Below are 55015 nucleotides of genomic sequence, written 5' to 3' on the forward strand. Positions count from 1 at the left end.
GCCAGCGCTTCGTCCTTGTAGGCCTGGGAATGGCGGGTTCGGGGTTGTTTCATCGGGCTTGGAGTTCTTGCCATGGTTCACCTCGTTGCAGTTTATCGCTTAACGGGGTGTCCACTGAAACTGGGTAAGATCAAACCGCTAGTCTGAATTCCATTGAGCTCAGTGTCATGGCGGGCGCTATGACGTCAATCACTTCGACTTACTCATCCACCGCAGTGCCGTTTTCGGCCCGTTCCTGGATCGCGGCCAGCGCGCTGTCTCCTGCCCAACGCACCTGGTAGTTGGAATGCTCGCTGCATTGGCGGGCCAGCGCCGTGAGGGCAGGGTCGGGACGATCCCTGATCGCGCTCGCGACCGACTCGGCAAAAAAATAGTAGGGATGATTGACCAGGCGCGCCAGCAAGTCCAAATCGGTCAGCGCCAGTGCCGGGATCAGCGTGTCGGCGATCTTAAAGTGCTCTTCGGTGTCCTCGTCGAGCATGGCGTGAATAAACTGGCGCAGCCCGGCCTGATCTTCCAGTACGGGGTAGGGATGCACATGCAGATCGGTCAGCCAGCACTCCTCCTTTTTAGCCTGCTCGACGGCTTCCAGAAACGCTGGCAGGTCGGCAAAGGCGATATAGGCACTGTCGTCGTGCTGCCAGTACAGGATGCTGCCGCTCAGCGGTGCCTGTGTCAGATAGACGTGGTGATTGCTGGTATTACCGTCGTCGAGCACGATGCCGCCGAGCATGGCGATAATCGGCTCATCGAGTATCGCCAGGGTCAGTTCGGCCGACTGCTCGCGGGTCAGCAGATTGAGCTCAAGGTCATGCCGGTCGACGTTGGCCGGATCGACCGGCTGGCGGAAATAGGCCTCGAGCTCCGCGCTGGGCGTCGCCACGGCGGTGGGTGCCGAGCCAGGTTTCAAGGTCGATCCAAAGGGGTAGGTCATTTCAGCTCCTTCGCGTGGTGCGCGTTGCTAGGTTCAGGCGGTTCAGACCGCACCGCAAACCTCTGCATCCGGTACGGCGCGCATCTTTTCTTCTGTTCTGCCGCAACCCAGCCGGCCATGATCAATCCGTGAGCGCGTCACCTTGAACCGGATCCCGGGTTCCAGACACTGTTGGCCATCGAGGCCCTGGCATCACGAGGCGCCGGTATTCAACATTGCGCAAAAGGGCGGCAACAGGTCCCTGGGTGACGATGGAATTCAAAAGCAAGTCTCGGGGTGTCCAGGGCCCTGGCACTGCTTAGAATCGGCTTATCGACTCTCTGGAGAAGCGCCATGTCCAGCCATACCCCGATCTCGTCCCGTCCCGCCCGCGACGACCCGCGCTGGGCGGCCGTGGTCGCGCGCGATGCCCAGGCGGATGGGCAGTTCTATTACGCGGTCAAAACCACCGGTGTCTACTGTAGGCCCTCCTGCGGGTCGCGCACGCCCAGACCGGAGAATGTCAGCTTCCATCCCAGCACCGACGCCGCCGAACAGGCGGGCTTTCGCGCCTGCCAGCGATGCAAGCCGGAGCAACCACCCTTGGCCGAACGCCATGTCGCGTTAATCGCCCAGCTGTGCCGGCAGATCGAAGCGGCCGACGTACCGCCCTCACTGGAGACCCTGGCCCACAGCGCGTCCATGAGTCCCTCGCACCTGCACCGCTTGTTCAAGACGGTGACCGGGGTGACCCCCAAGGCCTACGCCACGGCCCATCGCGCCAGCAAGGTGCGCCAGGAACTGGCACGCAGCGGCAGTGTAACGGAGGCGATCTACCAGGCCGGTTACAACGCCAATAGCCGTTTCTACGAAGAGGCTACGAGCCTGTTGGGCATGACGCCCAAGCGTTACCGGGAGGGTGGGGTCGATACGCTGATTCGCTTCGCGGTCGGTGAATGTTCCCTTGGGGCCATCCTGGTTGCGGCCAGCGCGCGCGGCGTGTGCGCCATCCTGATGGGCGACGAGGCCGACAGCCTGGTGCGCGACCTTGAACGGCGTTTTCCCAAGGCGGAGCTGATGGGCGGCGACTCGTCGTTCGAGCATTGGGTGGCCATGGTGGTCGGCTTGGTGGAGGCGCCGCAACTGGGCCTCGCCCTGCCGCTGGATATCCGTGGGACGGCTTTTCAACAACGGGTCTGGCAGGCCCTGCGGGAGATTCCGGCGGGCACCACGGTGAGTTATTCGGAGCTGGCGCAACGTATCGGCTTGCCAAGGGCCGTGCGGGCCGTGGCCCAGGCCTGCGGCGCCAACGCCCTGGCAATCGCCATTCCCTGCCATCGGGTGGTGCGACACGATGGGGCTTTGTCCGGTTATCGGTGGGGCATCGAGCGCAAGCGTGTCTTGCTCGAGCGGGAGGCCCAGGGATGAAAGGCGGCAGCGAGCAGGGCAGTGTTGGGGCAGAGGACAGGGTGGGCTGGACCCGCCGGATTGATCAGCTCGACTGGCCGGGTATCGGCAGGGCGCTGGATGCCGGCGGTTACGCGGTGGTGCCGGCGTTAATCTCGGCCCAGGCGTGCGCCAGCATCGCCGCCTGGTACCCGGATGACAGCCGGTTCCGCAGTCGTATCGTTATGCAGCGCCACGGATTCGGGCAGGGGGAATACAAGTATTTCGACTATCCGTTGCCCGACCTGGTCGACTGTCTGCGTACCCGGCTGTACCCGCATCTGGTACCGATCGCCCAGCGCTGGTGTACCTCGATGGCCATGCCGGTGCGGTTTCCCGTCGAGCACCCAGCGTTCCTGGCCCGCTGTCACGAGGCTGGGCAGCTGCGGCAGACCTCGCTGTTGGTGCGTTATGGGCCGGGCGACTACAACTGCCTGCACCAGGACCTGTACGGCGACCAGGTCTTTCCGTTGCAGGCGGTGCTGTTGCTGGCCGAGCCCGGCCGCGACTTCAGTGGCGGTGAGTTGGTACTGACGGAACAGCGACCGCGCATGCAGTCGCGGGTGGAAGTGGTGCCACTCAACCAGGGCGACCTGGTGATCTTCGCCAGCCAGTACCGTCCGGTGGCGGGTGTCCGCGGCACCTACCGGGTCAATCTGCGCCACGGGGTATCCCGGGTTCGCTCGGGCCAGCGGCATAGCCTGGGCATCATTTTTCATGACGCCAGCTGATGGCTACTTCCATGACCGGTCTGCTGTCCTGCAGCATCGCGCTGCCCGGCGGCTTTCGCGCCGAGGATATGCTGGCGTTCCACCGGCGCGACCCACAGCAGGTGGCGGAACGGGTCACCGCGGCTTCGTTGTGCAAGGGGCTGCTTTGGCAGGGCATGCCGGCCTGCCTGACGCTGGCTTTCCAGGCGGGGCAGGCGCAGGCGCAACTGCGGATCGACGGCTTGGCCTCCAGCGCTTGCCCGGCCCGCTTCGAAGCGATGGTGCGCCATATGCTCGGCGTGACCCAGGCGGTGGAGGCCTTTGAGCAGCGCCACCGCGACCATCCGCTGCTGGGTCCGCTTATCGCCCGCCAACCAGGCCTGCGGGTGCCGGTGGCGGCCACGGTGTTCGAGGCCCTGACCTGGGCCGTGACCGGGCAGCAGATCAGCGTCGCCGTGGCGCTTTCCTTGCGGCGCAAATTGATCATCGCCGCGGACGTGCGTCACTCCGATGGGCTGCTGTGTTATCCGGATCCAGGCCGGCTCGCCGGGTTGAGCGTCGAGGTCCTGCGTCAGGCGGGTTTTTCCGCCAGCAAAGCCTCGACCTTGCTGACCCTCGCCGGGTTGGTGGCCGAAGAGCGTCTGCCGCTCGAGGCCTGGCGCCAGACGTTACCGGTCGAGCTGATTCGCGAAGAGTTGCTGCGCGTACGCGGCATTGGCCCCTGGACGGTCGACTACAGCCTGTTGCGCGGTTTCGGCTGGCTGGATGGCTCGCTGCATGGCGATGCGGCGGTCCGGCGGGCGCTGCAGCGGCTCTTGGGTACGCCGGACGCCATCAGCGAACAGCAGGCGAAAACCTGGCTGGCGGAATTTTCGCCCTGGCGAGCGCTGGTCGCCGCGCATTTGTGGGCCGACGCGTCGAGTACGGCTTACTGAGCGATATGGTCTTGGCCACGCTCTAGCGCCGCCCGCTCACGCGCTCGAGCGTGCGGGTGGCGTTACAGGCGCAGGGCCGGGCCAGCACCCGCCCGGCGTCCCTTGCGTTCTGCGCAGGGTAAGCCTGCTGGCCGCGTGGCAAGGGCTGGGCGCCACGCGACGGTGGGGTACTGCTGGCGGCGGCCGAGAACAGCCGTGCGAACTCCGCCCGCGCCTGATCCGTGCGGGCCATGGCTTCCGCCAGTTGATGGATCGACTGCCGCGCCTTCTGTAATGCGTTCATTGGGGGTGACCTCGACGTGAGCGGATACAGGCCGGCCTGGGGCCGTCCTCACTCGGAAGAGCGTCGCTGACACGTCCGGCCATCCGGCCAGGTCATTGAGCGTGCTCAGGCGGTGCGCCGCGTTATTTTGCGGCGGTGCGCCAAATTAACCATCGATAGGGTTTGTAGGTCAATACCGATGGTTTATTTAATTTTCACGACGTGCAGTTCGTAATCACTGGGGTGTCAGGGTGATTGGTCCGTGCCGCTCTGACTGGAAGGCCCTAGAGGCTTTGCGCGTTCCACGCCAGCAGCACCTTGGCGTGAATGACAATCTCCGCCAGCGGAACCCGCCGGTCCTTGTGCTTGGGGTTATCGGAGATCAGCTCGTAGTGATCGGCGTCGTGGCGCTGCAGACGTTTGATATAGAGCAGGTCGTGCCACGTCAGCAGGTACACCCCGTCGCCGACAAACTCGGTGATGCCACGGTCAAGGATCAGTGGGTCCTTGTCATTGATCGTGCCCTGCATGCCCTGGCCCCAGGCAGTGAGCAGCGCCAGATTGGCCGCGGCGGAGTACTGCACGCCCTTGTCGCGCAGCAGGGCCTTGTGGATGACCAGGCTGCTGATCGCCTGGCTCTCGCCGGGCGGCAGCTGGCCATGGCCCTTGGCATCGCGCAGCTCGTAGTGCGCAATCAGCAGCTCGCCTTCCGTTACCGGCGGCCCCGCGGCCTCGGCGCGGACCACGTAGCGGTAGGGAGCAAGGCCCTCGGCGACCGCCACCGCGATTTCGTTCTGCGCGCTCTCGTTCAGCAGCTTGCCGGCATGCTTGCGCAACAAGGCCAGTATGTCCTGCACGGTATTGGCGTCGCCGGCAGACAGATGCGGGCTGTCGGCTGTTACCTGCGGCGCCTCGCCGCCAAACGCGGTACGGGCCAGGCCCTCGATCTCGTCGGCCAGGCGCGGGCTGAAGCGCCTGACCGGCTCCTGCAGCATGCGCGACAGCACCGCCGCGAACTGCGCATTCAAGGGGTTTATCCCTTTAAAATAAAGGTTGACCGCCGCCGGGCTTATATTGGCTGCATCGGCGATTTTCTTCTGGCTGAGCTTCAGCCCGTGCTTTTTCGCCAGGAACAATCCATGGGCGGCTTGGCATTCGGCCAGGCGATCGGGGGGCAGGATTCGTTTCTTTGTCATCGAGCAAATCTATAACCATCGGTTAAAAGATAGAAGAAACCGTTGGTATTGATATGCCATTAACTGATGGTTTAGATCTGGATGTTCAGGGGCATTGCTGGCTTTCCGGGCAGTGGGCGAAACCGCAGGCGGCGCTGGTTTCGCCCCTAACCGCTGCCCAGGTCAGTCTGCACGGTCGGTCAGGCAGGCGACCAGGTCGGCGGCGAACCGGGACAGGGCTGCCCGGTTTCGAATGCAGACCTTCAGGTCGCGCTGTGCCCAAGGCTCGTCGAGTTCGACGATGGCCAGGGGTGCCCGTAAGCTCCCGCCGGCGACCGCGCTGCGGGGCACCAAGCCCAAGCCGACGCCCGCGCTGACCATGCGGCAGACCGCCTCGAAGCTGCGAACCTGGATCCGTACCTCCAGATGCCGGCCCAGGGCCGCCGCCGCGTTCATCGTAAAGGTATGGATGGCCGAGCCGGAATGCAGCATCACAAAGGGGTAATCCAGCACCTCGCTGAACAGCGCGCTGGGGTGGCGGGTAATCGGGTGATCGGTTGGCGCAATCAGCACCAGCCGGTCGGCGCGGTAGGGGATCAATTCCACTTCGGCGCCCTCGATCGATTCGGCCACCACCCCTACGTCCACTTCGCCGCGGGCCACGGCCATGACCACTTCAGGGCTGGTGTGCTCTTCCAGGGAGATGCTGACCTGCGGAAAGCGTTTCAGAAACGCCGAGAGATGGTCCGGCAAAAAGGTATGGGTGGCGTGGGTGTTGGCCCACAGGCTGACATGACCGCGCACGCCCTGGGCGTAGGGCGTCAGGTCGGCGTGCATCTGCTCGAGCTGGGCGAACACTTGGCGGGCGTGGCGCAACAGGGCATCGCCGGCACGGGTCAACTGGACCCCGCGAGCTTCGCGGACCAGCAGCGCCGTGCCAATCGACGCCTCCAGCCCGCGCATGCGATGGCTGGCCGAGGAGGGCGCCAGGTGTACGCGCTCGGCGCCACGGGTGAGGTTTCGTGCTTCGGCGATGGCGACAAAGAGTCTTAAGTCGATCAGGTCGTAATGCATAGACTTGGTTGAATCCGAACGTATATATGGGTAAAGGCCACTGTTAATCGGATCTTACACCGCTGATCATTCGCCTCACGACAACTCTGCGAGATCACGCCTGCCATGCCCTGGAACACCTGGTCGACCGAACGTATGGGCATCGCGCTGGCGGTGCTGGCCGCCTTCGGTTTTTCCTTCAAGGCGATTTTCGTCAAGCTGGCCTATGCCGCTGCGCCAGTGGATGCGGTCACGCTGCTGACTCTGCGCATGGGTTTTGCCTTGCCGTTGGTGCTGGGGGTGGCCCTGTGGCTGGGGCGCACCGCACCGCCCTTGGGGCGCAAGGACTGGGGCCTGCTGATCGTGCTGGGCCTGCTCGGCTATTACGGCGCGAGCATCCTCGACTTCGTCGGGTTGCAGTACATCTCCGCGGGCCTGGAGCGCTTGATCCTGTTCACTTATCCGACCCTGACCGTGCTGATCGGCGTGCTGTTTATGGGCAAGCACCTGGACCGACGGCAAGTCGGCGCCTTGTTGCTGTCCTATGCCGGCATCGGCCTGGCATTCGCCCATGACCTGCAGGTGGCGGGCGATGTGCAGGCTGTGTGGATCGGTGCGGCCTTTGTGTTGGGTTCAGCCCTGGCCTATGCGCTGTACAGCGCCGGTGCCGAGATCGCCATTCACCGTCTAGGCACACTGCGTTTTGCCGCCTTGGCGATCCTGGTGTCCACTGCCGCCACGCTGTTGCATTTCGTTATCGCCCAGCCGATCGCCGCGTTGGTCCAGCCGATACCGGTGTACGTCCATGCGGCCGCGATGGCGCTGTTCTCCACGGTATTGCCGGTGTTCTGGCAATCCGCCGCCGTTCGCCAGATCGGTGCCGCCCGTACGGTGTTGATCGGCACCCTGGGCCCGATACTGACAATCTTCTTTGGCTGGCTGCTGCTCTCGGAGCCGCTGTCGTTGGCCCAGTTGAGTGGGGCCGGTTTGGTGCTGGCGGGAGTCCTGCTCGTCTCGCGGCGAACGCGGATGCCCATTGGCCAGGCGCCTGCCAGCAGGGTCGATCAGGGCGTCCCGCTGGCAGCCCCCGTTCGGCCCCACGGAGCGGGAGGGGAGGATAAGGACCTTGCGTAACGGTCGGCTGCCCAGCAAGGTAGCGCCCCTCCAGATTGTGACGGCGGCGCGGCGCTGGGCGTTCCAGTTCAGCGTGCCGGTTGGGCGGCGGCCGTAATGGCAGCCACCTGGGGCGCTACTGCGCGCTGTTGCCCAGCCTCAAACCTGGGGGCCTGCTTGGTCGCCATACGGCGTTACGCGTCGCTGATCTTATTGAGTGACCGCGACGCGCGGCCCCTGCCCCAACAGGCGCCGGCGCGTCCATGCGCATCCTGGCAACAGGCCCTGCAGCGATCCGCCGATTTCCAAGCCTGAACCTGAATTTCTCCTGGATTTGAACGCGTGAATAAACTTTCCGAAATGCATACGTTTGTCATGGTGGCCGACACCGGCAGTATTTCCGAAGCCGCTCGCCGCTTGGGTACAGCCAAGTCAATGGTTAGCCAGCGGCTCCAGCAGTTGGAAAAGCGCCTGGGCACTGTCTTGCTGGAGCGGGGCCGGCAAGCTCGCCTGACCGAGTCGGGTGAGGTGTTTTACCGCTGGTGCGTGCGCATCCTGGGGGACGTCGACGATGCTGAGAACGCCGTGTTGTCGGCGCAATCGAGCTTGCGTGGCAGCCTTCGACTGGCGGCACCGATGGCATTTGGTATTCGGTACCTGAACCCCATCCTGTCGTCCTTTGCCATGCGCTACCCTGACCTGCTGCTGGATCTCGAATTCGATGACCGTCGCGTCAACTTGCAGGAAGAGGGGTTTGACGCGGCGATCCGCATTGGTGAACTGCCGGACTCGTCGCTAGTCGCCAAAACCATTACCCCCAACCGCCATATCATCTGTGCCAGCCCCGGCTACCTGGCGGCCCACGGAGTACCGCACGTGCCGGAGGACCTGGCCCAGCATTTCGCCATGCTCTACGTGCACCGCGAGCCCCATGGTATGTGGACGTTGCCGATGAACGACGCACTGGAGTCGTTTCGGGTCCGATGCCGCATGCGAACCAACTGTGCCTATCAACTTATGGAGGCGGCCAAGGCCGGCATGGGGCTGGCGATTTTGCCCACCTTCCTGGCCGCGCCGGCCATTGTGGCCGGTGAGCTGCAAGAGGTACTGGCCCCCTATGCCCCTCGTGGCGGCACTATCTCCGCCGTCTATCGGCAGTCCCAAAGAGCCTCGCCCAAACTCTGCGCACTGATCGACTTCCTCAGCGAACAGATCGGCAACCCGCCGGTCTGGGAACAACGCCTGGCGGCTCATTCGCAATCGCCAGGTTGAGTCGTTCGAAAAAAACGAAACACCGATTCGTTTTTCGTCGGCTTATGCCGTTTCCAGCCCTGAATTAACCTTTTTCCCAACAGGCGCATTACCCAGCGCCTGACAGGAAGAAACGGATGAAGAACACCCTCGATAACCCTCCCCGGCGTGCGGTGCTGGCTGGCGGCGTCATGGCCGCGGCCACGCTCGCCGTGGGCGCTGGCCTGGCAAGCGCCCTGGAAGCTGCCGAAAAACCCGCCAAGGGTGCGGGTCACACCAGTCTCATCGACGTCATCATCGTCGGTGGCGGCTCCGCCGGCGCGGTACTGGCCCGGCGTTTGAGCGAGAACAACCAGCGTCAGGTCGTGCTACTTGAGGCGGGTCATAGTTATGGCCCGTCCAGTTACCCCATGCTGGTCGCCAGCAGCGACATCGTCGGGGCCAATGGCAATCCCGCGTTTGACTGGGGTTACAAGACCCTGCCGGGTTACATCGACCATCCCATCGGGGCGTTGCGCGGTAAGGTGCTGGGAGGCAGCTCGGCGATCAATGGCGCCGTGGCCATTCGCGCCCGGGCTACCGACTTCCAGCGTTGGGATCTGCCGGGCTGGAGTTATAACGAGCTGCTGCCGTCCTTCATAAAACTGGAAACCCACAGCGCCGGTCCCGGCCCGCTGCATGGCCATGCGGGGCCGCTGCCTGTGCAGCAGCTCAGCAGGACCGATGTCACCCCCATGCAGCGCGCCTTTATCGACGCGACCGTGGCCAATGGCTACAAGGTGGTCGCGGACTTTGACGGGGCTGACGTCAACGGTGTAGGGCCTTATCCGATGAATATCGTTGACGGTGTGCGGGTCAACACCGGCATGGCTTACTTGAGCGACGACGTGCGAGCCCGCAGCAACCTGCAGATCCGCGCCGACAGCCTGGTGGATAAAGTGCTGTTCGAGGGTAAGCGCGCGATTGGGGTGCAATTGGCCAACGGTGACCAGCTGTTCTGCGCTGAAGTCATCCTGTCGGCTGGTAGCTACGGCAGCGCCGCGATCCTGTTGCGTTCAGGCATTGGCCCTAAGGCGGATCTGGCTGATCTGCAGGTTCCACTGATTGCAGACCTGCCGGTGGGGCAGCACCTGATGGACCACCCGTTCTACTACAACGCCTATGCCGCCCACCCTGAGTTGATCGGCCGCCAGTCGCCGGCCATCGGGGCCAAGCTCTGGACCCACAGCAGCACGGCTGAGCAGGGGGATCTGGACCTGCATATCACGGCCACCCACCTGTTTCCCCATGAGCAGAGCCCGACCCAGGTGGGTTTCGTGCTCGCGGTCGCACTGACCCGCCCGCTGTCGCGCGGCAAGGTGACGTTGGCCAGCCGCGATCCGTTCGTCGCGCCGCTCATCGACCTGAATTTTCTGGCGGAGCAGCAGGATCGCCAGCGTTTGCTGGAGGGCATCCGCCTGTCTCGCAAAATCGGCGCAACGGCGCCGCTCGCCGGGCTGATCCATTCCGAGCTCAATCCGGGCCAGGTCGAGGCTACCGACGAGGCCTTGTTGGCCAGCGTCAAAGCCAGCCTCGATACCTATCACCACCCGACGTCGACCGCACCCATGGGCCGTCCGGGCGATGCGCGGGCGGTGCTCGACCTGCAGGCCCGGGTTCTCGGCGTGCAGGGCTTGCGCGTGGTGGACGCGTCGATCTTCCCCGACGTGCCGTCGGTAGCCACCAATATCACCGTGATCGCCGCGGCCGAGCATATCGCCCGTCATTACGCTTAATCCTCAGGACCCCGTTTTATATGAACAGCACTCTAGCGATGAACTGGATCGACGGCCGCTGGCTGGACTCCGGTGTTTACCACGATTCCATCGACCCCGCGACCTACAGGGTAATTGGTCGTTATGCCGAAGGGGGCTTAAACGAAGCGCAGCAAGGCATAGAAGCGGCACAACGGGCGTTTGCTGAAACCCCCTGGAAAGACGATCGCCCCTTGCGCGCCACCGTGCTGTTGGAGTTGGCGGACGCATTCGAGCACAACGCCGCCGAGTTGATCGACACCCTGGCACTGGAAAACGGCAAGATCAGACCCGAAGCCGAGTTCGAGGTCACCATGGTGCCCTCCAAACTGCGTTACTACGCGGCGCTGGCCCGTACCGAATACGGTCGTGCGGCCGAGCCCAAGCCGGGCAAGATTTCCCTGGTGATCCGTCAGGCCGTGGGCGTGGCGGGCATCATAGTGCCGTGGAATTCTCCGGTGGTTCTGATGATCCGTTCTCTGGCGCCGGCCCTGGCAGCCGGTTGCACCACCGTGATCAAGATGCCAGGGCAGACCGCCCAGACCAACTGCCTGGTCGCACGGATCCTCAGCGAGGCGCGGTCGTTACCCCAGGGCGTTATCAATCTGTTCAGTGAGCTGGGCGCCGCAGGTTCCAAGCATCTGGTGGAGTCCGCCCAGGTTCCGGTGATCAGTTTTACCGGCAGCACCGGCACCGGTCGGGCGATCTCCGCGGCGGGGGCGCAACACCTCAAGCGCTTTGGTCTGGAGCTGGGTGGGAAAACCCCCATGCTGGTGTTCAACGATGCCGACCTCGATGTGGTCGTACCGAAGTTGGAAAAAGCCCTGACGGTGTTCGCCGGTCAATTCTGCATGACGGGATCGCGGCTGCTGGTGCAACGCGACATTGCTACGGCGCTGACGCAGCGCTTGGCTGCACGCCTGGAGGCCGTGCGTGTGGGGCCGGCGGCGGATCCCGCCAGCGAGATGGGGCCGTTGATCGACAAACCCAACGTACAGCGGGTCAACCAGGTGGTGGAGGACGCCATCGCCGACGGCGCTCAGGTCATCGTGCGTGGCGGGCCGGTCACCGAAGGGCCCTTGGCCCAGGGTGCGTTCTATCGCCCGACCTTGCTGCGGGTCACCGACGCCAACCTGCCGATCGTCCAGCGCGAGACGTTCGGCCCGGTACTGACCCTGCAGGTATTCGACAGCGAAGCCGAGGCGATCGAGCTGGCCAACAACAGCGAGTTCGGCCTGGCGGCCGGCGTCTGGACGCGCGATGTCGACCGTGCGCTGCGCGTTGCCCGTGAACTGGCGGTTGGCACTGTGTGGGTCAACGACTGGGCGGTGGTCTACGACGAGTTTGAAGAGGGGGGGTGCAAACAGTCGGGCCAGGGTCGCCTCAACGGCGTAGCGGCCATGGATGACTTTGTCGAGTACAAGCATATCGCCCTCAATCCCGGCCTGCGCCACGCCTAAGTCCAGTCTGTTCGCCTGCGCGCCTTGGTGCGTGGGCGACCGTGTCGAGAAATATCGTGATGAAACCTACAACACACTTGCTGGATCCTCTGGACGTTGGTCCTTTCACCCTGGCCAACCGGGTGTTGATGGCGCCGATGACGCGTTCGCGCTCTGCCCAGCCCGGCGATATCCCCACCGCGCTCAACGCCCACTACTATGGGCAGCGGGGCGGGGCGGGGCTGCTGATCAGCGAAGGCATCCCTATTTCGGCCGGCGCCAAGGGTTATGCCTTTACCCCCGGCATCCATACTGCGGCCCAGCAAGCGGGCTGGAAGCAGGTGACCGATGAGGTGCATGCCAAGGGCGGGCTGATCGCCGCCCAGCTCTGGCATGTCGGGCGCATTTCCCATCGTTCGGTCCTGCCCCAGGGGCAGGCGCCGCTGGCGCCCTCCGCCATTCGTGCACGCGCCCAGATTTTCGCCTTCGATGATCAGGGCGCGCCGGGCATGGTCGATTGCGACATGCCCGAGGCCTTAAGCGAAGCGGGTATCGCCGCGGTTGTGCAGGAGTTCGTCCAGGCCGCGCGCTGGGCCCTCGCCGCGGGCTTTGACCTGGTCGAACTGCAAGGGGCGAACGGCTTTTTGCTGGAGCAATTTCTCTCGGTCAGCACCAACCTGCGCACCGACCGCTACGGTGGCTCGCTGGAGAACCGCGCACGTTTTGTCCTGCAAGTGATCGACGCGGTTTCGGCGGCAATTGGTGCGGATCGAGTCGGTATCCGCCTGTCGCCCTGGTGCCCGCCCAGTGTCAACGACATGGACTACAGCGTCGATGCCGAAGCCATGACCTTGTACCTCGCCGAGTCGCTCAGTCAGCGGCGCATTGCGTACCTGCATCTGTCCGAGTGGCCAGGTGTGGCGTATCCCCCTGGCTTTCGCACGCAGCTGCGTTCGGCGTTCAGCGGCGCAATCGTGGTCTGCGGTGGCTATCAGCAGGCCAATGCGCAACAGATAGTGGCGCAAGGCCTTGCCGATGCCGTGGCGTTTGGCAAAGCCTTTATCGCCAATCCGGACCTGCCGCAGCGCTTTGCCCTCGGCGCCGAATTGGCCGAAGCGGATGGCGGTACCTTTTACGGTGGCGATGCCCGCGGCTATACCGATTATCCGTTCTGGGAGGCTGCGCGTTGAACCGCCTGTGGCTGCACCGATCGATGGCAGGCGTGCTGCTGGCCGGGACGCTGAGTGCGCCCGCGGCCTTCGCCGCCACCGAAAACCCTTCAACTGCCGCGAGCAAGCACGCCATGTCCCAGGACCCACTCCATGACGCCTTGCTTGACGCGCTTTATGCGACCTTTGGGCATCATCCTGGATTCCGCGTGACGCATGCCAAGGGCGTGTTGGTACGCGGCACCTTTACCGCCTCGCACGCGGCGGCGGCGCTGACGCGTGCGGCCCATTTGCAGGGTTCGGTCGTACCCGTACTGCTGAGGTTTTCCAACTTCAGTGGCGTGCCGGCCACCGCGGACGGTGATCCGATGGCCAGTCCCCATGGGCTGGCGCTTCGTTTTACCCTGCCAGACGGGGCGTCCACGGATATCGTGGCCCACTCGTTCAATGGCTTTCCAGTGGCGACCCCGGAAGATTTCCTGCGTTTTCTGCAAGGCATAGCCGCCAACGTCGCCGTACCGTCCGACCCTCTGCCGCTGCAAGCCTTTCTGGCCGATCATCCCCGGGCGCAGCAGTTTCTGGAGACCCCCAAGCCGGCACCACGCAGTTATGCCAGTGCTGAGTACTTTGGCGTTAATGCCCTGGTGTTCAGCGACCGTCAGGGCACGGACCGCGTCGGGCGCTACCGCATTGAGCCCTTGCTGGCGGAACCGGCCTTGAGCGACGAGCAAGCCGCCTCGATGCCCGCCGATTACTTGCAGGACGACATCGGCGCACGTCTGACCCAGGGAGCGGTGAAGTTGCGCCTGCTGGTGCAACTGGCCGCCCCCGGGGATGCCATCGAGGACGGTTCGATTCCCTGGTCGCGCAGCCATCAGGAGATTGAACTGGGCATATTGACCCTCGACGCCCGGATGCCGGCCGAAGAACAGGCACTCGCCCAGAAGCGGCTGGCCTTCAGCCCCGGGCGCTTGCTCGATGGCATCAAGCCCAGTCGGGATCCGATGATCCAGGCACGCGATGCTATCTACCAGCGGGCGGTACTCAGAAGGCAGCAACCATGAGCACTGACGCCGAGGTGGGCGTCAGTGTGATCGTGCATGAGCTCGATCCGCAGCATCAGGCCGGGTATGAGCGCTGGATGGAAAAGGCCATCCACGCCCACCGGCAGTTCCCGGGTTACTTGGCGACCGATGTGGTCAAGCCCCTGGGCTCGCAGCTGCGCTACGTAATCATTCTGCGCTTTACCAGCAAGGCGCACGTGGTGGCGTGGCTGGAATCCGCGGTGCGTCGGGAATTGCTGCGTGAAACCTTGCCCTGGCTGCGGCGGGATTACCATCGCGCCGACGAGGATTCGAAATTCTGGTTTGAGCCGCTGCAAGGACGGGCCGCGGTGGCCCGTTGGAAACAATGGCTACTGGCATGGCTGGTGGTCTTGCCCTTGTCGGTATCCATGCCGGGGCTGGTGACGACGGTGCTCGAGTTTTCCGATCTGCAGCTACCGCTGTGGTTGTTCAATGTGGTGGTGGCGGGGCTGGTGTCCTTCAATATGGCCTATTGGTTGATGCCTATCACAACACGGCTGATGTCACGCTGGTTGGTTGGCTGAGAGCAGCAGTCGCCCGGCGATGCCTTGGCGGGTGGGCAGTCTTGAGTTTCTTACCGCCCTGGACGTTTTATGGGGATGTCAGCATAACCCTCAAGCTGACCTGGTGTGGTCAGCTCCGCGCGGCCGGACCAAGCGAAATCCGCAAAGCCAGGCTGGACTTGGCGCCGTTGGGGATGCTGTTTGGGGGCGAAACTGTCGGTGTGAAAACCGGACCCTGGGCCCGGCTAACGGCGGCTTTTGCCGCCTTGCTTATTAACGCCGTGGCTGTCCAGGCCCTCGCGTCGCCTTAACTGATCCGCCATCGCGATGGCAGCGGGGTTTTGCTGAGCGAGGTTACCCTCACGGAGCACAACCTATGGGCGTTTCTGGCAGCACGCTTTATCGAGGTGCACGCGGACGCAGCGTACGTTATCGGCGGTGACGAACCCGGCAGGGTGGGTATTTCCATCGGTATGACCTGCCCTGGGACAGGTCTTGCCTGCTGAGTCTGGGGACGGTCGATGGGGTCTTTTGCAACTCTACTCGGAGTGAAGTGCGGCGAGTGAGGAAGAGCCGGCCCGCACTGAGTTGCCCGGTCTGGTGCCCCGTTCTCTTCTCAAGTGCCTTATTGAAAAACATTACTGTGCCAGTGCGGCTATGGGAACATTGCTTTTTTTGTCGCCCGAGTGCGGCGTTAAGGACTCTGCAGCGATGATCCAGGAACGTTTTGAGGGTTGCCTGTTGGGATTGGCGTTGGGCGATGCCATGGGGGCGCCTTACGAGGGCGGATATCTGGAACGTGGGTTGTGGGGCCTGATCGGGCGAACCGCCAGCGGCGCCAGGCGCTGGACCGACGATACCCAGATGTCGCTTGATATCGCTGAGTCCCTGATTGCCCTTGGCGTGTTGGACCTGGACGACCTGGCCCATCGATTCGCGGCAAGCTACCGCTGGAGTCGTGGCTACGGCCCTGGTGCCGCGCGTTTGCTCAAGCGCATTGCCAAAGGGGCTGACTGGCGCGAAGTGAACCGTTCCATCTATCCGGGTGGTTCCTTTGGCAACGGCGGCGCCATGCGCGCGCCCATGATCGGCCTGTGCTACGCGCAGTGTCCTGAGCAGCTGGTTGAGGCCGCTCGTCTCTCGGCGAGTATTACCCATGCCCACCCCCTTGGCATTGAAGGGGCGGTGCTGCTCGCGTCGGCTACCAGACTGGCGCTGGGCGGCGCGACAGCGCTGGAGATTTTCCAGGGCGCCGCGGCACACTGTAATCAAGAGCCCTTCGTTCAGCGGCTGGCGCTTGCCGCGGGCTGGTTGCAGTCCGGGCAGGAACCGAGCGCCAAGGAGGTTGCACGCAGCCTCGGCAACGGTATCGAGGCGAGCCAGTCGTGCGTGACGGCCTTGTATATTGCCCTGCGGTTCCTGCCGCGACCCTTTGCCGAGATGCTCGCTTTTATCGCCCATTGCCGCGGTGACGTCGATACCATAGGCGCCATGGCCGGTGCCATTTGGGGCGCGGCGCGCGGTGCTTCGCACTTGCCGGCAGCCGAGTTGGATCAACTGGAAGCCTGCAGTCGCTTGCGAGCGGTCGCCGCGGCGCTTTATCAAACCACGACCGTCGAGAATACCTGAGTACTCAGGTAGCTGACCTTCCGGCCTGCTCTTTAGTGTAGCTACCAGTCAACTGCTTTTATACACACACCTATATGTCGAGGCACGGCTTAGAATGAAAGAGCCTTCAGATTCAGCCCAGTCCTCGGTCGACGGCGAAGTCATGCAGCAGGTGCAACCCTGGACGCGATCTTCCTATCTCTTTGTGATGTGGTTATTTATTGCGTTGAATTATAATAATTGGGTGTTGGTGCTGGTTGCTTTGTTTTTTGTGCTTCGCAACCTCAAGTATGATAGTTGGTATAGGTATCTTTGGCCTTGGATATTTGTGTCTATGTTTTTGATTTCCACTATTTTTAATTTTTCCTTTCGAGTAATAGCTATGCGCTTTGTTGTCCCTTGACGTCCTCAGAATTCTACTGTGACGTCATGTGTCGTTTTTGAATCTGCCCCTGCTCTTGCGGAACATCCGGAGTTGGTTCCGTCGTCAATCCCTAACCGGTGCAGTGATCATGGAGTTGTCTGCTCGCCGGTTGTAGGCTCCGAGCCTGAAGTCGATGCCAGTCCAGCCAACCAGAGGAGTGTTTTTGTGAGTTATACGCTGTTCTACGCGCCAGGCGCCGCCAGCATGGCCGTGCACTGGATGCTGATCGAAATGGACCTGGTGTTTAACGCGCGGCTGATCGATATCGACCGCGGAGCGCAAAAAGCCGAGGAGTACCTGCGCCTGAACCCGGCGGGCAGGGTGCCGACGCTGCTGGTCGATGGCGTGCCCCATGGCGAGTCCGCCGCCCTGCTGATGCTCTTGGCCGAACGTCACCCCCAGGCGGCGCTGGCGCCCGCCGTCGGTGCCCGTGAGCGCGCGCCCTGGTTGGAGATGATGGTCTACCTGGCCAACACCTTGCTGCCGGCCATGCGCGACTGGTTCTACGCCGGTGTGGACGGCGATCCACAAGGCGCCGACGCGGTGCAAGCACTGGCCCGACGGCGTATCGAAAAGGCCTGGGATCGGCTGAATACCCTGCTCGCCGATGATCGGCCGTACCTGCTCGGCGGCGCACTGAGCACCGCCGACCTGCTGGCCGTGATGCTGATGCGTTGGTCGCGCAATATGCCGCGCCCGGCCACCACCTGGCCTCACCTCGCCAGTTATATCCAACGCATGCGCGCCCGGCCGGCCTTTGTCGAAGTCAATGCGCGCGAGGGCCTGACGGATTGGTCGAATCCTTGAGCGGGGCGACCGGGGCCCTTGAGCCTGGTGCTGGTCTTCCCGCCGAAGCTGGCACCTGGTCGACCGACAGCGGTCCCGGTTTTCATTTATGTTTTTCTTTTGTCCTGTTGTCCAAGACGGAGTCTAGGGATGTCTGAAGTCGATAAACGCAAGGTGTCGTGCGGGACGCATGGCGAGGTGCTGCCGGCCATTGTCTGTTGTCATCTGGTCGCGGCCTCCGAGCAGGTCCTGGGCTTTAACGAACCCGAAGCCGATCCGGAGGATCCCGACGACCTCCAGGGGTGGTGCGATGCCTGCAATGCCTTTCTGGAGGCACAAGACGGCTGGAACGACAAATCGGAAGCTTTCGCCGATCTGAAAATCGTCTGCGAGTTCTGTTTTGCCGCGTTGCGCCAACGGCACGGGCGCTCTGCGACTGGCCTCTAAATGCCCCTGCGCAGCAAGGCGTGTTCCCTGCGGCCCGCCAGGCGGGGCCTGAACCGCACAGCGTGGGATGCCGTTAGTTCGCCTTGAGTGAATTCACAAAAGGCGAAACGGCGCCGTTCCACAGGCATAGCGTGCAACGGCCCGCCATAAACACGTGGGAGCAGTTCGGGTAACCATAGAGGTGGTGGGCGCATTCGGGGCAGAGGCCGCTCATGGCAGAGCGCTGGGGCAGGAAAGGGCTGTCGCACTCATCGCATATCGCGGTCTGGCTGTGGGTCTCGGCGTTCAAACCTGTGCACCTGTAAAAGCCAAGGGGGTTGTCGTTGGAGCTGGCGTCAGCGCCACAGCGCCTGGGTGATCCTGTAGCATCCGGCCACAGGGGAGCCCTGGGTGGGTCGCGGCGCCACGGTCGCGCTATTGTACCTGGCCGCGTGGGCTCGAACCCCTTACCGTCGTTGCAGACAGAGACCATGGGTAGAAAAATCCTTCATATCGATTGCGACTGTTTTTACGCCGCCATTGAAATGCGTGACGACCCCAGTCTGGCCAACAAGCCCCTGGCGGTGGGCGGCTCGGCGGACCGTCGCGGCGTGATCGCCACCTGCAACTACGAGGCCCGTGCGTACGGCGTGCGTTCGGCCATGGCCTCGGGGCATGCGCTGAAACTCTGCCCGGAGCTGGTGATCGTCAAGCCGCGCATGGAGGCCTATAAAAACGTGTCCCGGGAGATCCATGGGATCTTTCGCGATTACACCGACCTGATCGAGCCGCTGTCCCTGGACGAGGCCTACCTGGACGTTTCGGACAGCCCGCATTGCGGCGGCAGCGCCACCCGTATCGCCCAGGAGATCCGCCAACGGGTCTCGCGGCAATTGCATATCACGGTGTCGGCCGGGGTCGCGCCGAACAAGTTCCTGGCCAAGATCGCCAGCGATTGGCGCAAACCCAATGGCCTGTTCGTGATCACCCCCGATGCGGTGGATGACTTTGTTTGTGCGTTGCCGGTGAACAAGTTGCACGGTGTCGGCAAGGTCACCGCCGATCGCTTGGGACGCCTGGGTATCCGCACCTGCCTGGAACTGCGCGACTGGAGCAAGCTGGCCCTGGTGCGCGAATTCGGCAGTTTTGGCGAGCGGCTGTGGAACCTGGCCCGCGGCATTGACGAGCGGGCGGTGCAGGTCGACAGCCGCCGCCAGAGCGTCAGCGTGGAAAACACTTATGACCAGGACCTGCCCGACCTGGAGAGCTGCCTGGCGAAGCTGCCGGAACTGCTGGAGACCCTGGCGGGGCGCATGGCCCGGCTGGACAGCAGTTATCGCCCGGACAAACCCTTCGTCAAGGTCAAGTTCCACGACTTCACCCAGACCACCCTGGAACAGGCGGGTGCCGCGCGGGACCTGGCCAGTTACCGGACACTGTTGAGCCAGGCCCACGCCCGCGGTGGCAAGCCGGTGCGGTTGTTGGGTATCGGCGTGCGCTTGCTGGACAGCCGCGGCCGTCATCAGCAACTGGAGCTGTTCGGTTCTTAGCGTATTCCAGGGCTGTTATGACCCCTTGCAGTCGCCTTGCCGAGCGCCGCAGTTCGGGCACAAAAGCCCCGCAAGCCGCTGTTAGACCCGCGCAGGGGTATCCGCAGGCTTCGGCGGGCCTGGATTCCCGCCTTCGCGGGAATGACGGTTTAAGTGATCCGACCTCCAGCCCCTGTTATGGCCGCGCAGGGGGTTATCCACAGCGCTCGGTGCAGCTGGGTTGTAGGCTTTGCGGGAACGGCGGTGAATTATCAGTCCCCGTCATACCCGCACAGGCAGGTATCAGGGGCCTGATCAGTCGTTTTCGGGCCAGAGGCGGATCGGTTTGCCTTCGGCGGGCCAGAGGCGCAACTGGTCGAGCGGCGAAACGTCCCAGCGCTGCACCTGGCGCAGGGCCTCGAGAAAGCGCCGTTCTTGTTCCATCAGCGCCGGGGCGCAGCCTTTGCGGGTGCTGCCCAGTTGGCCGAAGCTCAGCTGCTGGTCCTGCAGTTGGTAGGGCCCGTACCAGTGGTTGCAGCCCGCGCTGCCATAGGCGCGGCCGTCGGCATCCAGGGTCAGGGTCAGGTGGCTGTTGTCGAGCAAGGGGCGCTCGCCGATCCACTCCACCTGGTAGGTTCGTTCGCGCTCCAACTGGGGTGGCTGCGCGGCGCAACCCAGCAGGACCAGGGGCAGCAGGCCGAGGCACAGCGGGTTGGATGTCATGCGACCGCCTGTTGGCAGCGCGGGCACAGGTGCCGAGCGCCTTCGTTGGACCAGCCCAGCTCGAGGATCCGCGCTGCAGCGGCGGCAGGTTGGGCCTTTTTGCCCAGGCTGCTGTCCACCGCAAATTCGAAGTCCAGCTGCGCCTCGCAGCCGTCGCACTTGACCTGCCAATTGAGAATCGACAGTTCGGTGAAGGCCGGGCCCTTGGCCACGGCGACCCACTGCCCCGGGGGATTGATCAGGTGACGCACCTTGTCCACCGCCAGGCGCATGGACAGGTCGCGGCTGCCCTTGAGGGTGACCAGCAAGTGATCACCACCCTGGACCGAGCCGCCGTTGCCGGTGACCTGGTAGCGGCCCGGGGCCAGGGCGCGGCATTCGATCAGGGTGTGGGCGGGGTTGAGCAGGGTGTAGCGAAAATCGTGTTCAGCCATGGATCCTCCAAATCAGCGCAAATCCTAGCACGGCCCGGCCGAGAGCTCATTGATCGGCGCACCGGCCGCCCAGGCGGCGATATTGTCCAGAGTGGTGCAGGCGATGGCGCGCAGCGCCTCGTGGGTCAGAAAAGCTTGATGGGCGGTGATCAGCACGTTGGGGAAACCCAGCAGGCGCGCCAGCACATCGTCCTGCAGCGGCTTGTCGGAACAGTCCTCGAAGAACAGCTCGGCCTCTTCTTCGTAGACATCCAGGCCCAGGTAGCCGAGTTGCCCGCTTTTCAGGGCATCGATTAATGCCGGAGTATCGATCAGCGCACCACGCCCGGTGTTGATCAACATGACACCGGGCTTCATCTGGGCCAAGCGTCGGGCATCGATCAGGTGGCGGCTGCTCTCGGTCAGCGGACAATGCAGGCTGATGATATCGCTGTCGGCGATCAGCCGGTCGAGCTCCACCTGCTGCGCGCCCAGCTCGGCCAGGCCGGCGACGGGTCGCGGGTCATAAAGGATCACCCGGCAACCAAAGCCACCCATGATGCGCGCGAAAATAAGGCCGATCTTGCCGGCGCCCAGGACGCCCACGGTCTTGCCTTGCAGGTCGAACCCGATCAGCCCGTGCAGGGAGAAATCCCCCTCATGAGTGCGATTGAAGGCCCGGTGGATATGCCGGTTGAGTGCCAGCACCAGGGCCACCGCGTGTTCGGCCACCGCGTGGGGTGAATAGGCGGGGACGCGTACCACGGTCAGGCCCAGGCGCTGGGCGGCGGCCAGGTCGACGTGGTTGTAGCCGGCCGAGCGCAGCGCGATCAGCCGCGTGCCGCCCGCCGCCAACTGTTGCAGCACCGCTGCCGACAGGTCGTCGTTGATAAAGGCGCAAACCACCGCGCAGCCCTGGGCCAGCACCGCGCTGTCCAGGCGCAGGTGGGCTTCCTGGAACTGCAGCTGCCAGGCGGCGGGGGCACCGGCAGCCAGGAAACTGTCGCGGTCGTAGACTTTGCTGCTGAACACCATTACCCGCATAAGCGTCTCCGGGAGATCCTCGACTCAGGCACCGACCGCGGCTTCCTGCGCCAGGGTGACGATGGCCGCGTCCAATTGATCAAGGGCCTGGCGCGCTGCCGGGTCGTCTTGCTTGAGCAGTGTCTCGCTGAGCTGGCAAGCGGCACGCAGTTGCGGTACGCCGCAGTAGCGGGTCGCGCCATGCAGGCGATGGACCCGTTCGATCAGCGCCACCCGTTCGCCACTCTCCCGCGCCAGGCGAATGGCTTGGCGGTCGGCGTCCAGCGAGGCGATCAGCATGGCGAGCATATCGGCTGCCAGGTCGGCTTTGCCCGCGGCCAGGCGCAGCCCTTCCTCGGCATCCAGCACCGGCAAGCGGCTCTCGGCCGGGCTCGGCGCCTCGCTCGCCTGTTCGGGGCCCTGCTTACGCAAGGCCAGGCCGGTCCATTTGAGGACTACCTGGGCCAGCTGACGTTCGCTGATCGGCTTGCTCAGGTAGTCGTCCATGCCGGCCTGGAGCAGGGCGCGTTTTTCATTGGCCAAGGCGTGGGCGGTCAGGGCAATGATCGGTAGAGCGCTGCCATCGCGACCCAGTTCCCATTGGCGAATCGCTTCGGTGGCTTGCCGGCCGTCCATGCCGGGCATCTGCACGTCCATAAACACCAGATCGAAGGTCTTCTGCTGAACCTGCTGCAGGGCGGCATAGCCGCTTTCGACCGCAGTGACGTCGGCGCCCATGTCTTCGAGCAGGGTCTGTACCAGCATCAGGTTGGCCGGGTTGTCATCGACGCAGAGCAGGCGGGGTGCGCGGCTGGCCACACTGGCGGTTTCGCTGCGTTGATGGCGCGGGCTCGCCAGCTCGGCCAGGGCCCGCTGCAGCTTGCGGGTGCAAGCGGGCTTAGCCTGCAGCTGGCTGTGGGCGTCGGGCAGCGACTCGTGGTACAGCGCCTGTTCGGTGGTGGGGCAGAGCACCAGGCTTTTGCAGTTGAGGCTGTCCAGGTCCCAGACCCGCTGGCTCAGGCGTTCCGGTGGCAGGTCCTGGGCGGTCACGCCGAGCACGGCCAGACCGATCGGCGCCGAGGTATGGGCCTGGGCGGCAACCATTTCCAGCAACTGATCCAGGCTGGTGAACTGCACCACCTGCAGGCCGCAATCCTCGAGCTGGTGCTGCAGGGCCTGACGCGCCAGTTCGTGGTTCTCCAGAACGGCCACCCGGCGCCCCATCAGGGGTGGGCGTGGCAGGTCCTCGGCATCGTCGCGCGCCTTGGGCAGGTTCAGGCTGATCCAGAACTCCGACCCCTCGCCGGGGGTGCTGGCCACGCCGATCTCGCCGCCCATCTGTTCGATCAGCCGTTTCGAGATCACCAACCCCAGGCCAGTGCCGCCGGCCTGGCGCGACAGCGAGTTGTCGGCCTGGCTGAAGGCCTGGAACAGTGCCTGCAGGTCTTCGTCGGAGAGGCCGATGCCGGTGTCCTGCACGCTGATGCGCAGCTGGACACGCTCGTCTCGCTCTTCCTCGAGCATGGCGCGCATGACGATGGTGCCTTCGCGGGTGAACTTGATGGCATTGCTCAGCAGGTTGGTCAGCACCTGCTTCAAGCGCAGCGGGTCGCCCACCAGCGATAGCGGGGTATCGCGGTAGACCAGACTGAGCAGTTCCAACTGCTTGGCATGGGCGGCGGGCGCGAGGATGGTCAAGGCCTCCTGCAACAGGTCGCGTAGATTGAACGGAATGCTTTCCAGGACCAGCTTGCCGGCCTCGATCTTGGAGAAGTCGAGAATCTCGTTGATGATGCTCAGCAGGCTGTCGGCGGAGTTCTCGATGGTGTTCAGGTAGTCCTGCTGGCGGGGCGAGAGTTCGCTTTTCTGCAGCAGGTTGGTGAAGCCGAGGATGCCGTTGAGCGGTGTGCGGATCTCGTGGCTCATATTGGCCAGGAATTCGGACTTGATCCGGCTAGCCTCCAAAGCTTCCTTGCGGGCGAAGTCCAGCTCGATGTTCTGGATTTCGATGGTTTCCAGGTTCTGTCGCACGTCCTCGGTGGCTTGGTCGATGCTGTGTTGCAGTTCTTCCTGGGCGTTCTGCAGCGATTCGGCCATGCGGTTGATGCCAGCGGCGAGTTCGTCCAGTTCATGGCTGCCCAGTGGCGATAGCCGGGTTTCCAGGCGACCGTCCTTGAGTTGGGCGACGCCGTACTGGATGCGCCGCAGCGGCTCGTTGATCGCGCGCCCCATGCGCAGGGCCAGCAGGGCCGTGACGATCAGGCCGGCGATGATCAGGCCCAGGCTGGCGGCCAGGCTGCGGTAGCCACGCAGCAGGGTGCCGTGGTGCGAGATTTCCAGTTCGACCCAGCCCAGCAGCTGTTCACCGTCGGCGCCCACCTGGTCGCTGGTCAGGCTGCGGTGCCGTTCGAACACCGGCAGCAGGAAACGCGTGGCGTCCTTGTCGCTGCGCATCGCGAGGTTATTGCCGTTACCCCCGGGCACCGGGTTAAGCATGCTGGGGCCGGCGTGGGCCATGCGCTGGCGATCGGCGGCGAGGAAACTGATGGCGCGCACGTCGGGCTGCTCCAGCGACAGGCTGGCGATGCGCGCAAGCAAACCCTTGTCCGAACGGGCCAGGGCCGGCGCCGCCAGGGGCGCCAATTGCTCGGCGATCATCTGCCCGCGTTGACGCAACTGCGCCTGCAGGTCGGACAATTGCATCGCGGTGAAATAGCCCCCGAGGACCAGCGCCAATAGGCTGGTGGGGAGCAGGGTCAGCAGTAACACACGGCCTTTGATGCCAAGGTCCTTGAACACAATCCTGCTCCCCGTGGTAAGTGCGACAACTTCCAGCAGTGTAACGGCTTGTGGCAGGGGATTCCTCCCTCTTGGCCGGCCAACGGCCCATGATCTGCCCCGCGCTTGGCCGAGGCAGCCCTGCTCGGGGCATGGTCGCACCGAGTGACGGTGACGCAGGGGCGGCAAATCATTGCCCTCTCCACCGGGCCCGGGACGCTGGATACCCATGACGTCATGCCCCTCATACCGCATGTCCAGTGGCTGGTTTGAATCCGCCCTGGACCGGGTGTTGCGTGCGGTGCGACTATCCCGAATACTTGGTTACTTATAATCACTTGCTATTAAAAATGAACCTTACCAGTGCAGCAGCGCCGCGCGTCCTGATCATCGAAGATGACCCCGCGCTAGGCGCCCATATGCAGCAGCAGCTCGAGGGCTGGGGGTTCACCACGACCTGGCGGCAAACAGGCCCGGAGGGACTGCAGGAGGCCCAGGGGCAGGCTTACGCGCTGGTCCTGTTGGATGTGTTGCTGCCCGGCCTGCAAGGCCTGGAGCTGCTGGGCCGGCTGCGCCTCGAGCACGGCACCCCGGTGATCCTGCTGTCCGCCCTGGGCAGCGAAGCCGATCGCATCGATGGTTTCGCCCGCGGCGCCGATGACTACCTGCCCAAGCCGTTCAGCATGGCCGAGTTGCGTGTGCGCATCGACGCCATCCTGCGCCGGGTTGCCCTGGAGCGTCAGCGCCTGGCGCCGCTGTGCACGGCCCCGAGCGAATTGCGCTTTGACGACCTGCGCAGCGATGTCTGCTGCAGCGGTCAGTGGGTCGGCTTGACCGCCAGCGAATACCGTGTGCTGGAGACGCTCTGGCGTCACGCGGAGGAAGTGCTGAGCAAGGCTTTCCTCTATCAGCAGGGCCTGCACCGGGCTTACACCGCCCACGACCGCAGCCTGGACATGCATGTCAGCCAGATCCGCCGCAAACTGATCCGCTGTGGTTACGCCAGCCGGCAAATCCACACGGTCTGGGGCAAGGGCTACGTCCTGACGGGGCAGGGCAGCGCCCATGCCGAGTAGGCATTCGCTGTTCTGGCGCCTGGCCGGTCTGCTGATCGCCTTTGTGGTGCTGCTGGTCTGGCTCACGACCGCCTGGGGCACCCGTGTGGAAATCCAGGGGTATAGCCTGTCGGAGGCCGCCAAGGTTCAGTTGCGTGCCTACGCCGCCGACGCCGAGCGGGCCTGGTTGCGCGACGGCGCAGCGGGGCTGGACGCCTGGCAAGCCGAGTTGGCCCGGCGCGAAAGCGGCTGGTCCGCGGTGCTCGGTCCCGACCTGCAGCCCCTGGGCCACCAGCGTCTGGAGACCGAGCAACTGGCGCGGCTGACGTCGTTGCGCGCGCCGGACTGGCCCATGACCCGTCGGGCAAACGGCCTGCCCTATGTGAATGTGCCCTTCGCCCAGCACCCCGAGGTCGGCCAATTGGTCATGCGCCTGCCCGAGCGCTTTCTGCCGGGCGGATACAGCCTGCCGGCGCGCCTGCTGATCACCGGCCTGGTGCCGGCGTTGCTCGCGCTGTTGCTGGGCGCGGGGCTCTACCGGCTGCTGTTGGCGCCGCTGACCCTGCTGCGCGAGCAGGCCAACGCCTTGCGCGGCGATCGCCTGACCACCCGCATGGCCGCCGGTATCAGTGGCCGCAGCGACGAGTTGGGCGATCTGGGGCGGGCCCTCGATCATATGGCCGAGCGCCTGCAGCACAGCGTGCTGACCCAGCAGCAGCTGCTGCGTGCCCTGACCCATGAACTGCGTACGCCCCTTAGCCGGCTGCGCGTGGCGGCCGAAAGTGCCGAAAGCCTGCCCCAGCTGCGCGAGCGCCTGGAGCGTGAAGTGGACCTGATGCAGCGTCTCGCCGAAGACAGCCTGCAGCTGGCCTGGCTGGACAGCGACCGCAGTGCATTGCCGACCGAGACCGTCGAAGTGGCCCAGCTGTGGGCCGTGCTGGCCGAGGACGCCTGTTTCGAGACCGGCTGGCCGGTGGCCCAGCTGGACTGTGAGCTGGACGAGCAGTGCCGGGTCCAGGGCCACCTCAACAGCCTGGCCCAGGCCCTGGAAAACCTGCTGCGCAATGCCATTCGCCATTCCCCGGCAACGGGCCGCATCCACCTGGGTGGCCAGCGCACGGGGGCGCATTGGGAGTTGTGGCTGGAGGACCAGGGCGGCGGTGTACCGGGCGCGGACCTGGAGCGCATTTTCGAACCCTTTTTCCGGCTGCAGGGTAGCCCGCCGGGAGCGGGCGGCTTTGGCCTGGGGTTGAGCATCGCCCGGCGCTCGCTGGAGCGTCAGGGCGGGCGGCTCTGGGCGCAGAACGGCGTCCAGGGGCTGCGTCTGCACCTGCACCTGCCGGCGGAAAGTGTATAGTTTGTAAATGCGCTTTATTGTCATTTGATAATCAATATCATCTCGGCCGTCCATGCACGGTGCTACGCCAGTGGCACGGTGCCGCGTTGCCTGGTTCTGCCGGATTCGCCCGCGCAAAACCGGTGACCACCACTCACCCATGATGATCGCGCGGGGTCCCGGCCCCGTTGCCCAAGGAAAGTTCGCCCATGAATGCTCGTTTCGCCCCCAGCCCATTGGCCCTGGCGCTACTGCTGACCTGTACCCCGACCCTGCTGCTGGCCCAGCCGGGCCAGCCGGACGCGGACCTGGAGGCGCAGGACACCGAGGCGCAAGCGCTGCAGTTGCCGGAGGCCAAGGTGCTGGGCACGGCCGAGGAGGCGCTGAAACAAGCGCCGGGGGTGTCGATCATCAATGCCGAAGACATCAGTCGGCGTCCGCCGAGCAATGACCTGTCCGACATCATTCGCCGCGAGCCGGGGGTCAACCTGACCGGCAACAGCGCCAGCGGCAGCCGCGGCAACAACCGCCAGATCGACCTGCGTGGCATGGGGCCGGAAAACACCCTGATCCTGATCGATGGCCGCCCCTCGACCTCGCGCAACGCCGTGCGCTACGGCTGGAGCGGCGACCGGGATACCCGTGGCGAGACCAACTGGGTGCCGGCCGAGCAGGTCGAACGCATCGAGATCCTGCGCGGCCCGGCGGCGGCGCGTTACGGTTCCGGCGCCATGGGCGGGGTGGTCAATATCATCACCAAACGCCCCACCGAAGAACTGCACGGCTCGGCGACCTTCTACACGGTGCAGCCCGAGGACGATGCCGAAGGCGCCGGGCAGCGGACCAATTTCAGCCTCAGCGGCCCGCTCGCCGAAGCCCTGACCTGGCGCGTCTATGGCGGCCTGAACAAGACCGAGGCCGACGACCTGGATATCAATGCCGCCTCCCAGGTGGACTCGGAGGCCCGGGTGGCCGGTCGCGAAGGGGTGCGCAACAAGGACCTCGCCGGCCTGCTTAGCTGGCGCATCGATCCGCAGCAGGTGCTCGACCTGGACCTGAGCTACAGCCGTCAGGGCAATATATACGCCGGCGATACCATGCTCAACGGCGGCGGGGAATTCATCGACGACCTCTACGGCCAGGAAACCAATGTTATCCAGCGCAGCAGTTTCGCCCTGACCCACCGCGGCGATTTCGACTGGGGCAGCAGCCAGGCCTCGCTGGGTTATGACTACAACCGCAACGAGCGGCTCAACGAGGGCCTGGCCGGTGGTGGCGAAGGCGCCCCGACCGAAGGCGCCGGGCGTTTCACCTCCCGCCTGCGCAACACCCGCGCCAGCGCCGAGGTCAACCTGCCGTTGAGCCTGGGCGCCGAGCAGGTGCTGACCCTGGGCGGCGAATACCTTTACGAGTCGCTCAACGATCCAGGCTCGACGCGTGCCCAGAGCTGGGACCCGGGTGTTGGCGGGGTGCCGCCGCTGGCCGGCTTCAACCGCGGCACCAGCAAGACCACGGCCGACAGCTATGCCTTGTATGTCGAGGACAATATCGAGGTCGGCACCGGCACCACGCTGACCCCGGGGCTGCGTTACGACGACCATGAGGTGTTCGGCGACAACTGGAGTCCGAGCCTCAATGCCTCCCACGAGCTGACCGAAGCCCTGACCCTCAAGGGGGGCATTGCCCGGGCCTACAAGACCCCGAACCTGTACCAGTCCAACCCCGGTTACCTGCTGTTCAGCCGCGGCAACGGCTGCAACGCCAACGAGGCCAACAACGGTGGCTGCTACCTGGTGGGCAGCGCCGACCTCGAGCCGGAAACCAGCATCAACAAGGAGATCGGCCTGTCCTTCGACCAGGACAACTGGCGCACCAGCGCTACCTACTTCCGTAACGACTACCGCAACAAGATAGTCGCCAGCAACCTGGCGAACGCTCGCCTGGCCGACGGCCGACGGGTGTTGCAGTGGACCAACGCGGGCAAGGCGGTGGTAGAGGGTGTCGAGGGCAACCTGTTCGTGCGCCTTTCCGATCAACTGGACTGGAACACCAACTTCACCTACATGCTCGAGTCCGAGGACCGCGAGACGGGCGAACCCCTGAGCGTGGTGCCGGAATACACGGTCAACAGCCGCCTGGACTGGCAGGCCAGCGAACGCCTGTCGTTCGAACTGGGCGCCACCCACTACGGCACCCAGGAAGCGCCCTCGCGCAACCTGCGCACCGACAAGCCTTACGCCGCCGACGCCCAGCGCGATATCGACCCCTACACCCTGGTCGACCTGAGTGGTGGCTTTGCCTTCAGTGAGCACCTGAGTGTGCGGGTCGGCATCAAGAACCTGTTCGACAAGCAGCTGTACCGCGAGGGCAACGCCGACGAAGCCGGGGCCGCCAGCTACAACGAACCGGGCCGGGCCTATTTCGCCTCGCTGACCACCTCGTTCTGATCCTGCGCCCGCTCTGCCCCAGGTTTGGCCCGCGGCCAGCACACCTGGGCTGCCGGGTCACGCCGATCTTCTGTCCGGGAGCGCCAAAAATGGCCCGTACCCCTGGTTCACCTCGTCACGCCGTACTGCTCGTGCTCTCGCGCAGCGGCGCGGCCTTGCTGGGCGCCTACCTGTTCACTTATGGCTTTACCGCCGCCCTGGCGCGGCTGTTGCCGCTGGCACGGGTCGACGCGGTGATCATCGCCACGCTGCTGTCGTTGCTGGTGTTCTGCGCCGCGCAGCTGTGGGCCTTCGCCGCGCGCAGCGCCTGGCAGGCCTGGTGCGGCGCGCTGCTGGGGCTGCCGCTGGCGGCCATTGGCCTGTGGCCCGTGCCGGGAGCTGCCGGATGAAGCTGTTGCGTCAAGCCATGGCCTGGTTGCACACCTGGGGCGGCCTGCTGTTCGGCTGGCCGCTGTTCGCCATCTGCCTGACCGGCAGCCTGGCGATGTTCGACCAGGAGATCGACTACTGGATGCAGCCCGAGCTGCAGGCCCATCGGGTGGCGCCGGCGCTGGCGGCCGAACAGGCGCTGGCCTACCTCCAACGTGAACAGCCGACGGCCAAAACCTGGACCATCAGCCTGCCGACTGAGCGCACGCCCGGCCTGTGGGCGGCGAGCGGTGGGCGCGGCGCCTCGGCGCAGGCGCTCGACCCGCGCACCGGTAAGGCGCTGCTGGTGCGCGAGACTGCCGGTGGCGAGTTTTTCTTCCGCTTCCATTTCACCCTCAACCTGCCCCGGGCGATCTCCGGGGCGCTGATCTGCCTGATCGGCATGGCCATGTTCGCGGCACTGGTCAGCGGCATTGTGATCCACAAGAAATTCTTCAAGGAGTTTTTCACCTTCAGACCGGCCAAGGGCGCGCGCTCCTGGCTGGATGCGCACAACGTCACCGGGGTGCTGGTGCTGCCGTTCCACCTGATGATCAGCTACAGCGGGGTGCTGATCTTCGCCCTGTACTACATGCCCGCGGCCGTGCAGGCGCTGTACAAGGGCGACGCCGATGCGTTCTACGAGGAGCTCTATACCCCGGGGGTGCTTCCCGAGGCGAGCCCGGTCGTGCCCTCGCACCTCCGGTCGGCGCCCCTGGCCCCGCTGCTGGTGCTGGCGCAACGGGAAATGGGCCCGATCGGCTCGATCGGTATCGAGCGCCCCGGCCAGGCGGATGCGCGTATCGAAGTACGCCGGGTACTGGGCAACCGGATTGCCCTGACCAAGGGCCAGAACATGGCCTTCGACGGGGTCAGCGGTCAGCTGCTGTCGCCGCCGCCGCAGATGCGCGCCAGCGTGCTGACCCAGCGGGTGCTCTTCGGGCTGCATTTTGCCCAGTTCGGCGGTTACCCCGTGCGCTGGCTGTACTTTTTCTGCGGCCTGGCCAGCTGCGCCATGATCGGCAGCGGCTTGCTGCTGTTCAGCCACAAACGGCGCCGCCAGGCCAGGCAGATGAGCCCGGGGGCCGCACGCGGCCATCGCCTGGTCGAGGGCTTGAACACCGCCGTGATGGCGGGCCTGGTGCTGGCCTGCATCAGTCTGCTCTGGGCCAATCGATTGTTGCCGGCGCAGCTGCCCGGGCGCGTCGAATGGGAGCTGCAGGTGTTTTTCGGGGTGTGGGCACTTAGCCTGCTGCATGCCTTGTGGCGCCCTTACCGCCGCGCCTGGAGCGAGCAGCTGTGGCTGGCGGCAGGGCTGTGCAGCGGGGTGGTGTTGCTCGATTCGGCCACCGCGGTGCATTCGCCCTGGACGGCCTGGGGGCAGGGCGATGGCTTGCGCGCCTGGCTCGACCTCAGCGCGCTGGCTATTGGCGCGGCACTGGCGGCCATTGCCTGGCGGGTTCAGCGGGCCGCGCCGACGCCGGCGCCGGCGAGAACCGCCCGTGGCGGGGTGCAGCCATGCTGATGGTGTCGGGTCTGGTATTGAGCGTCGCCGCCATGCTGGCGCTGTGCCTGGGGCTGGAGCGGCATGCCCGTCAGCTGGGCCGCGCGCCGTCGCGCAACCAGCGCCGGGCGCTGCGCGGGCTCGGATGGCTGCTGCTGGGGCTGAGCCTGCCGGCGTGCGGTCTGGCCTGGGGCTGGGCGGTGGGGGCGGTGGCCTGGGTGGGCCTGCTCTCGCTCAGCGGCCTGCTGTTGGCGTTGACCTTGCCCTATTGGCCGACGGCGTCCCGGGGGCGTTGAGTGCTGCGCGGCTGTTCAGTCGCCGCGCGCGGCTTGCCAGGGCAGTTTGGCCAGCAGCAGCACCGCGCCGCCGAACAGGCTGAGCACTACCCCGAAAACCACCCCGAAAATACCGGCGCCGCCGGTCCACAAGGTCGAGGAGGCGATGGCGGCCTGTTCGGGGTGCTCGGGGTCGTAATGCACCTTGACCCGTTCGCCGACTCGATAGTCGTCGCTGCTGCTTTGCACCCGGTCGGTGAAGGTCACGGGTTGCCCGTCGGCGGTGCTGAACTGCACGATGGGCGCGCTGAGCCGGCGGGCCTTGCTGCCACGGGTGATGCTGCTGTCAAGGCTGATGACCTGGCCTTCGGCACTGGCATCGAACAACCAGGAGCCCAGGGTGCCGCCGACCGCGCTAAAACCGCTGTAGCCCATGTAAAGACCGATCAGGACAAAGGACCAAGCCCAGAAACGGATGATTTTGCGGATCATGCAGGCGGCTCCCCGACAGTTTTTTTGAAGTGCCCAGCATACCCGCTGGGCCGGGCGAAGGCCCGCGGATCGCTGGGCTTTGCCGACCCTGTCGCAGCCATGCCGCTGCCCGACGGGCGCCGTTGACCGGAACGGCAGTTATCGCCCAGCGCGGTTTGCCGGTATCATGATCGCCCCGCTGTCTGGATCGCGAAGACGCCATGACCCCGCATTTCCCCACCATCGCCGATTGCGTCGGCAATACCCCGCTGGTCCGCCTGCAGCGTTTGCCGGGTGAAACCAGCAACACCCTGTTGGTGAAGCTCGAAGGCAACAATCCCGCCGGCTCGGTAAAAGACCGCCCGGCGCTGTCGATGATCAGCCGCGCCGAGGCGCGGGGCACGATCCAGCCCGGTGACAGGCTGATCGAGGCGACGTCGGGCAACACCGGGATCGCCCTGGCCATGGCTGCCGCGATCAAGGGGTACCGGATGGTCCTGATCATGCCGGACAATATGAGTGCCGAGCGCAAGGCGGCGATGACCGCCTACGGCGCCGAACTGATTATCGTGAGCCGGGACGAAGGCATGGAAGGCGCGCGTGACCTGGCCGAGCGCATGCAGCGCGAAGGCCAGGGCAAGGTACTGGACCAGTTCGCCAACGGTGACAACCCTGAGGCCCACTACACCGGCACCGGCCCGGAGATCTGGGCGCAGACCGAGGGCCGCATTACCCATTTCATCAGTTCGATGGGCACCACCGGCACCATCATGGGCGTCTCGCGTTACCTGAAGGAGCGCAACCCCGAGGTGCAGATCGTCGGTCTGCAACCCCAGGAAGGCGCCGCGATCCCCGGTATCCGCCGGTGGCCGGAAGCCTACTTGCCGAAAATCTACCAGGCCCAGCGGGTCGACCGTATCGTCGACATGGCCCAGGCCGAAGCCGAGGACGTAATGCGCCGCATGGCCCGCGAAGAGGGCATTTTCTGCGGCGTCTCCTCCGGTGGCGCGGTGGCGGCTGCGTTGCGCCTGTCGCGTGAGGTGGAAAACGCCGTAATCGTGGCGATCATCTGCGACCGGGGCGACCGTTACCTGTCGACGGGCGTCTACGACGCGCCGAACTGACCATGGCCAAACGTAGCGGTGACCTGCGCTTTCAACCCAGTGGTGGCAGTCGCACGCCGCAGATTCCGGTGGGCAAGAAACAGAAATTGCGCATTGAGCGCCTGGCCAACGACGGCCGGGGTATCGCCTTTTTCGAGGGCCGCACCTGGTTCGTCGCCGGCGCCCTGCCGGACGAGGAGATCGAGGCGCGGGTGCTCGGCGCGCGCAGCCAGGTGGTCGAGGCGCGGGTCGAACGCATCCTGACGCCCAGCGCGGGCCGGCGCGCCGAGCCCTGTGCCCATGCCCGCCAGTGCGGCGGTTGCAGCCTGCAGCACCTGCCCCATGGGGAGCAACTGGCGCTCAAGCAACAGCAGTTGGCCGAGCAGCTGCGTCGGGTCGCCGGACTGCAGCCGGAGCAGTGGGCCGCGCCGTTGGTCGGACCGGAGCTGGGCTACCGGCGGCGGGCGCGGATCGCCGTGCGCTGGGATGCCAAGGCCAGGCAGTTGGCGGTGGGTTTTCGCGCCCCGTCCAGCCAGGAGATTGTCTCGATCGATGAATGCCCGGTACTGGTGCCTGCACTGCAGCCGCTGATGCGCGGCCTGGGTCCGCTGCTGCGTGGGCTGCACAAGCCCCAGGCGATCGGCCATGTCGAGTTGTTCAGCGGCAGCGCCAGTGCACTGCTGGTGCGCCATACCCAAGCCCTGCCAGAGAGTGACCTGGAGCAGTTGCAGCGCTTCTGCCTGGAGCAGGGGGCGCAGCTCTGGTTACAGGGCGAAGCGGCGCCGGCGCCCTTTGTCGCGGACCAGCAGCTGGCCTATCGCCTGGAGACCTGGGATCTGCAGCTGCACTACCGTCCGGGCGATTTTATCCAGGTCAACGGGCCGGTGAACGAAGCGATGGTCGCCCAGGCGCTAGACTGGATGGCACCGGCGGCCGATGCCCGGGTGCTCGACCTGTTCTGCGGCCTGGGCAACTTCGCCCTGCCGCTGGCGCGCCGGGTGCGCGAAGTGGTGGCGGTGGAAGGGGTGGCGGCGATGGTCGAGCGTGCCGCCCAGAACGCGCTGAGCAACGGCCTGGACAACCTGCACTTTCACCAGGCGGACCTGTCGAACCCGCTGGTCGAAGCGCCCTGGGCCCGCGAGGGTTTCGACGCGGTGCTGCTCGACCCGCCGCGCGACGGCGCCTGGGAAGTGGTCCGTCAGTTGGGGCGCCTGGGGGCCAGGCAGGTGCTGTATGTATCGTGCAACCCGGCGACCTTGGCCCGGGATGCGCAGGAATTGCTCAGGCAGGGTTATCGCCTAAAACGCGCCGGGATCCTCGACATGTTTCCGCAGACGGCCCATGTCGAGGCCATGGCATTATTCGAAGCGGACCCGGATGTCCGTTTAATCTGACCGGCCTCGGGCCGCATGCGCCGGCAGCTCCGGCGAGCGACTTGGGCAGGCTGGCGAGCATCGGCGCGCTACACCCCGCGCCGTAGGGAAGGGTAGCAACATGGTACAGGTGAGAGTGCATCAGCCGATCAATACCGACGGCAGCATCAACCTTGAGGCCTGGCTCGATCATGTGGTCAGCGTCGACCTGGCCCTGGACCGCGAGGCGCTGAAAAGCGCCTGCGAATTCGCCCGCGAGGCCGAGCAGCAGGCCAATGCCGCCCAGAACCTGTGGGCCGAGGGCACCTCGAGTTTCCAGACCGGCCTGGAGATCGCCGAGATCCTCGCCGACCTCAAGCTGGACCAGGAATCCCTGGTGGCCGCGGTGATCTACCGCGGTGTGCGCGAGGGCAAGATCAGCCTGGCGGCCGTGCATCAGCGCTTCGGTCCGGTGGTCGCCAAGCTGATCGAGGGCGTGTTGCGCATGGCCGCCATCAGCGCCAGCCTCACCCCCCGCCATTCCCTGGTGCTGGGTACCCAGGCGCAGGTGGAGAACCTGCGCAAGATGCTGGTGGCCATGGTCGACGACGTGCGCGTCGCCCTGATCAAGCTGGCCGAGCGCACCTGCGCGATTCGCGCGATCAAGAACGCCGACGACGAAAAACGCCACCGGGTCGCCCGCGAGGTATTCGAGATCTATGCGCCGCTGGCTCATCGGCTGGGCATCGGGCATATCAAATGGGAGCTCGAGGACCTGTCCTTCCGCTACCTGGAGCCCGAGCAATATAAGCAGATCGCCAAGCTGCTGCACGAGCGCCGGCTGGACCGCGAGCTGTTTATCAGCGAAGTGATGGCGCAGCTCAAGCGTGAGCTGGCCGACACCGGGGTGCAGGCCGATATCAGCGGGCGGGCCAAGCACATCTACTCGATCTGGCGCAAAATGCAGCGCAAGGGCCTGGAATTCAGCCAGATCTACGACGTGCGCGCCTTGCGCGTGCTGGTGCCAGAGGTGCGCGACTGCTACACCGCGCTGGGCATCGTGCACACCCTGTGGCGGCATATCCCCAAGGAGTTCGACGACTATATCGCCAACCCCAAGGAGAACGGCTACCGCTCGCTGCACACCGCCGTGATCGGCCCCGAAGGCAAGGTGCTGGAGGTGCAGATCCGCACCCACGCCATGCACGAGGAAGCCGAGCTGGGGGTGTGCGCCCACTGGCGCTACAAGGGCACCGACGTCAAGGCCAGCTCCAACCACTACGAGGAGAAGATCTCCTGGCTGCGCCAGGTGCTCGAATGGCACGAGGAGCTGGGCGATATCGGCGGCCTGGCCGAGCAGCTGCGGGTGGATATCGAGCCCGACCGGGTCTATGTCTTCACCCCGGACGGTCATGCCATCGACCTGCCGAAGAACTCCACCCCGCTGGACTTCGCCTACCGCGTGCACACCGAGATCGGTCACAACTGCCGCGGCGCCAAGGTCAACGGCCGCATCGTGCCGCTGAACTACAGCCTGCAGACCGGTGAACAGGTGGAGATCATCACCAGCAAGCACGGCACGCCGAGCCGCGACTGGCTGAACTCCAACCTGGGCTATATCACCACCTCCCGGGCCCGGGCGAAAATCGTCCACTGGTTCAAGTTGCAGGACCGCGACCAGAACGTCGCGGCCGGCAAGAGCCAGCTGGAGCGCGAACTGGCGCGCCTGGCGTTGCCACCGGTGGACTTCGAGAAGCTCGCGGAAAAGGCCAACCTGAAAACCGCCGAGGACCTGTTCGCCTCCCTGGGTGCGGGTGACTTGCGCCTGGCCCACCTGGTGAACCTGGCCCAGCAACTGATCGAGCCGGACCGTCATTACGACCAGCTCGAGCTGATCCCGCGCAAGCCCAGCGTGTTCAAGCCGGGCAAGCGTGGCGATATCCAGATCCAGGGCGTCGGCAACTTGCTGACGCAGATGGCCGGCTGCTGTCAGCCGTTGCCGGGCGACCCGATCGTCGGCTATATCACCCTGGGCCGTGGCGTCAGCATCCATCGCCAGGATTGCGCCTCGGTGTTGCAGCTGGGCGGCCGCGAGCCGGAGCGGATCATTCAGGTCAACTGGGGCCCGGTACCGGTGCAAACCTACCCGGTGGACATCGTGATCCGTGCCTACGACCGTTCCGGTCTGCTGCGCGATGTCTCCCAGGTGTTGCTCAACGAGCGTATCAACGTGCTGGCGGTCAACACCCGCTCGGACAAGGAAGACAACACCGCGGCGATGTCCCTGACCATCGAGATTCCCGGGCTCGATGCCCTGGGTCGCCTGCTGGGGCGTATTTCGCAGCTGCCCAATATCATCGAGGTGCGTCGGCACCGCACACCGACCTGAGGGCCCTGGCGGCCGTCACCGCCAGTGACGGCCGTCGATGGCTCACACTGGACCACCTTTTTTGCATGGGACCCGCTGCATGTACGCGCTCGACGATCTGCTGCACCTGATGGCCCGCCTGCGTGATCCGCAGGCGGGCTGCCCCTGGGACCTGAAACAGACCTACGCCAGCATCGTGCCGCATACCCTGGAAGAAGCCTATGAGGTGGCTGATGCCATCGAGCGCGGCGATTTCGAGCAATTGCCCGGCGAGCTCGGCGACCTGCTGTTCCAGGTGGTGTATTACAGCCAGTTGGCGCGGGAAGAGGGGCGCTTCGAGTTCGCCAGCGTGGTCGACGGCATTACCCGTAAATTGCTGCGCCGCCATCCCCATGTGTTCCCGACTGGCGACCTGTACGCCGCCGCCGAAGTCGCTGCACTGGACGAGGCGCAGATCAAACGGCGCTGGGAGGCGATCAAGGCCGAGGAGCGCGCCGAGCGGGCGACGGTGCCCGAACAGCTGTCCCTGCTCGACGACGTGCCGGCGGTATTGCCGGCGTTGTCGCGGGCGGTGAAGTTGCAAAAGCGCGCCGCCCAGGTCGGCTTCGACTGGTCGGACCCCTTGCCGGTACTGGATAAGGTTCGCGAGGAGCTTGACGAAGTGCTGCAGGCCATAAGCGAGGACGATCCACAGGCGGTCGCCGAGGAACTGGGCGACCTGCTGTTCGCCGCAACCAACCTGGCGCGCCACCTCAAGGTCGACCCGGAAACCGCGTTGCGCGCGGCCAATGCCAAGTTCGAGCGGCGCTTTCGTTTTATCGAACAGGCATTGCGCGAGACCCGACGTCCCATTGAAGATTGCAGCCTGGACGAGCTGGATGCCCTGTGGGGCGAAGCCAAACGTCAGGAGAAGGACAGCCCGTTTTCCGCTTGACCCACACCCCCTGTATTTATTTCGAGTCGTCCCAGCTTCCTCAGGGACCCTCTCCGTTCTGAAAGGTACGTTATGAGCATTTCCCTTCGCGACCAGCTGCTCAAGGCCGGCTTGGTCAGCCAGAAGCAGGCCAAGCAGGCCGGCAAGGACCAGCAGAAAAACCAGCGCCTGGCGCACAAGGGGCAGGCCGAGCTGGACGACTCACAGAAGCGCGCGGCGCAGCAGGCCATGGCCGAGAAGGTCGCGCGTGACCAGGAGCTGAACCGCCAGCAGCAGGAAAAGGCGCAGAAAAAGGCCGAGGCGGCGCAGATCAAGCAATTGATCGAGCAAAGTCGCCTGCCCAAGCTGACCACCGAGGATTATTACAACTTCGTCGACGAAAAGAAGGTCAAGCGCCTGTCGGTCAACAAGCTGATGCGCGACAAGCTCAGCAGCGGCTCGCTGGCCATCGTCCGCCTGGGCGGCGGCTACGAGGTGATCCCGCGCGAAGCGGCGCTGAAGATCCAGGAGCGCGACCCGCAGCGGGTGCTGTTGCTCAACGTGCCGACCGAAGCGCCGGCGGCCGATGATCCCTACGCCGCCTACCAGGTCCCCGACGACCTGATGTGGTAACGCTTCGGGTTTAAGGTAGGCGATGAAGTGGGGCGGCCTCGGCGCGCCGTCCAGCGACAGCCCGCCGTGTTGGCTCAATCCAGCTGACCCGAGCTAAAACGCAGACAGAAAAAAGCCGGGCATGGCCCGGCCTCCATAACCGCGGTGGCGATTAACGGCCCTTGACCGCTGCGCCGCCCACCTGGCCTTCCTCGAGCATGATCTGGTACTCCTTGCCGTCTTTCTCGACTTGGTGCAGGCGCACCAGCAGGAAGTCCCAGTCCTTGGCGAACCAGAGCACGGTCTTGCGGCTGCTCTGGGTGGGATCGCGTACGCGCTCGACCTTGATCGCGTCGATCTGCCCGGCCTTGGTGTCGACCGTTTCCTCGCCCAGCACGCGGAAGTCGTAGGTCTCGATCTCGTCGCCGTCGACCACCTGGTAGCTCATGCTCTTCTTGCCGGCCGCCACGTCGTGCTGCAGCACCAGTTGGTAGGTCGACTTGTCCTGCATGCCGCGGTTGATGGCCAGCCGCACCGGCTCGCCGCGATCGGTGCCGATCACCTGCTTTTCGGTCCAGTCGAAATCCTGTTCGACCTGCTTGCTCTTGCCCAGGCCGCTTCGGTTGAAGCGGTAGGTCAACGGCAGGAAGGCCTCGTTCTCCACCTGGAAGGTACTTTCCTCGGTGAGGCTGGCCACCAGCATGGCGGCTTCGAAACTCAGTAGCCAGCGGCCGTTTTCCTGCGCCTTCAGGCTACGCTCGGCGGTGCCACTGAGCGGCAACTGCTTCCAGTCGGCGGTGTAGCTGGCCGAGAACGGCTTGAGCTCAAGGGCCTGCGCCGGCAGGGCCAGCACGGCAAGGACGAGCATTAGGGCGCGACGCATCAACAGCCTCCTCGGCTATGAAAGGGTGGAGCGAATCAAATGACCGGTGCTGGGCAGCGCCTGGCCGTCCAGCACGGCGCCGTGCTCCTGCAGTCGCAGACGACCGCTGGCGAACCAATGGACCGCCAGCGGGTAGATCTGGTGCTCCTGCTCGTGCACGCGCCGGGCCAGGCTGTCGGGCGTGTCGTCGGCTTGCACCGGGACCACTGCCTGTACGACCAGGGGGCCACCATCGAGTTCCTCGGTGACGAAGTGCACGCTGCAACCGTGTTCGCTGTCGCCGGCCTCCAGGGCCCGCTGGTGGGTGTGCAGGCCTTTGTATTTGGGCAGCAACGACGGGTGGATATTCAGCAGGCGGCCCTGGTAGTGACGCACGAAACCGGCACTGAGGATGCGCATAAAACCGGCCAGTACCACCAGCTGGGGGGCATGGGCGTCGATGGCCGCCATCAGCGCCGCGTCGAAGGCCTCGCGGCCGTCGTACGCCTTGTGGTCCAGTACCTGGGTGGGAATCCCGGCGCGCGCCGCGCGACCCAGGCCGAGGGCATCGGCGCGATTGGCGATCACCGCGCGAATGCGCAGCGGGTTGCCTTCGCCCTGGGCGTCGATCAGCGCCTGCAGGTTGCTGCCGGAGCCGGAGATCAGCACCACCACATCACAGCCTGCGGGCATCAATGGCGTTTCAGGTTGTTCAGGACCACCGGCTCGGCGCCGTTCTCGGCGGCGGCGATATGGCCGATCACCCAGGGCTGTTCGCCGGCGTCACGCAGGGTTTGCAGGGCCAGTTCGACCTGTTCCTGGGCGACGCAGATGACCATGCCCACGCCGCAGTTGAGCACGCGGTGCATTTCCACTTCCTCGACGTTGCCCTGGGCTTGCAACCAGTCGAACACCGCCGGACGCCGCCAGCTGGCCACGTCGACCACGGCTTGGGCGCCTTCGGGCAGCACCCGCGGGATATTGTCCAGCAGTCCGCCACCGGTGATATGGGCCATGGCCTTGACCGCGCCGGTGTCCTTGATCAGCTTGAGCAGCGGCTTGACGTAGATGCGGGTCGGCGCCATCAGCAGCTCGGTCAGCGGTTTGCCGTCCAGCTGGATGTTTTCGATATCGGCGCCGGCCACTTCGATGATCTTGCGGATCAGCGAATAACCGTTGGAGTGTGGGCCGGAGGACGGCAGGGCCAGCAGTGCGTCGCCCGCCGCCACCTTGGAGCCGTCGATGATCTCGGCTTTTTCCACCACGCCGACGCAGAAACCGGCCAGGTCGTAATCCTCGCCTTCGTACATGCCCGGCATTTCCGCGGTTTCACCGCCGACCAGGGAGCAGCCGGCCAACTCGCAGCCCGCACCGATGCCGGTGACCACCTGGGTCGCGGTCTCGACATTGAGTTTGCCGGTGGCGTAGTAGTCGAGGAAGAACAAGGGTTCGGCGCCGCACACCACCAGGTCGTTCACGCACATGGCGACCAGGTCGATACCGATGCTGTCGTGGCGGTTGAGGTTCAGCGCCAGGCGCAGTTTGGTGCCGACCCCGTCGGTGCCCGAGACCAGCACCGGCTGCTTGTAGCCTGCGGGGATTTCGCACAGCGCACCGAAGCCACCCAGGCCGCCCATCACTTCAGGACGCGCGGTACGCTTGGCCACGCTTTTGATGCGTTGTACCAGGGCTTCACCGGCGTCGATATCGACGCCAGCGTCCTTGTAGCTGATGGAGGGTTGCTTGCTCATAAGTCCGGCCTTTTGAAAGGGATGTTCGGTGGTCGACCATGACGCGTTCGGTTCAGTCGTGCGCTGCTGCAAGATCGAAGCGGCGGTGCACGGGCCGCTGGGCTGGCCACCGGTACTGTCGGGTTTGGTCTGCGAAGGCGCGCGATTTTATCAGGCTTACCGGCATGCGGCCATCGTAGCCTGTCGATTGCTCCGCCACGCGCGTTAGCAACGGCTGTGGCATCAAGGCCGTGCGCCGCGGCTACAGGCGAAAGCGGTCGACCGACTGGGACAGCTTGGCCGCCAACTGCGACAGCTCGTCCGTGGTGGCGGCGGTCTGCGCCAGGACCTCGCTGTTGTCCTGGGACATGCCGGCGATTGCCTCGACCTGCTGGGCGATGGCATCGCTGGCCTGGCGTTGCTGGCCAATGGTGCGGGTGGTCTCGTTGACCAGCTGGGTGGTGTTCAAGGTGGCCTCGAGGATCTCGCGGATGGCCCGCTCGACATCGGCGGTGACCGCCATGCCCTTGTCGACCTGCGCCACGCCAGCTTCCATGCTGCCCACCGCTTCACGGGTGCGTTGCTGGATGCGTTCGACCATGCCGGCGATTTCCTGGGTCGAGCTGCTGGTGCGCCCGGCCAGGCTACGCACTTCGTCGGCGACCACCGCGAAGCCGCGACCCTGCTCGCCGGCACGGGCGGCCTCGATGGCCGCGTTCAGTGCCAGCAGGTTGGTTTGCTCGGCGATGCCCTTGATCACCTGGATAATGCCGAAGATCTGCTCGGATTCCTGGTCGAGGGTGCGGATCACCTGGGCCGACTGCTGCACGGAGCGGGCGATACCGTCCATGTCCTTGACCACCTGGTGGATCACCTGCCCGCCGCTTTTCGCCAGTTGTTCGGCCTGGCTGGCCATGTCCAGTGCCCGTTCGGTGTGCTGGGTGATGGCCTCGATACTGTGGCTCATGTCCGCCGTGGCGATCGCCATGCTGCTGGCCGCCTCGCTCTGACGCTGGCTGCTGTTGGCGACGGTATGGCAGCCCTGGCTGAGGCGCCGGCTGATGCCCGTGACGGCCTGGGCATTGCCCCGCACCACTTCGATCATGCCGCGCAAGTCCCGTTGCATGGTCGCCAGGCTGGCGATCACGGCACCCGCCTCATCCTGGCGTTCGGCTGGGGCGATAGGTTCGACCAGGTTGCCCTGGGCGATGCTGCCAGCGATGCGGCTGGCCGATTGCAGCGGCCCCATGATGCTGCGGGTGATCCATAGCCCCTGGGCGATCAGCAGCAGCAGACTGACCGCTAACACGCCCGCCAACGCCTGGTTGGCGGTGCGGATGGCATCCTGGGTGTATTGGCCGGTGGTCTGGGTGTTCTGTTCGATCAACTCGCTGAGCGCCGCCATGTCCCCCTCCAACTGAGTGAAGGCGGCATTGAAGGTCGGCAGGTCCTGCTGCGCGGCTTCGGGGTTCTCCAGCGCCAGGGCGACGATGCGTTCAGCGGCGCTGATATAGGTTTCCAGGCTGGGTTTGACCTGCAGCAGGCCGGCCTTGATCGCGTCATTGACCGGCAGCTTCAGGTTGTCGCCAAGGACTTCGCGAAAATGTCCGGCGTGCTCGCTGACGTCGTTGCGCGCCTGGTCCTTCGAGGTGGCGCTCTTGCCCAGGCCGACCAACAGGGCCGAGAGCACGTCGGCGCGCAGGGCATCGTGCATCATGTCGCCTTCCAGATGATTGCTCAGGGCCATTAGGCTGACCCCGCTGTCGGCCACGGCGTCGGCGGTGCGGGCATTGCCCAGGTAACTGACCAAACCCATGATCGAGGCGGCCAACAGGCCGGTGGCGGTCAGCAACAGCAGGCGAAGTTTGATCGACATCCGACGTACTCCTAAACGGCAGGCCTGACCAGCAGGCAAGCCATTAGTCTAGGCGCTGTTACGGCGAACGTAGGCCCGGGGGAGGCGGTGACCGGGGTCGAGCTGTCGACCGGCTCCCGGTTTAGCGTGCGCAATGGTTGCCCGGGGCCGGACGGCTGTTTAAGGTAGCGTTTTTGGGGCGCCGCCAGGCGTCCGCCCGCTAATCGAGAACCACTCATGCGCCTACGCGTTCGCCAGTTGCTCCTGTGTCTGTCACTGCTCAGCCTGCCGGCCTTCGCCGAGACCCTCGAAAACCTCTATCAGGTGCGCGAGCCGGTCACCAGCCAGCAGCCTGAAGACCGCGCCGCGGCCCTCAGCCGAGCCCTGGATACCCTGGTGCTGCGCCTGACCGGAGATCCCAAGGCACTGCAAAGTCCTGGATTGGCCGAGCTGCACAAGGACCCCCAGCAGGTGATCCTGCAGTTCGGTTACGACGGCGATGCGATGCTGGTGGATTTCGATCCGGTGAGCACCGAGCGCAGCCTGCGGCAAGCCGGCTTGTCCCTCTGGGGGGCCAACCGTCCCCTGGTGCTCGCCTGGTGGTTGAACGAGACCACTGAGGGTGCGCAGCTGGTGGGGGATGACCAGGGTGCGGCGGCAACACCGCTGCGCACCGCGGCGCAGCACCGCGGGCTGCCCTTGCGCCTGCCGTTGGCCGACTTGAATGAACAATTGGTGGCGACCACTGAGAACCTCACGGCGGCCCAGCCCGACGCCCTGCGCCCGGCCTCCGAGCGTTATGCCGCGGACGCTTTGCTGGCCGTACGGGCAAGCGAGAATGGCGGCCAATGGCAAGCCGATTGGCGCCTGTGGCTGGGCGATCAGCGGGAACAGGGCGTCGCCCAGGGCGCGAATGCCGCTGCCCTGAGCGATGCGGTGATGCGCGCCGTGGCCGAGCGCCTGGCGCCGCGTTTCGTCGCCACGCCAGGCGCCGCACAGGCGCTGACACTGGAGGTGCAGGGCGGCAATCTGGCCCGCTATGCCGAGCTGGAGCGCTTGCTCGAACCCTTCGCCGCTCGCCTGCAGCGGGTCGAGGGCGATCGGCTGACCTACCGCGTGTCGGCCAATGCCGAACCGCTGCGCGCGCAGCTGGCCCTGGCCGGCTTGCAGGAAATTCCGCCTGGCGAGCCGGCGGCCGGCGCTCCGGCGACCGGTGCGGTACCGACAGGCGCTGCCCCTGACCCCGCCGCGCCGGTGGATGCCACGGCCACGCTGCCCGCGCCGACGTCTGCGCCCGCGTTGGCCGCCCCAGCCTCCGGTGATGTATTGCGCCTACGCTGGTAACGCCACGCTACCTCCGCCCGTCGGCGTGCCCAGCAGCACCCCGACGGCTGCCGAATTTCGCTGTTCAAGGACGCTGACTATGATTGCTTCGCGCTACTGGCTGCCACTGGCCGGTTTGTTGCTGGTGGGTGGCTTTGTGTACCTGCTGCACCCCATCCTCTCGCCATTTCTGATCGGCATGCTGCTGGCCTATATGGGCGATCCACTGGTCGACCGCCTGGAGCGGCGTGGCGTGTCGCGCACCTGGGGCGTGGTGATCGTCTTCGCGCTGTTCAGTTTGCTGTTGCTGGTGCTGTTGCTGGTCCTGGTGCCGATGTTGGGGCGGCAACTGGTGCGCCTTTACGAGTTGGCCCCGCAGATGCTCGACTGGTTGCAGCACAGCGCCTTGCCCTGGGTTCAGGCCCAGCTCGGGTTGGCCGATGGCTTCTGGGAGTTCGACCAGCTCAAGGTCCTGTTCAGCGAGAACATGGGCAAGACCGGCAGCGTGGTGGGCCTGGTGTTGGCCCAAGCCGGTGCCTCGAGCCTGGCATTGCTGGCCTGGCTGGGTAACCTGATGCTGATCCCGGTGGTGTGCTTTTACCTGATGCGCGACTGGGACCTGCTGGTGGGCAAGTTGCAGGGGCTGTTGCCGCGCCGGCGCGAGGCGCTGGTGGTGCAACTGGTCGGTGAGTGCCATGAGGTACTCGGTGCTTTCCTGCGCGGCCAGTTGCTGGTGATGCTGGCGCTGGCGGTGATCTATGCGGGGGGGCTGATGACCCTGGGCCTGGAATTGGGCTTGTTGATCGGTCTGCTCGCCGGGCTGGCCAGTATCGTGCCCTATATGGGCTTTGTGGTGGGTATCGGTGCGGCCATCACCGCCGGTTTGTTTCAGTTCGGCGGGGATTTCTACCCCTTGTTGGGGATCGCCGCGGTCTTTATGGTTGGCCAACTGCTCGAGGGCATGCTGCTGACGCCACTGCTGGTAGGCGATCGTATCGGCCTGCACCCGGTGGCGGTGATCTTCGCGATTCTCGCCGGCGGTCAGCTGTTCGGCTTTACCGGGGTGCTGCTGGCGCTGCCGGTTGCCGCCGTGATCGTGGTGCTGCTGCGGCACCTGCATGATTTTTACAAGAAGTCGCAGTTGTATACGGCCGAGCCACCGATGGAAGAGGGGGCTGGCGAAGGGGGGGATTTTTCAGAGGTGCCATCGCGAGGCGCCGAGGATGCCAGCAAACCGTTGATTTAAAAGGGTCGGTAGAGGGCCGGCAATGACAGTCGAGGGCAAAAAGCGCTAGACTTCGACCTCTCCAGCGAGAGTCCTGCGGCGGTTGCGCCTCCCCGAGTCCGGCATGAATCCGATTCAACTTCCCCTGGGTGTGCGCCTGCGTGACGACGCCACCTTCGCCAACTACTACCCGGGCGCCAACGCGGCCGCCCTGGGTTACGTCGAGCGGCTGTGCGAAGCCGATGCCGGCTGGACCGAAAGCCTGATCTACCTCTGGGGTGCCGACGGGGTGGGGCGCAGCCACCTGCTGCAGGCCGCCTGCCTGCGTTTCGAGCAGCGCGGCGAGCTGGCGGTCTACCTGCCCTTGGGTGAGGTGGCGATTCACGGTCCGGTGCTGCTGGACAACCTGGAGCGCTGCGAGCTGGTGTGCCTGGACGACCTCGAGGCGGTGTCGGGCTTGGCGGAGTGGGAAGAGGCGCTGTTTCACCTGTTCAACCGCTTGCGCGACAGTGGTCGCAAACTGCTGTTGTCGGCCGCCGCCTCGCCTCGGGAGCTGGCAATGAAGCTGCCGGACCTGCACTCGCGATTGACCCTGGCCCTGGTGTTCCAGCTGCAATCGCTGTCCGACGAGGACAAGCTGCGCGCCCTGCAGTTGCGCGCGTCGCGCCGCGGCCTGCACCTGAGCGATGAGGTCGGGCGTTTTATCCTGACCCGCGGTGAACGCAGCATGAACGCGTTGTTCGATCTGCTCGAGCGCCTGGATCAGGCCTCGCTGCAGGCCCAGCGCAAGCTGACCATTCCGTTCCTCAAGGCTACCCTGGGCTGGTAGCAACGGACGGTCTCAGCGGGCCTGCAGGGCGCCGATAAACCGCTCTATCGCTTCGGCACAAACGTCGGGTTGCTGCTGCAGGATAAAGTGCGGGCCCTTGATAGTCACCCCTTGCAACTCGGTGCAGTGCCGCCCGAGCGCAGCCCCGGCGTGCGACTTGACCAGGCGATCCTGTCCGGGCCGCAGGTGCAGGGCCGGCAGCGTCAGCGACCGGCGGGGTTCGGCCAGCTGGCTCAAGCTGCGTAGACGCGCGCGCAACAGCACGTCAGGTAGCTTAAGAAGCTGCATACGCAAGGCCTCAAGTTGCTCAGGGCTGGCGTCCCGGCCCAGGCAGAACAGGCGCAATAGGGCGGTGCGTGTCAGTACCCCTTTAGGTAGCGGCACGCTGCCCCAGGGCAGCAAACGCATCAGCGGCTGTGGACTCCCCAGAAAACCGGCGGCAAACACGACGCCCCGCAAGCCGGCCGGTGGATCCAGGGCCAGGCGATGCACCAGTGGCGAGGAAAAGGATTCGCCCAGCAGCACAAAAGATTCGTTCCGGCTGCGCAGGCGCGGTGCAAAGTGCCGGCTCAGGCTGTCGTGGTCTTGCGGGCCCTGGGTGGGCAGGTCCAGGCATTCGGCCTGCAGCCGCGGGTCGAGCCGTGCCAGCAACGGGGCGAACAGGCCGCTGCTGCCGTTCAGTCCCGGCAGCATCAGCAGGCGCATGGGCTCAGGTTTCTCCGGCCAACTTGCGGTCGTACTGGAAGCGCCAGCGGGTGTACATCAGGGCGGCGCAGAACAAGGTCAGGCTCAGCAGCAACTCGGCCCAGCCGAACAGGGCGCGCGCCGGGTCGATGGCGGCCAGCACCCCCTTGATAAAGTACAGGTTGACCACAAAACAGGTCCAGGCATGGGCGCGGGCACCGCCCAGCAGCATGCCCGGGGCGACCAGCAGCCATGGCAGCAGCTCGAAACACAGCACCATCCAGGTGCGGGCGCCATGCAGGTCGGCATAAAACAGCGTCCAGACCAGCAGCAGTACCGCCAGGGCGACAAAGCTGGTCAGGCTGATTGCGCGGCTGACGGCCAGGCGCGGTTTCAGCCAATCGAGAGAAGGCAGGGGTCCTTTAGCCACGGGCAGTCTCCAGGCGTCGGGCGACATCCGCCAGGCGTTGTCCCAGGGCGCGGCAGAGGGCGATTTCCTCGGCATCCAAAGGCCGTTTGCCATCGGCGCCCGCGTGGTGGCTGGGGCCGTACGGGGTACCGCCGCCTCGCGTCTCCAGCAGGGCGGACTCGCTGTAGGGCAACCCCAGCACCAGCATGCCGTGGTGCAGCAAGGGCAGCAGCATCGACAGCAAGGTGCTTTCCTGGCCGCCGTGCAGGCTGGCCGTCGAGGTGAACACGCCGGCCGGTTTGCCGACCAGTTGACCGGTCAGCCACAGGCTGCTGGTGCCGTCCAGAAAGTACTTCAGTGGCGCCGCCATATTGCCGAAACGGGTCGGGCTACCGAGGGCCAGTGCCGCGCAGTTTTTCAGCTCGTCGAGGCTGGCGTAGGGCGCTCCTTCCGCGGGAATCGACGGTGCTACCGCTTCGCATTCGCTGGACACCGCTGGTACGGTGCGCAGGCGGACTTCCAGGCCGGCCAGTTCGACGCCACGGGCGATCTGGCGCGCCATCTCGGCGGTGGCGCCATGGCGGCTGTAGTACAGGACCAGTACGTAGGGCGCGTTCATGCCAGCAGCTCCAGCACGCGTTCGGGTGGACGGCCGATGACTGCCCGCTCGCCGACCACCAGGATCGGGCGTTCGATCAGGCAGGGGTGGGCGACCATGGCCTCGATCAGTTGCTCTTCGGTGAGGGTGGCGTCGGCCAGGTCCAGGGCCCGGTAGGGCGCCTCGCCTATGCGCAGCAGTTCACGGGCCGACAGGCCGAGTTTGGCCAGCAGGTCACCCAAGGCGTTGGCATCGAGTGGGCTGTCCAGGTAGCGGATCACGCGTGGCGTCAGGCCGCGGGCTTCGAGCAATTGCAGGGCGCCGCGGGATTTCGAGCAGCGCGGGTTGTGATAGAGCGTCAGTTCGGTCATTTTGCGGGTCGCATTTGCTCGGGAGTGGCGGCTATTCTAACCGCGTCGGCACCTCGTGCTGAACAGTGCCTCGCGTTCGATGGCACCGAAGCCGGTTTTTGGGTCGATCCTGTCCCTTTCGCTAAGGAATAAGCATGCGTCAAAGCGTCGAGCACCTTGTGGAATTCTGGCGCTTTCTGCTGCAGCGTTTCTTTGCCGACAACGGTCCCAACAGCGCAGCGGCATTGACCTACACCACCCTGTTCGCCGTGGTGCCGGTGATGACCGTGACCTTCGCCATGTTGTCCGCCATTCCGGCGTTCCAGGGGGTGGGTGAGCAGATCCAGAGTTTTGTCTTCCGTAATTTCGTCCCTTCGTCCGGGGAGACGGTGCAGCAATACCTCAGCAGTTTCACCAGCCAGGCGCGGCAGCTGACCTGGGTCGGCGTGGTGCTGCTGGCCGCCACCTCCTTTATGATGCTGGTGACCATCGAAAAGGCCTTCAACACCATCTGGCGCGTGCGCCAGCCGCGCCGAGGCGTGTCCAGCTTTCTGCTGTACTGGGCCATTCTCAGCCTGGGGCCCCTGTTGCTGGGGGCCGGGTTTGCCATGTCGACCTACGTCACCTCCCTCGAGCTGATCTCCGGCCCCCATGCACTGCCAGGGGTGGCCACGCTGCTGGGGATGATGCCGCTGATCTTCAGCGTGGCGGCCTTCACCCTGATCTACGTCGCGGTACCCAATGCGCGGGTTCCTGCCAAGCACGCGCTGCTGGGCGGGTTGTTCACTGCCATCCTGTTCGAGGCGGCCAAGGCCCTGTTCGGCCTGTATGTCAGCCTGTTCCCTGGCTATCAGTTGATCTACGGCGCCTTCGCCACAGTGCCGTTGTTCCTGTTGTGGATCTACCTGTCGTGGCTGATCGTCTTGTTCGGCGCGGAGCTGGTCTGCAACCTGGCCACCTCGCGGCAATGGCGGCATCGGGCGATGCCACGGTTGCTGGTGCTGCTGGGCATCCTGCGGGTGTTCCATGAGCGCCAGCGGCGCGGTCAGACGGTCCATCACAGTGATGCCCAGCGTGCAGGCTGGCTGCTGCCCGAGGACGAGTGGATCGAGCTGCTGGACTTTCTCGAACGGGAAAAGCTGGTCAGCCGTACCCTAAGTGGCAGTTGGGTGTTATGCCGGGACCTGACCCAATACAGCCTCTATCAATTGCTCGGCCACTGCCCTTGGCCGTTGCCACCCTTGGCGAAACTGCCGGCGCAGTTGGACGAGCCCTGGTATCCGGCCTTGCGCCAGGCGCTGGAAGTGTTGCATGAGCACAAGAGTGAGCTGTTCGGCGCCAGCCTGGCGGAGTGGTTGCACCCTCCGGAAAGTGACGAAAAAAGTCAGATTGCGGCACGTTAGCTCCCTGCGACGCTGAAACGGTCGGTCTTGCGGGCCCCATCTACTGTTAATCGATCACTGGCACGCTTCTGGCATAACCAGTCTGGCAGGCTAGCAGTCTGCCAGTAAGGGTGTGAGGCGATCGAGGACGGCGTGGGTTATGAGTAGCGGCACGAACAAAGTGATTCACCTGCATCAGCGGGATCCTCAAGCGGCCCTTAAGCGGCTGAACCGTGTTACTGGCCTGCGTTTTTCTCGCTGGCCGGAGTCCCTTGCCCCGGCTCCACAGCAGGATGAGGCGGGTCCCAGCGTTGAGCCGACGACCCCGGTGTCGGTCAGTGGCGTGGCCTAAAAACGCAAAACCCCGCGTCAGGCGCGGGGTTTTTCAGGCGGCAGGGCCGGTGTCGTTCAGGCGGTGACTTGTCGGCTGTCGTCGTTGATCATTTCAACGGCTTGCACGAACAGTTCTTCCACGATCAGCGCCGAGGCTGGGACCGCCGAACGCAGCCGGACCTGGACATCTTCCAGCTTCACCTTGACCGGCAAGCGAGCCACGCCGGACAGCAGAATCTTGTCGGTGCCACCAACCTTGCCGTGGTCGACCGTCACCTCGCGACGTCGCTCGCCATCGCGGTAGTTGACCATCAGCGAGACCGGCAGATTGCCCAGGCCGGGAATCTGCAGCCAGGCGGCGATATTGAATTCAGCCACCCGACCTTCGTACGGGGTCACGATAAAGTGGGCGGTGTCGAGGATACGGGACGGCACTGGGCCGATCAGCTTGTCGTGGGCTTGGGACATGATGGATTTCCGGACCGATTAGCGGATCGAAGGACTTAAAGTGGTGCTTATTATAAACGCCGTCGTGCCGACGAAACTGTGCGCTCCGCCGACGCATGGTGTGACTGCTCTCGCATTTTAAAACATTCAGGCCAGGCGCAAGGGGTAGCGCATGACCGAGGGCGTGCCCAGATTGGCGGAGGGCAGCGGTACGTTAGCCTGGTTGTGTACGCTGACCAACTGCAGCCAAAGGTTTTCACCCTCAACGAACTGCCCGGTGGGCAGCCACAATCCGTGGTGCCAGGCGTTGCCTTGCACCGGGGTGCTCTGCAGAACGCCGGGGTGGGTCTGGGCGTTGGGCGCACGGCGCAGCCAGACGGGTCGAGGCAGGCCTTTCAAATAGCGCAGTCCCAGGTGCAACCCCTCGCTGTTCTGGTGCCGCCAGCGCACCAGGGCCAGGCTTGGCGTGCCACTGGTCGCCAACAGCAGCACCAACTGGCCAACGGGTAAATGGTGACCCTGATCCACGTTACACAGCAGGCGTGCCCCGCCTGCGCTGGCATCGAGCATCTGCGCCGGGCAGGCACCAGGATGCTGGTCCAGCAGTTGCGCATGGATCGCCGGTAGGCCAGGCACCAGCCGGCAGTCGCCTTCGTAGCAGGCGCGGGCATGACGGCGCTGCTGGCGACCCAGCCAGTGGGTGCGAACCCGTTCGAGCAGGTCGCCTTGTGCCGGTGTGCGCAGTGGGGCGGGCTCGTAGAGGGCAATCAGCAATGCGCCCAGCTCCAGGCGGCGCAGATAGGCAAGCGTGCCGTGCGGCGCCTGGTCGAAGCTCAGGCAGGGCTGTGCCTGGGTCAGGTCGACGGTCAGGCCCTCATCTTCTTCGTCCCAGGGCAACAGGCGGGCCAGGCCCGCCAGGGGCGCCAGGGCGGTGAACAGCTGAGCGCACTCGCCCTCGGTCAGGTGGAAGGGATTGCTCAGTGCCAACAGCAGCATTTGCTGGTACAGGCCACGCAAGGTGCTGGCAGGCGTGGGCAGAAAGGCGGCCGCGACCGGTTCATCCAGGCACTCTTGTTGCTCGCCGATCCAGTACAACAGGTGGCTGTCGCGCCACAACCCCGGGTTGGGCTCCTGATACAGCTGATAGTGGCGTAGCAGGCTTTGTGCGAGGAAGTGCTCGGCCATGTACAGGCACCAGGCCAGGTGCGGGCGCGAGGGTTGCCGGCCCTGCATCATCTGCAACAGCAGGCGTTTGAAGCCCATCGCCAATTCACTGCACAGGTGCATAAAGGGGCCCGGTCGCGCCGTGCCAGCGCCACAGGCATTGACGTAGTGCCGGTACTCATCGCTGAGGCTTTGCAGGGTCCGCTGTCTTTCGAGTAAGGTCATGACACTGCGGTTGAGCCGGAACAACAGGCTCAGTACTTTCTGCAAGGCCTGATCGACCGGTTGCAGGCGTGCCGCCAGCAGTTGCTCGTTGAGATCAGCCAGCGGCGTCGCATCTTCGGCAAGGAGGTCGGGTACTTCCAGGTGCAAGGCATCCAGCGTCATATCAACCCTGCGTGGACGAGGATCGAATGCATGGGAACGCGACTCCAGAAAATAGTGGGGGCACTGCTTGTCATGTGCTTGTTCAGCCTGGGTGGCTGCGCCGAGGATATCGGGCTCGACCAGCATGGACAAAAGGTACCGGCTGAGCGCCTGGAAGGCCAGTGGTTGGTGATTAATTACTGGGCCGAGTGGTGCGGACCCTGTCGCAGCGAAATTCCGGAGCTCAATGCACTGGCCAAGCAGCTGGACGGGCAATCCGTCCAGGTCCTGGGGGTGAATTACGATGGCGAGCAGGGCGAGGTGTTGGCAAAATCTTCCGAGCAGCTGGGGATCGCCTTCACCGTGTTGGCGGACGATCCGGCGGCACGCTTCCAACTGCCTGCCGCCACGGCCTTGCCTGTGACCTATATTGTCGATGAGCAGGGCCAGGTACGCGAGACCCTGGTGGGTGAGCAGACAGCGGTGGGCCTGATGGCGCGCCTGACCCATTGGCAAGGAGTGAACTGATGGCGCGTATTTGCCTGCACGGTTATATCAGCGGTCGCGTTCAAGGGGTCGGCTACCGGCAACACACCAGCCGCCAGGCCGAGCGGTTGGAGCTCGATGGCTGGGTGCGCAATCTCGAGGATGGACGGGTCGAGGTGCTGCTTGAGGGCGAGGAGGACGCGGTGCGTGAACTGGCCAGCTGGTTGCAGACGGGGCCGGTCAAGGCCAGGGTAGAAGGTGTCGAGCTGCAGGAGCAGCTCTTGCAGGGCATCGCCGGATTTATCGTGCGCCCGTGAGGGAAAGCCTCAGTCGTTGTCGCCAGGGTCGGCGGCAACGCGTCCCGCGCTCTTGAGCAGGCTCTGCAGGAAATCCTGTTGCAGTTCCGGATCATTGCGCGTCAACTCGATCAGGCTCTGCTCCAGCTCGCTGGCCTCTTCTTCCAGGCCCAGCTCCGACAAACGCTTGACCCGATGCACCCAGTGGCCGACTTCGTCGTCCTCCAGGTCGTCGTAGATCAACGCGTGAGCCTCGAGCAATTTGCCGCGCAGCGAGCGACTGACCAGTAAGGTCGCATCGGAACGTGCATTGTCCAAGGGGTCGCTGACGCTTAGCAACAGCTTGCCGACCCGGCTGACGTCCTGCTCGGTGAACGGTCCGTCCAGCAGGTTCAGGCGGACCACGCCATTGCGGTCGCTGGTCAGCTCATGGGTCTGCTCGCCGGCCTTGACCAGCACCGGGCGTTCGGCCCAGGGCAGGCTGGAGTACTCCATGCGCTTGTCGCGCTGCTGTTCGGTCAAGTCAGCCAGGTTCTGTTGCGAGCGCCCGTTGGATTCGACATTGAGCATGGGGTTAAGTCCGGCAAAACCGTAGCTGATCCAATCCTTGGTGGCCGTATCCGGCAGGCTGCCCAGCATGACCACGTTCACCACGTTGGCGCCGATACCGGCCACCACGGCCACCGCGCCCAAGGGAATTTCATACGCCTCGCGCCAGGCCTGGTAGGGCGTGTAGCGATCGTACCGGCGCGTAACCTCGAACTCGGTGACTTCGAAGGTTTTTTGTTCGTGAACCCGTACGCGGCGCTGCGGCAGCTCCAGCACCTGGGGTTCGCCAACATCGATCTGCAGGCTGTGGTCGAGCAGCTTGCGCTCGACGCGCTCCTCATGCTCGCTGCGCTGGGGTAGCTGGTTGGCGCAGCCCGTAAGCAGCAACACGCCACCGAGGGCGGCGCTGCCGAGGCGAAAGGTGTTTCGTGTGAACATGACGTCTCTGGGATCAGCGGCGAACGCGGGCTTGGATGAAGGTCAGTACCTCGGCCACAGGCAATGCCTGGGCCTCGGCTTCGCGACGGCCTTTGTATTCGAGGTTGCCGTCGGCCAGGCCGCGTTCGCTGACCACGATGCGATGGGGGATGCCCATCAGCTCCATATCGGCGAACTTGATGCCTGGGCTGGTCTTTTTGTCGCGATCGTCCAGCAATACCTCGAAACCGGCTGCGACCAGTTGGGCATAGAGGGTGTCGGTGGCTTCGCGTACCGCTTCGTTTTCGTAACGCAGTGGGACCAGGGCGACCTGGAACGGCGCCAGTGCATCGTTCCAGATGATGCCGCGCTCGTCATGGTTCTGCTCGATTGCAGCAGCCACGACCCGGGAAACGCCAATGCCGTAGCAGCCCATGGTCAGTGTGGCTGGCTTGCCGTTTTCACCCATGACCTTGCAGTTCATCGCCTCGCTGTACTTGCTGCCGAGCTGAAAGATATGCCCGACTTCGATGCCGCGCTTGATCTCCAGGGTGCCCTGGCCATCCGGGCTCGGGTCGCCGGCGACCACATTGCGCAAGTCAGCCACGTCTGGCAGCGGCAGGTCACGCTCCCAGTTGACGCCGAAGTAGTGTTTGTCGTCGATGTTGGCGCCGATGGCGAAATCGCTCATCAGGGCCACGGAGCGGTCGATCACGCAGGGCAGCGGCAGGTTCAGTGGACCCAGGGAGCCGGCACCGGCACCGATGGCCTGGCGCAGTTCCGCCTCGGAGGCGAAGACCAGTGGGTTGGCCACGGCTTCCAGGTTGGCGGCCTTGATTTCGTTCAGTTCATGGTCGCCACGGATGATCAGGGCGATCAGGCGGCCTTTTTCAGCGCTGTGCACGACCAGGGTTTTGATGGTCTTTTCAATGGCCAGGTCAAAACCTTCCACCAGTTCGGCGATGGTCTTGGCATGGGGGGTGTCGACCAGGCGCAGCGCTTCGGTGGCCGCGCCGCGGGCGGTTTCCCGGGGAATGGCTTCGGCTTTTTCGATATTGGCGGCGTAGTCTGAACTGTCGCTGAAGGCAATATCGTCTTCGCCCGAGTCGGCCAACACGTGGAATTCGTGGGAGCCGGTGCCACCGATCGAGCCGGTGTCAGCCTGTACCGGGCGGAAATTCAAGCCCAGGCGGCTGAACACATTGCAGTAGGCCTGGTGCATGCGGTCATAGGTCTCTTGCAGCGAGGCCTGGTCGGCGTGGAAAGAGTAGGCGTCCTTCATGGTGAATTCGCGGCCGCGCATCAAGCC

Annotated in this window: 53 protein-coding genes and 1 pseudogene (1 of these 54 cut by a window edge); 32 read left to right on the plus strand and 22 right to left on the minus strand. The window is 64.9% G+C overall.

All coding sequences use genetic code 11. The features are described 5' to 3' along the window. Positions 1–199: 199 nt before the first annotated feature. Positions 200–934, minus strand: a complete 735-nt coding sequence (locus tag ABWY06_RS12260) for a hypothetical protein (protein WP_353925846.1) — start codon at positions 932–934, stop codon at positions 200–202. Positions 935–1267: 333 nt separating this feature from the next. Here ABWY06_RS12260 and ada point away from each other — a divergent pair, with 333 nt between their 5' ends. The 3 genes from ada to ABWY06_RS12275 are packed head-to-tail and all read left to right on the plus strand — an operon-like array spanning position 1268 to position 4004. Next, the gene (gene ada / locus ABWY06_RS12265; RefSeq protein WP_353925847.1) at positions 1268–2341 is read left to right on the plus strand and encodes a bifunctional DNA-binding transcriptional regulator/O6-methylguanine-DNA methyltransferase Ada; all 1074 of its coding nucleotides are present in this window, start codon (positions 1268–1270) and stop codon (positions 2339–2341) included. Next, the gene (locus ABWY06_RS12270) at positions 2338–3090 is read left to right on the plus strand and encodes a 2OG-Fe(II) oxygenase (RefSeq protein WP_353925848.1); all 753 of its coding nucleotides are present in this window, start codon (positions 2338–2340) and stop codon (positions 3088–3090) included. The genes ada and ABWY06_RS12270 overlap by 4 nt, the downstream gene beginning before the upstream one ends. Beyond that, positions 3090–4004 (plus strand): DNA-3-methyladenine glycosylase family protein, encoded by a 915-nt coding sequence (locus tag ABWY06_RS12275; protein WP_353925849.1) that lies wholly within the window; start codon positions 3090–3092, stop codon positions 4002–4004. The genes ABWY06_RS12270 and ABWY06_RS12275 overlap by 1 nt, the downstream gene beginning before the upstream one ends. A gap of 22 nt (positions 4005–4026) precedes the next feature. Here ABWY06_RS12275 and ABWY06_RS12280 read toward each other — a convergent pair whose 3' ends face one another. From ABWY06_RS12280 to ABWY06_RS12290, 3 genes are all read right to left on the minus strand, one after another. After that, positions 4027–4287 (minus strand): hypothetical protein, encoded by a 261-nt coding sequence (locus ABWY06_RS12280; RefSeq protein WP_353925850.1) that lies wholly within the window; start codon positions 4285–4287, stop codon positions 4027–4029. Positions 4288–4550: 263 nt separating this feature from the next. Next, complete coding sequence (locus ABWY06_RS12285) at positions 4551–5462, minus strand: LexA family transcriptional regulator (RefSeq protein ID WP_353925851.1); 912 nt, start codon at positions 5460–5462, stop codon at positions 4551–4553. A gap of 162 nt (positions 5463–5624) precedes the next feature. Continuing rightward, on the minus strand, positions 5625–6515 hold the full coding sequence (locus ABWY06_RS12290; protein ID WP_353925852.1) for a LysR family transcriptional regulator: 891 nt from the start codon (positions 6513–6515) through the stop codon (positions 5625–5627). A 105-nt stretch (positions 6516–6620) separates the two neighbouring features. Between ABWY06_RS12290 and ABWY06_RS12295 the strand changes: the two genes are divergently transcribed. The 11 genes from ABWY06_RS12295 (at position 6621) to dinB (ending at position 19641) form a co-directional block, all read left to right on the plus strand. Next, the gene (locus ABWY06_RS12295) at positions 6621–7628 is read left to right on the plus strand and encodes a DMT family transporter (protein ID WP_353925853.1); all 1008 of its coding nucleotides are present in this window, start codon (positions 6621–6623) and stop codon (positions 7626–7628) included. Positions 7629–7949: 321 nt separating this feature from the next. Beyond that, a complete protein-coding gene (locus ABWY06_RS12300; protein WP_353925854.1) occupies positions 7950–8879 on the plus strand; it encodes a LysR family transcriptional regulator in 930 nt (309 codons plus the stop codon). 116 nt (positions 8880–8995) lie between these two features. After that, complete coding sequence (locus tag ABWY06_RS12305) at positions 8996–10633, plus strand: GMC family oxidoreductase (protein ID WP_353925855.1); 1638 nt, start codon at positions 8996–8998, stop codon at positions 10631–10633. A 20-nt stretch (positions 10634–10653) separates the two neighbouring features. Then, positions 10654–12111 carry an aldehyde dehydrogenase family protein gene (locus ABWY06_RS12310; RefSeq protein ID WP_353925856.1) on the plus strand — a complete coding sequence of 486 codons (1458 nt, stop codon included), beginning with the start codon at positions 10654–10656 and terminating at the stop codon, positions 12109–12111. Between the two features lie 59 nt (positions 12112–12170). Next, the gene (locus ABWY06_RS12315; RefSeq protein WP_353925857.1) at positions 12171–13280 is read left to right on the plus strand and encodes an alkene reductase; all 1110 of its coding nucleotides are present in this window, start codon (positions 12171–12173) and stop codon (positions 13278–13280) included. Beyond that, the gene (locus ABWY06_RS12320; protein WP_353925858.1) at positions 13277–14323 is read left to right on the plus strand and encodes a catalase family peroxidase; all 1047 of its coding nucleotides are present in this window, start codon (positions 13277–13279) and stop codon (positions 14321–14323) included. Before ABWY06_RS12315 ends, ABWY06_RS12320 begins: the two co-directional genes overlap by 4 nt. Beyond that, the gene (locus ABWY06_RS12325) at positions 14320–14868 is read left to right on the plus strand and encodes an antibiotic biosynthesis monooxygenase (protein WP_353925859.1); all 549 of its coding nucleotides are present in this window, start codon (positions 14320–14322) and stop codon (positions 14866–14868) included. The genes ABWY06_RS12320 and ABWY06_RS12325 overlap by 4 nt, the downstream gene beginning before the upstream one ends. Before the next feature lie 579 nt (positions 14869–15447). Beyond that, on the plus strand, positions 15448–16476 hold the full coding sequence (locus ABWY06_RS12330) for an ADP-ribosylglycohydrolase family protein (RefSeq protein ID WP_353925860.1): 1029 nt from the start codon (positions 15448–15450) through the stop codon (positions 16474–16476). Positions 16477–17044: 568 nt separating this feature from the next. Next, a complete protein-coding gene (locus tag ABWY06_RS12335) occupies positions 17045–17686 on the plus strand; it encodes a glutathione S-transferase family protein (RefSeq protein ID WP_353925861.1) in 642 nt (213 codons plus the stop codon). Positions 17687–17815: 129 nt separating this feature from the next. Then, the gene (locus tag ABWY06_RS12340; RefSeq protein ID WP_353925862.1) at positions 17816–18112 is read left to right on the plus strand and encodes a hypothetical protein; all 297 of its coding nucleotides are present in this window, start codon (positions 17816–17818) and stop codon (positions 18110–18112) included. Positions 18113–18582: 470 nt separating this feature from the next. Beyond that, positions 18583–19641, plus strand: a complete 1059-nt coding sequence (gene dinB, locus ABWY06_RS12345) for a DNA polymerase IV (RefSeq protein WP_353925863.1) — start codon at positions 18583–18585, stop codon at positions 19639–19641. A 294-nt stretch (positions 19642–19935) separates the two neighbouring features. Here the strand turns inward: dinB and ABWY06_RS12350 are convergent, their stop codons facing one another. From ABWY06_RS12350 to ABWY06_RS12365, 4 genes are read right to left on the minus strand one after another with little or no spacing between them, the layout of a single operon-like run. Further along, positions 19936–20343, minus strand: a complete 408-nt coding sequence (locus ABWY06_RS12350; RefSeq protein ID WP_353925864.1) for an META domain-containing protein — start codon at positions 20341–20343, stop codon at positions 19936–19938. Then, positions 20340–20777 carry a hypothetical protein gene (locus tag ABWY06_RS12355; protein WP_353925865.1) on the minus strand — a complete coding sequence of 146 codons (438 nt, stop codon included), beginning with the start codon at positions 20775–20777 and terminating at the stop codon, positions 20340–20342. The genes ABWY06_RS12350 and ABWY06_RS12355 overlap by 4 nt, the downstream gene beginning before the upstream one ends. 24 nt (positions 20778–20801) lie before the next feature. Beyond that, a complete protein-coding gene (locus ABWY06_RS12360) occupies positions 20802–21800 on the minus strand; it encodes a 2-hydroxyacid dehydrogenase (RefSeq protein ID WP_353925866.1) in 999 nt (332 codons plus the stop codon). 24 nt (positions 21801–21824) lie between these two features. Next, the gene (locus tag ABWY06_RS12365; protein ID WP_353925867.1) at positions 21825–24578 is read right to left on the minus strand and encodes a response regulator; all 2754 of its coding nucleotides are present in this window, start codon (positions 24576–24578) and stop codon (positions 21825–21827) included. 329 nt (positions 24579–24907) lie between these two features. Here ABWY06_RS12365 and ABWY06_RS12370 point away from each other — a divergent pair, with 329 nt between their 5' ends. The 6 genes from ABWY06_RS12370 to ABWY06_RS12395 all read left to right on the plus strand — a co-directional run bounded on the left by ABWY06_RS12370 (position 24908) and on the right by ABWY06_RS12395 (position 31603). Further along, the gene (locus ABWY06_RS12370; RefSeq protein ID WP_353925868.1) at positions 24908–25633 is read left to right on the plus strand and encodes a response regulator transcription factor; all 726 of its coding nucleotides are present in this window, start codon (positions 24908–24910) and stop codon (positions 25631–25633) included. After that, positions 25623–26969, plus strand: coding sequence for a HAMP domain-containing sensor histidine kinase (locus tag ABWY06_RS12375; RefSeq protein ID WP_353925869.1), 1347 nt, complete (start codon positions 25623–25625; stop codon positions 26967–26969). The genes ABWY06_RS12370 and ABWY06_RS12375 overlap by 11 nt, the downstream gene beginning before the upstream one ends. 188 nt (positions 26970–27157) lie before the next feature. After that, complete coding sequence (locus tag ABWY06_RS12380; protein WP_353925870.1) at positions 27158–29395, plus strand: FepA family TonB-dependent siderophore receptor; 2238 nt, start codon at positions 27158–27160, stop codon at positions 29393–29395. Positions 29396–29484: 89 nt separating this feature from the next. Beyond that, entirely contained in the window at positions 29485–29784 is a 300-nt protein-coding gene (locus tag ABWY06_RS12385) for an iron transporter (protein WP_353925871.1), read from the plus strand. Next, positions 29781–31328, plus strand: coding sequence for a PepSY-associated TM helix domain-containing protein (locus ABWY06_RS12390; RefSeq protein ID WP_353925872.1), 1548 nt, complete (start codon positions 29781–29783; stop codon positions 31326–31328). Before ABWY06_RS12385 ends, ABWY06_RS12390 begins: the two co-directional genes overlap by 4 nt. Continuing rightward, positions 31322–31603 (plus strand): DUF3325 family protein, encoded by a 282-nt coding sequence (locus ABWY06_RS12395; RefSeq protein WP_353925873.1) that lies wholly within the window; start codon positions 31322–31324, stop codon positions 31601–31603. The genes ABWY06_RS12390 and ABWY06_RS12395 overlap by 7 nt, the downstream gene beginning before the upstream one ends. 15 nt (positions 31604–31618) lie before the next feature. Here the strand turns inward: ABWY06_RS12395 and ABWY06_RS12400 are convergent, their stop codons facing one another. Further along, the gene (locus ABWY06_RS12400; RefSeq protein ID WP_353925874.1) at positions 31619–32074 is read right to left on the minus strand and encodes a DUF3592 domain-containing protein; all 456 of its coding nucleotides are present in this window, start codon (positions 32072–32074) and stop codon (positions 31619–31621) included. Between the two features lie 200 nt (positions 32075–32274). Between ABWY06_RS12400 and cysM the strand changes: the two genes are divergently transcribed. The 5 genes from cysM (at position 32275) to ABWY06_RS12425 (ending at position 38422) form a co-directional block, all read left to right on the plus strand. Further along, entirely contained in the window at positions 32275–33177 is a 903-nt protein-coding gene (gene cysM / locus ABWY06_RS12405) for a cysteine synthase CysM (protein ID WP_353925875.1), read from the plus strand. Positions 33178–33179: 2 nt separating this feature from the next. Next, complete coding sequence (rlmD, locus tag ABWY06_RS12410) at positions 33180–34550, plus strand: 23S rRNA (uracil(1939)-C(5))-methyltransferase RlmD (RefSeq protein WP_353925876.1); 1371 nt, start codon at positions 33180–33182, stop codon at positions 34548–34550. Between the two features lie 100 nt (positions 34551–34650). Then, positions 34651–36897, plus strand: a complete 2247-nt coding sequence (gene relA / locus ABWY06_RS12415) for a GTP diphosphokinase (RefSeq protein ID WP_353925877.1) — start codon at positions 34651–34653, stop codon at positions 36895–36897. A 79-nt stretch (positions 36898–36976) separates the two neighbouring features. After that, positions 36977–37810 carry a nucleoside triphosphate pyrophosphohydrolase gene (gene mazG / locus ABWY06_RS12420; protein ID WP_353925878.1) on the plus strand — a complete coding sequence of 278 codons (834 nt, stop codon included), beginning with the start codon at positions 36977–36979 and terminating at the stop codon, positions 37808–37810. Positions 37811–37882: 72 nt separating this feature from the next. After that, on the plus strand, positions 37883–38422 hold the full coding sequence (locus ABWY06_RS12425; RefSeq protein WP_353925879.1) for a DUF2058 domain-containing protein: 540 nt from the start codon (positions 37883–37885) through the stop codon (positions 38420–38422). Between the two features lie 151 nt (positions 38423–38573). Here ABWY06_RS12425 and ABWY06_RS12430 read toward each other — a convergent pair whose 3' ends face one another. The 5 genes and pseudogenes from ABWY06_RS12430 to ABWY06_RS25920 form a co-directional block, all read right to left on the minus strand. Continuing rightward, positions 38574–39284 carry a DUF3108 domain-containing protein gene (locus ABWY06_RS12430; RefSeq protein WP_353925880.1) on the minus strand — a complete coding sequence of 237 codons (711 nt, stop codon included), beginning with the start codon at positions 39282–39284 and terminating at the stop codon, positions 38574–38576. A gap of 15 nt (positions 39285–39299) precedes the next feature. Beyond that, positions 39300–39956, minus strand: coding sequence for a phosphoribosylglycinamide formyltransferase (gene purN / locus ABWY06_RS12435; RefSeq protein WP_353925881.1), 657 nt, complete (start codon positions 39954–39956; stop codon positions 39300–39302). Beyond that, positions 39956–41014: a phosphoribosylformylglycinamidine cyclo-ligase gene (purM, locus tag ABWY06_RS12440; protein WP_353925882.1), complete on the minus strand. Its 1059-nt coding sequence runs from the start codon at positions 41012–41014 to the stop codon at positions 39956–39958. The genes purN and purM overlap by 1 nt, the downstream gene beginning before the upstream one ends. Positions 41015–41255: 241 nt before the next feature. Then, entirely contained in the window at positions 41256–42119 is an 864-nt protein-coding gene (locus ABWY06_RS25915) for a methyl-accepting chemotaxis protein (RefSeq protein ID WP_502948195.1), read from the minus strand. After that, a pseudogene (locus ABWY06_RS25920) lies at positions 42114–42869 on the minus strand (HAMP domain-containing protein); the annotation flags it as partial. The pseudogene ABWY06_RS25920 and the gene ABWY06_RS25915, both read right to left, overlap by 6 nt. 216 nt (positions 42870–43085) lie before the next feature. On the opposite strand from ABWY06_RS25920, the gene ABWY06_RS12450 reads away from it, so the two are divergent. The 3 genes from ABWY06_RS12450 to hda all read left to right on the plus strand — a co-directional run bounded on the left by ABWY06_RS12450 (position 43086) and on the right by hda (position 46225). After that, entirely contained in the window at positions 43086–44192 is a 1107-nt protein-coding gene (locus ABWY06_RS12450) for a DUF2066 domain-containing protein (protein ID WP_353925884.1), read from the plus strand. 79 nt (positions 44193–44271) lie between these two features. Continuing rightward, the gene (locus ABWY06_RS12455; RefSeq protein ID WP_353925885.1) at positions 44272–45417 is read left to right on the plus strand and encodes an AI-2E family transporter; all 1146 of its coding nucleotides are present in this window, start codon (positions 44272–44274) and stop codon (positions 45415–45417) included. Positions 45418–45520: 103 nt separating this feature from the next. Then, positions 45521–46225, plus strand: coding sequence for a DnaA regulatory inactivator Hda (gene hda / locus ABWY06_RS12460; protein WP_353925886.1), 705 nt, complete (start codon positions 45521–45523; stop codon positions 46223–46225). A gap of 12 nt (positions 46226–46237) precedes the next feature. Here the strand turns inward: hda and ABWY06_RS12465 are convergent, their stop codons facing one another. The 4 genes from ABWY06_RS12465 to arsC are packed head-to-tail and all read right to left on the minus strand — an operon-like array spanning position 46238 to position 48287. Then, on the minus strand, positions 46238–46930 hold the full coding sequence (locus ABWY06_RS12465; protein WP_353925887.1) for an alpha/beta fold hydrolase: 693 nt from the start codon (positions 46928–46930) through the stop codon (positions 46238–46240). Positions 46931–46934: 4 nt separating this feature from the next. Next, positions 46935–47366, minus strand: coding sequence for a DUF2069 domain-containing protein (locus ABWY06_RS12470; protein ID WP_502948192.1), 432 nt, complete (start codon positions 47364–47366; stop codon positions 46935–46937). After that, entirely contained in the window at positions 47332–47937 is a 606-nt protein-coding gene (wrbA, locus tag ABWY06_RS12475) for an NAD(P)H:quinone oxidoreductase (RefSeq protein WP_353925888.1), read from the minus strand. Before wrbA ends, ABWY06_RS12470 begins: the two co-directional genes overlap by 35 nt. Continuing rightward, the gene (gene arsC / locus ABWY06_RS12480; RefSeq protein WP_353925889.1) at positions 47934–48287 is read right to left on the minus strand and encodes an arsenate reductase (glutaredoxin); all 354 of its coding nucleotides are present in this window, start codon (positions 48285–48287) and stop codon (positions 47934–47936) included. The genes wrbA and arsC overlap by 4 nt, the downstream gene beginning before the upstream one ends. Positions 48288–48421: 134 nt before the next feature. Here arsC and ABWY06_RS12485 point away from each other — a divergent pair, with 134 nt between their 5' ends. Together ABWY06_RS12485 and ABWY06_RS12490 are read left to right on the plus strand one after the other, a co-directional pair. Beyond that, a complete protein-coding gene (locus ABWY06_RS12485) occupies positions 48422–49669 on the plus strand; it encodes a virulence factor BrkB family protein (RefSeq protein ID WP_353925890.1) in 1248 nt (415 codons plus the stop codon). A gap of 139 nt (positions 49670–49808) precedes the next feature. Then, a complete protein-coding gene (locus ABWY06_RS12490; protein ID WP_353925891.1) occupies positions 49809–50000 on the plus strand; it encodes a hypothetical protein in 192 nt (63 codons plus the stop codon). A 56-nt stretch (positions 50001–50056) separates the two neighbouring features. On the opposite strand, the gene ABWY06_RS12495 is transcribed toward ABWY06_RS12490, so the two are convergent. Together ABWY06_RS12495 and ABWY06_RS12500 are read right to left on the minus strand one after the other, a co-directional pair. Continuing rightward, complete coding sequence (locus tag ABWY06_RS12495) at positions 50057–50449, minus strand: hypothetical protein (RefSeq protein WP_353925892.1); 393 nt, start codon at positions 50447–50449, stop codon at positions 50057–50059. 126 nt (positions 50450–50575) lie between these two features. Beyond that, positions 50576–51979 carry a PilZ domain-containing protein gene (locus tag ABWY06_RS12500; protein WP_353925893.1) on the minus strand — a complete coding sequence of 468 codons (1404 nt, stop codon included), beginning with the start codon at positions 51977–51979 and terminating at the stop codon, positions 50576–50578. 30 nt (positions 51980–52009) lie between these two features. Here ABWY06_RS12500 and ABWY06_RS12505 point away from each other — a divergent pair, with 30 nt between their 5' ends. Then, on the plus strand, positions 52010–52486 hold the full coding sequence (locus tag ABWY06_RS12505; RefSeq protein ID WP_353925894.1) for a TlpA disulfide reductase family protein: 477 nt from the start codon (positions 52010–52012) through the stop codon (positions 52484–52486). Then, the gene (locus ABWY06_RS12510) at positions 52486–52761 is read left to right on the plus strand and encodes an acylphosphatase (RefSeq protein WP_353925895.1); all 276 of its coding nucleotides are present in this window, start codon (positions 52486–52488) and stop codon (positions 52759–52761) included. Before ABWY06_RS12505 ends, ABWY06_RS12510 begins: the two co-directional genes overlap by 1 nt. Before the next feature lie 9 nt (positions 52762–52770). Here the strand turns inward: ABWY06_RS12510 and ABWY06_RS12515 are convergent, their stop codons facing one another. Further along, complete coding sequence (locus ABWY06_RS12515) at positions 52771–53727, minus strand: hypothetical protein (protein ID WP_353925896.1); 957 nt, start codon at positions 53725–53727, stop codon at positions 52771–52773. 13 nt (positions 53728–53740) lie between these two features. Beyond that, positions 53741–55015: the 3' portion of a proline--tRNA ligase gene (locus ABWY06_RS12520; protein ID WP_353925897.1), read on the minus strand. 441 nt of this gene lie beyond the right edge of the window; only the last 1275 of its 1716 coding nucleotides appear in the window; its start codon lies off the right edge, out of view; it ends in the stop codon at positions 53741–53743.

The sequence above is a fragment of the Pseudomonas sp. genome, from assembly GCF_040514055.1.
GTDB lineage: Bacteria > Pseudomonadota > Gammaproteobacteria > Pseudomonadales > Pseudomonadaceae > Aquipseudomonas.

Excerpts from the sequence above, each read along its gene's own strand:
- ABWY06_RS12340 (WP_353925862.1), top strand. The coding sequence starts at position 17,816 with ATGTCTGAAGTCGATAAACGCAAGGTGTCGTGCGGGACGCATGGCGAG.
- cysM (WP_353925875.1), top strand. The coding sequence starts at position 32,275 with ATGACCCCGCATTTCCCCACCATCGCCGATTGCGTCGGCAATACCCCG.
- ABWY06_RS12290 (WP_353925852.1), bottom strand. The coding sequence starts at position 6,515 with ATGCATTACGACCTGATCGACTTAAGACTCTTTGTCGCCATCGCCGAA.
- ABWY06_RS12280 (WP_353925850.1), bottom strand. The coding sequence starts at position 4,287 with ATGAACGCATTACAGAAGGCGCGGCAGTCGATCCATCAACTGGCGGAA.
- arsC (WP_353925889.1), bottom strand. The coding sequence starts at position 48,287 with ATGACCGAACTGACGCTCTATCACAACCCGCGCTGCTCGAAATCCCGC.
- ABWY06_RS12285 (WP_353925851.1), bottom strand. The coding sequence starts at position 5,462 with ATGACAAAGAAACGAATCCTGCCCCCCGATCGCCTGGCCGAATGCCAA.
- ABWY06_RS12510 (WP_353925895.1), top strand. The coding sequence starts at position 52,486 with ATGGCGCGTATTTGCCTGCACGGTTATATCAGCGGTCGCGTTCAAGGG.
- ABWY06_RS12325 (WP_353925859.1), top strand. The coding sequence starts at position 14,320 with ATGAGCACTGACGCCGAGGTGGGCGTCAGTGTGATCGTGCATGAGCTC.
- ABWY06_RS12495 (WP_353925892.1), bottom strand. The coding sequence starts at position 50,449 with ATGTCCCAAGCCCACGACAAGCTGATCGGCCCAGTGCCGTCCCGTATC.
- ABWY06_RS12485 (WP_353925890.1), top strand. The coding sequence starts at position 48,422 with ATGCGTCAAAGCGTCGAGCACCTTGTGGAATTCTGGCGCTTTCTGCTG.
- ABWY06_RS12355 (WP_353925865.1), bottom strand. The coding sequence starts at position 20,777 with ATGGCTGAACACGATTTTCGCTACACCCTGCTCAACCCCGCCCACACC.
- ABWY06_RS12465 (WP_353925887.1), bottom strand. The coding sequence starts at position 46,930 with ATGCGCCTGCTGATGCTGCCGGGACTGAACGGCAGCAGCGGCCTGTTC.
- ABWY06_RS12260 (WP_353925846.1), bottom strand. The coding sequence starts at position 934 with ATGACCTACCCCTTTGGATCGACCTTGAAACCTGGCTCGGCACCCACC.
- dinB (WP_353925863.1), top strand. The coding sequence starts at position 18,583 with ATGGGTAGAAAAATCCTTCATATCGATTGCGACTGTTTTTACGCCGCC.
- ABWY06_RS12390 (WP_353925872.1), top strand. The coding sequence starts at position 29,781 with ATGAAGCTGTTGCGTCAAGCCATGGCCTGGTTGCACACCTGGGGCGGC.
- ABWY06_RS12295 (WP_353925853.1), top strand. The coding sequence starts at position 6,621 with ATGCCCTGGAACACCTGGTCGACCGAACGTATGGGCATCGCGCTGGCG.
- ABWY06_RS12430 (WP_353925880.1), bottom strand. The coding sequence starts at position 39,284 with ATGCGTCGCGCCCTAATGCTCGTCCTTGCCGTGCTGGCCCTGCCGGCG.
- ABWY06_RS12490 (WP_353925891.1), top strand. The coding sequence starts at position 49,809 with ATGAGTAGCGGCACGAACAAAGTGATTCACCTGCATCAGCGGGATCCT.
- ABWY06_RS12350 (WP_353925864.1), bottom strand. The coding sequence starts at position 20,343 with ATGACATCCAACCCGCTGTGCCTCGGCCTGCTGCCCCTGGTCCTGCTG.
- hda (WP_353925886.1), top strand. The coding sequence starts at position 45,521 with ATGAATCCGATTCAACTTCCCCTGGGTGTGCGCCTGCGTGACGACGCC.
- ABWY06_RS12375 (WP_353925869.1), top strand. The coding sequence starts at position 25,623 with ATGCCGAGTAGGCATTCGCTGTTCTGGCGCCTGGCCGGTCTGCTGATC.
- ABWY06_RS12305 (WP_353925855.1), top strand. The coding sequence starts at position 8,996 with ATGAAGAACACCCTCGATAACCCTCCCCGGCGTGCGGTGCTGGCTGGC.
- ABWY06_RS12310 (WP_353925856.1), top strand. The coding sequence starts at position 10,654 with ATGAACAGCACTCTAGCGATGAACTGGATCGACGGCCGCTGGCTGGAC.
- purM (WP_353925882.1), bottom strand. The coding sequence starts at position 41,014 with ATGAGCAAGCAACCCTCCATCAGCTACAAGGACGCTGGCGTCGATATC.
- ABWY06_RS12400 (WP_353925874.1), bottom strand. The coding sequence starts at position 32,074 with ATGATCCGCAAAATCATCCGTTTCTGGGCTTGGTCCTTTGTCCTGATC.
- ABWY06_RS12425 (WP_353925879.1), top strand. The coding sequence starts at position 37,883 with ATGAGCATTTCCCTTCGCGACCAGCTGCTCAAGGCCGGCTTGGTCAGC.
- ABWY06_RS12275 (WP_353925849.1), top strand. The coding sequence starts at position 3,090 with ATGGCTACTTCCATGACCGGTCTGCTGTCCTGCAGCATCGCGCTGCCC.
- ABWY06_RS25915 (WP_502948195.1), bottom strand. The coding sequence starts at position 42,119 with ATGCAACGGGACTTGCGCGGCATGATCGAAGTGGTGCGGGGCAATGCC.
- ABWY06_RS12455 (WP_353925885.1), top strand. The coding sequence starts at position 44,272 with ATGATTGCTTCGCGCTACTGGCTGCCACTGGCCGGTTTGTTGCTGGTG.
- ABWY06_RS12315 (WP_353925857.1), top strand. The coding sequence starts at position 12,171 with ATGAAACCTACAACACACTTGCTGGATCCTCTGGACGTTGGTCCTTTC.
- ada (WP_353925847.1), top strand. The coding sequence starts at position 1,268 with ATGTCCAGCCATACCCCGATCTCGTCCCGTCCCGCCCGCGACGACCCG.
- ABWY06_RS12500 (WP_353925893.1), bottom strand. The coding sequence starts at position 51,979 with ATGACGCTGGATGCCTTGCACCTGGAAGTACCCGACCTCCTTGCCGAA.
- ABWY06_RS12385 (WP_353925871.1), top strand. The coding sequence starts at position 29,485 with ATGGCCCGTACCCCTGGTTCACCTCGTCACGCCGTACTGCTCGTGCTC.
- ABWY06_RS12505 (WP_353925894.1), top strand. The coding sequence starts at position 52,010 with ATGGGAACGCGACTCCAGAAAATAGTGGGGGCACTGCTTGTCATGTGC.
- ABWY06_RS12270 (WP_353925848.1), top strand. The coding sequence starts at position 2,338 with ATGAAAGGCGGCAGCGAGCAGGGCAGTGTTGGGGCAGAGGACAGGGTG.
- ABWY06_RS12450 (WP_353925884.1), top strand. The coding sequence starts at position 43,086 with ATGCGCCTACGCGTTCGCCAGTTGCTCCTGTGTCTGTCACTGCTCAGC.
- rlmD (WP_353925876.1), top strand. The coding sequence starts at position 33,180 with ATGGCCAAACGTAGCGGTGACCTGCGCTTTCAACCCAGTGGTGGCAGT.
- ABWY06_RS12360 (WP_353925866.1), bottom strand. The coding sequence starts at position 21,800 with ATGCGGGTAATGGTGTTCAGCAGCAAAGTCTACGACCGCGACAGTTTC.
- wrbA (WP_353925888.1), bottom strand. The coding sequence starts at position 47,937 with ATGAACGCGCCCTACGTACTGGTCCTGTACTACAGCCGCCATGGCGCC.
- purN (WP_353925881.1), bottom strand. The coding sequence starts at position 39,956 with ATGCCCGCAGGCTGTGATGTGGTGGTGCTGATCTCCGGCTCCGGCAGC.
- mazG (WP_353925878.1), top strand. The coding sequence starts at position 36,977 with ATGTACGCGCTCGACGATCTGCTGCACCTGATGGCCCGCCTGCGTGAT.
- ABWY06_RS12380 (WP_353925870.1), top strand. The coding sequence starts at position 27,158 with ATGAATGCTCGTTTCGCCCCCAGCCCATTGGCCCTGGCGCTACTGCTG.
- relA (WP_353925877.1), top strand. The coding sequence starts at position 34,651 with ATGGTACAGGTGAGAGTGCATCAGCCGATCAATACCGACGGCAGCATC.
- ABWY06_RS12395 (WP_353925873.1), top strand. The coding sequence starts at position 31,322 with ATGCTGATGGTGTCGGGTCTGGTATTGAGCGTCGCCGCCATGCTGGCG.
- ABWY06_RS12515 (WP_353925896.1), bottom strand. The coding sequence starts at position 53,727 with ATGTTCACACGAAACACCTTTCGCCTCGGCAGCGCCGCCCTCGGTGGC.
- ABWY06_RS12470 (WP_502948192.1), bottom strand. The coding sequence starts at position 47,366 with ATGTCGCCCGACGCCTGGAGACTGCCCGTGGCTAAAGGACCCCTGCCT.
- ABWY06_RS12370 (WP_353925868.1), top strand. The coding sequence starts at position 24,908 with ATGAACCTTACCAGTGCAGCAGCGCCGCGCGTCCTGATCATCGAAGAT.